Below are 57,671 nucleotides of genomic sequence, written 5' to 3'. Positions count from 1 at the left end.
AGAAGGAAGCAAAATAAAAGCTTAAATGAATTCTATCTTAGATCCGATTGTTAAGTCATTTCAGGCTCCAGATTTAAGGAAAAAAATCCTGTTTACGTTTGGTATTTTCTTTGTATTTAGATTATTCGTATTTATTCCTGTTCCTGGCGTCCAGCGTGAAGCGCTAAGCAATTTCTTTGCGCAGAATCAGTTGTTAAGTTTGTTAGACATATTTTCTGGAGGAACTTTAGCCAATTTTTCGATCATGGCGCTGGGTTTAAATCCATATATTAATGCTTCGATTATTCTACAGCTTGCTACTGTTGTGTTTCCAAAACTTGAAGAGCTAAGCAAGGAGGGGGATTTTGGTCGTCAAAAAATTAATCAATATACGCGTTTTTTAACTGTACCAATTGCTATTGCTCAGTCTGTAGGTATCTACGTTTTACTTCGTAACCAAGGAATTATCAGCGAGCTTTCAATTGTTAGCTTAGTTGCAGTTGTGGCAACTTTGGTTTGTGGATCACTTCTTTTAATGTGGTTGGGAGAGTTAATTTCTGAATATGGAATGGGTAATGGCATCTCTCTGCTTATTTTTGCAGGTATCGTTGGACGATTACCAGTGTCTATTTTTCAGACTGTCTCAGTTATTAACCAAGAAACTATTTTTCAAACATTAGTCTTTACGACAATGGGAATAGTAGTAATTGGAGCAATAGTATTTGTAAATGAAGGCACAAGACAAATTCGCATACAGTATGCCCGTAGAGTACAAGGTAGAAAGATGTATGGAGGAAATGCAACCTATTTACCTCTAAAAGTTAATCAAGCTGGTGTTATCCCAATCATTTTCGCTGTATCACTTATATTATTACCAGGGTTTTTGAGCAATTTTATGGCTCAGGCAAGTAATCCAACAATTGCTTCAATAGGTCAAGATATTTCATCGCTATTTAATCCAGAAGGCTTGTTTTATAATATATTTTATTTCTTATTAGTTGTTGCTTTTACTTATTTTTATACTGCAGTTACCTTTAACCCTGAAAAGATATCGGCGGAAGTAAAAAAATATGGTGGTTTTATTCCCGGAATTAGACCAGGTACACCAACTAAAAATTACTTAAATTATGTCTTGACGCGTATTACATTGGCAGGGGCGATCTTTTTAGGTATAATAGCAATTCTTCCTTCAATTGCTAACGCAGTTACAGGTATTGGAACTTTAATCATTGGGGGAACTGGTCTCTTGATTGTTGTTTCGGTGGTTTTAGAAACGACTAAAAAACTTGAATCACAGTTGGTGATGCGCAATTACGATAAATATATATGAAATTAATATTAATGGGAATTCAGGGTTCTGGCAAATCTACTCAAGGAGTAAGACTAGCAAAGAAATTTGGGTTGCAGTATTTGTCTACAGGGCATATTTTTCGTGATATGGCACAATCAAAATCCAGGCTTGGAAGATATCTTAAAGAAACTATGGCAGCTGGTTTATTGATACCTGACAAAAAAACTATAGAGATTGTTGAAGAATATTTAGCTCGACCTGAATATAAAAAAGGCTACATCATGGATGGGTTTCCTCGCACAATATTTCAAGCAGAACAGTTTAAACACAAGCTGGATTTAGTGATCTATTTAAATGTTACAGATAAAGAAGCCTTATGGCGAATATCGTATCGTAATGATGTGCTGCGTGATGACGAGACAGTTATAGCAGTTAGAAAGCGCATCGAGCTGTTTCATAAAGTAACAAAACCTGTCCTTTTATTCTACCGACGTCGCAAAATTTTAGTTGAAGTAGATGGAGAGCAACCTAAAACTAAAGTAGCTGAAGAAATAATGAAGCAAGTTGCTAAAATTAAAGTAAGTAAGAAGAACACATAGATTTATTCCATGAGTAGAAGAGTTATTGCTATCGTTGGAATGCCAGGTGCAGGAAAAACTGAAACTGCAGCATACTTTCGAGCTAAAGGATATCCAGTATTGCATTTTGGTGATCAGACAGATATTGGTTTAAAAGAGCTGGGGAAAGAACTAAATCAAGATAACGAGCGTTGGTACCGTGAAAAACTTCGCAGTGAGCTGGGTATGGCTGCATACGCAATCAAGATAAAACCTCGTATTGAAGCAATAGAAAATAAAAAGAAGGCAGTTGTACTTGATGGCCTCTATTCGTGGGAAGAGTATCAATATCTCGAAAAAGAATATTCAAATTTATTGATATTATGTATTTATGCTAATCCGGATACTCGATATAAAAGACTACTTGATCGAAATCATCGAGGTCTAGATGTTGTTGAAGCTAGGAAACGGGATGTAGCTGAATTGGAGAATCTTAATAAGGGTGGACCGATTGCGATGGCAGATTATTTAATCGTTAACGTTGCGGGGATTGAAGAGTTACACGAGAGACTAGGTAAATTTATTTTTATAGTCAATAATCAAATTTTTTATGGGTAACCCAGGAAAACTATCTATCATGAGGGAGGGGGGAGCAAAGCTTGGAGAGATTCGAGAGAGATTGTTGCGGGATGTTAAACCCGGAATTTCAGCAATTGAGCTGGATCAGATTGCAGAAGCGCTTATAACTAGAGCAGGAGGAAAACCTTCCTTTATGACTGTCGATGGATATAAATGGAGTACATGTATCTGTATTAATGATTGCATCGTTCATGGTATACCAGATAAATATTCATTGCAGATAGGGGACCTTGTCACGGTAGATGTAGGAATGCTTTATGAAGGCTATCATACCGATACAGCAGCAACAGCTATAGTTGGCAAACCAAAAGGTGACCATTTTTTGGATATAGGAAAATTGGCCCTTAAAGAAGCAATTGCTCAAGCAGTAATAGGTAATCATATAGGTCATATTTCATTAGCTATGCAGCAGGTTATTGAGGATGCTGGCTATAATGTAGCGCGGAATCTGGTTGGTCACGGAATAGGTAGAGAATTACACATGGATCCACAGGTTCCATGTTATCTTGATGAGGAAATTGAAAAAACGCCAAAGCTTGAAGATGGGTTGACGATTGCCATAGAAGCAATATATATGAAGGGTAAATCATCTCTTATTGTAGATAACGATGGATGGACTATGCGCACAAGAGACAGAAGCAGAGCTGGTATGTTTGAACATACAGTTGCTATCACAACTTCTGGTCCAAAGATACTTACTCATGCGTAAATTATTGGCGATAGTTGGTCCAACCGCAACTGGAAAGACTACATTGGGAATTAGTTTAGCAAAAACCTTTAATGGAGAGCTTATTTCTGCCGATTCTCGTCAGATATATATGTATTTAAATATAGGTACTGGTAAGGATATGCCTAATGGTGTAGAGGCGACATTCCAGGAATGTGATACACATTCCTGGAATGTGCGTGATAAGCAAATTGGCTATTATCTAATCGATGGAGTTAAAATCTGGCTATATGATGTTGTTGACCCTAGTTTACGCTTCTCAGCGGGTGAATATATGCGTCTTGCAAAGTCTATTATTGAAGATATATGGAAAAGAGGTAAATTACCCATAATCGTTGGAGGTACCGGTTTTTATATTAAAGCTTTATTGGGAGAGCAAGAATTATCATCGGTTGATGCGGACTGGGAATTGCGGGATGAGCTTGAGAAGCTTTTAGTTGTAGAACTTCAGCAGAAACTTAATGATCTTGACGATCAAAAGCTAGGCATAATGAATGACTCAGATCGGCAAAATCCACGGAGACTAATTAGAGCAATAGAGATAGCTAAAAAAATCCAAAATCCAACCACGCCTGCCGGCGGACAGGAATCCAAAATCCAAAAAAGTGATTTGAAAGTAGAGAGTTTGTTAAAAGTTGGGCTTTCAGCTGACAAACAAGAGTTATATAAGAAAATAGATCAGAGAGTGGAAGATAGGTATAAACAAGGAATTGTTGAAGAAATAAAAGAATTGTTTAAAAATGGTTATAGTTGGGAAGATCCAGGGCTTAATAGTTTAGGCTATTGGCAATGGAAGTTGTATCTAGAGGGTAAAAATACAGCAAGCGAGGTGATTGAGCGCTGGAAATATGACGAACATAAATACGCCAGGCGCCAGCTAACTTACTTTAAAAAAGATAAACAAATTGTTTGGTTTGATATATCACAACCTGATAATAATAGGCTTGTTCAAGATTACGTGCATAAATGGTATGATAAATAGTAATTATTATGGCTAATCCAGTTGCACAAATAGAGTTTTCGTATCGAACAGTTGTTTATGCAATCTTAACCCTTCTGTCTCTTTGGATATTATTTGTTGTGCGCGATGTAATTTTTTTACTTATGGCTGCTTTTGTGGTAATGGCTGGACTTAGACCATTTGTTGATCGACTAGAGAAATTTAAAATACCCCGATCAATCGCCATTGTTCTAACATATGTGATTCTTGTCAGTATTATAGGATTAATTGCAACATTGATTATTCCACCACTAATTTGGCAGTTTCAAAAACTGCTTGAGCAGATAGGGGAGTATATTTTACCATTATTACCATTTTTAGAATCGTCAACAGGTAATCTAACAGATCAGATACCCAAGCTTTCACAGAACGTTTTAAAGATAACTACCGGAGTATTCTCAACTGTAATAGGCCTTTTTACTTTTGCTATTATAACTTTTTATATGTTAGTTGAGAGACACCATTTTAAGATTTTTTTGGATAATTTTATTGGAAGAAAAGCGGAGCGTAAGGTATCTGTGATAATAGTAGCAATTGAGAGAAAGCTAGGTGCTTGGGTGCTGGGGCAGTTAGCTTTGGCAGTTATTGTTGGGGTAATAACCTACATAGGCTTAACTCTTTTGGGAGTGGAGTTTGCATTATCACTATCCATTATTGCGGGTATTCTGGAAATAGTTCCAATTATTGGTCCAATTATTTCAGCTATACCAGCGGTTTTGGTAGCTTTAACAATATCACCGGTGATGGCTTTGTTAGTTGTGGGGCTGTTTTTTGTGGTGCAGCAACTAGAAAATAACATATTTGTACCGTTTGTTATGCGTCGCGCTGTGGGTATTCCACCAATAGTGACGATTCTTGCTTTAACAATAGGTGGTAAGTTAGCGGGTGTTGTAGGAATTATATTATCTGTTCCCTTAGTTGTTGCCATACAGGTGATTTTTCAAAAGCTTGTTGTAGAAAACGAAAAATAAAACAGATTTGGTAATTATGTTATTATTCTTTTATGTCTCTAACTAAAAAAGACTTACAGGATATTGAGTGAGATTCAAAACCTTAGGGATGATATGCAAGTGATAAAATTAGAACAACCCCTGGCAAATTAACTGCGGGGAGGAAAAGTGAGAGGAGGCTTGTAAGCCAGATTCTGTTTGTTATATTAAATGGGTATTTATTTTTAATAATTGAAGTCAATAATTACCGTTGATGGCTATTCGGTTGATGATGCTTTTTCTAAAGCATTTAGAAATCTCTATGAAGAAAATCATGCTACCACGGATCCTGATTTAATTAAGGAATCCCCCCTAGTCTTATCGATAGATAACAATAAGGAGGACTCGTTGATTATTAAAGTAATAAATCAGAAGTTCTGTTTAAAGGATGATTTAGGTAGTTTAATTAGTGATTCTAAATCCACTATTGATAAAGTACTAAATCATTATAACAATGAATTATTCAAATCGGGAAAAGTTGCTTGGCTAGTTGACTATATGAACACTAATCCGCACTCAAGAAGAATTATTATGAATATTTGGCAGGATCAAACCGATAGTAAGCCTGATAAAGATAGTCCTTGTGTTGTTTATTTCTGGTATAGAATTATCAGCGGTAGTCTACATTTGCACACGCATATGAGAGCAAATGATGCATTTAGAAAGTTTATGCTTAATTTGGAAATTTTTGTCTCGCTACAAAAATATATTGCTGAACTAACTAATAATAAATTGGGAAAATATGTTCACTTTGTCGACTCATTTCATTTCTATAAATTCAATGAAATTGCTATTAAGAAATATTACGAAACAAAAATTTTCCAGAAATGATTAGGAAGCTTGCAGTTTAAAATTAATTTCTGGGTAATTTATTAGAAGTTTTCTTTCTACTTCTTCCTCCTCGGGATTAAATACACCAGTTCTGTAGTAGTCTCCTTTTTCACGTCGATATAAAAACTGCGCTTGTTTTATAACTATAGACCTTTTTAAAACATCCGGGTTAATGCAGCCACAGCCTTGCTTTATCATATGAGGGAGTAGCTCCTCCATAGAAAATCCAATACAAGCAAAATTAACAGAAGGGTTCCCTATTCTTGCTAAGTACCGAACCACCTTATCTACAGTTCTTCCTGTTACCACATTGTCATCTAGAACTAAAACACGCTGGCTCTTGAGCGACTGAATATTACTCAAGGGTGTTTCTAGTTGAGCAGAATCTCCCAGTTCTCCAGCAAGCATTGATGAAAAGGTTGCATTAATTAGTGAAAATGGAATATGTTTTGATCCTTTTAATTCCATGAATGCGTTAAGGGCGAAAGGTAATTCTATACCACCGTATTCAATTCCCAAGACTCTATCCCATTGACTATTTTGTTTGTAACGGTAAATAAGCTTACTGCTAAGCAATGCAATATCCATCGGATGATTTGCTTCCCTATACATTTTCAATAGTGAATTATTGATTATAGTTTGCTTGTTGCTATTTGCTCTAATTTTTGAAACTAAATAAGAAAAAGTAGTGTCTATTAGACCAAAGGTACCAGTATCTGCTGTTGGAGGAGATTCATATAAAAGAAGATTGTAAAAATCAAACACTGACGAGTAGCAAGATTGAACAAGTGCATGATAGGTCTCTTGTGGTATAGGTTCTCCTTCGGGAAGATATCTAGAGGACTGGTGGACCGCATGAAGTAGTTCAAGCACATGGTGTTTCTTATTGTCTAAAACCGCAAGTAAGGCGGCTCTATTCTGATAAGTTAAATCCTTTGGATCAGGCTTCTGAGCAATTATATTAACGACTTCTTGTGCTGTTTGCACTTCAGTACATACTAGACCCGCAAGCGTTTCTATATTTTCACTTGTTCTTGTTATATAAAAACCCAGACCTCTTAGGTGCTCATTGTCACCTTCAGTTATCCTTCTTAAATAACTGCTTTCATATTTCTCTGTAAAATATCCATTTAGCGATGTGTCTATTTGAGAGAAATCAAAAGTTGTCATTCTTACTGAACCAGTATGGTCAAACTGTTTTTCCACACTTATTACTCTTTTATAAGTCTCCGTATCAAAATCCTGATCTTGCTCAGCAAGAGTTGCAACCACATGTAATTTGTCCATATAATAATTAGGTTGCTGACGAAGATCTTCTTCAGAAATGATAATTCGCATGCCAGATATATCTCCTATTTCAAAATTGCTTGGTATCTCGCTATGGTATTCTTCTCTATAACTCATAAGTTTTTATGCTGTACTTACTGACTCAATACCTGGTCTTAGTACTGACAATTTAGAAGGAATAATTTTGTCTACGATTTTAATACCAAGTTCTTCTTCCAGAGTAATGCGACCTTCGTTATCAAGTGATGCTCTATGAACTCTATACTTTAAATTTTCATATTTTGGGTTAATTCCAATTTCACCTTTTGGTAGCAGAGCATTATATGGAAATAGGATTTTTTTCTCTGTCCAGTAAGACCATAATTTACTTGCACGAATTTGTTCATAATTTATGTGATATCCTTGATTATCAGTTCGCTGTCTTATGTCTCTATGAATTATGTGTCCGACCAAATTAGGATTGAGTCTCAAATATTCTTCTAAATGAGCATCTGGTTTTGGAAGGGCCCCTGAGCCAAGTACTCTGCGCCTAATGTACTGCGCAATTCTCCATTTCATGAAGTCATAAAAATGATCTTGTGAGAAGCTCTCAATAATTTTTCCTTGATTAGATGCATCTTGCAAGTAAGCAGCCACTTCTGTTAGTTTTGGCTTGAACCTTTCAAGTCTAAATTTTGTGTACAACTGTGGTGATAAATCAAAAACTAATTTGAAGTAGTTGTAGGTATTTAACTCTCCTTGTTCTGCCAGGCGTTTAGATTGCGGATCATCCTGAAACAAAGAGACATATTCAAGAATTGTCTCAAAGAAGCAATGGCCTAGAATATGTAGTGATTGTAGAGCTTCATTAAAGAAATTTTCAAACTGCTCTATTCCTACCGATTCTAGATCATACTCTCTGCATAATGCCAAAAAACTCATGTGCTCCATTTACCTGTTGAACCACTTGCTGTTCAATGCTGATAAGTGTTGAATCCGAATAAACACCCTGTTCTACTTGCTCTTCAAAAACTTCTGAATACATCTGTCCAAATCTCAAATAATCAATCCAGTTCTCCTCCATATTAGCTTCAATACAGCATTCAGGATTCAGAGATATAGCTACTATTTCTGGTCTGCTATTTCTCGGGTTATTAGGAATTTGATCCTCTAAAATAAATCTTGTTAAGTTGTGTATCCTCCCATCTAAGCGTAAGGGAGTAGTATATACACTTGCTCCTAAACAACCCCCAGTAGACTGTAATTCAGATCCATTACTTAAAATAGAATTTAGCGAAGGAGTTACGTGTATCAAGGTTAAACCATCACCTTTCTTAATCTGATCAAATAGCCGGTTGTCTTTGTATAAGTGGCCATTAGGGGTTTCATTTACTAAGTAATACTGCCATGCGAGTTCCACTGGATCCACTGAATTACTTATTGGATCACTTTCAAATAAGCTAATAAGTGGATTGGTATCGGGATTAAGTGCTTCACCATATAGATTTCTATTAATTGGGGCAACGGGATGGTTTGTTACTGCGGCTACCGATAAAGTGTGCCCATATTTCAAGCTACTTAATCTTTGTAAAATATGTTTTGTTCTATACCATAGTACTTGATTCTCTTGCTCCTGAAGACTTGCTACTTCTAATTCAAGCATAGTTTTCTATAAGTAATCCTACTTCTAATGCAGCTTTTTGTATTGCGTCTGAATTATCATAACCAGACATTGCATATAATTCACTTTGTAATGTGACATATTTTGCTAAATCTAGCAATTTGTGAACAGATTCTAGACGTATAAATTGTTGTTTGGGCCACCATCTCATTGTTGGGAGTCTGTATCGATCAAGTAAATCTGCATGTTTAACAATATCTAATGATCTTCCATACGACTCTTTGACATCACCAGGAATATCGTCATAATTATATTCATGATATGTACAAATAGCTACAATTTCCTTCACATCGCTATCTGACAAAGATACACCCCTATTGCTAAACGCCTGCACATTGTTAAAAAACCAGAGACCCGATCTTAGTCCATGTTCTGGATCGTCTCGATCATTAATTCTTTCTAAATCATGAATTCCTGCAGAAATACAGGCAACTTGAGTCTCTTGTTCATCATAACCTTCCAATTGTGCCAATACTGCTGCATATAGGGTGGCGCGTAATAAGTGTCTAATTCCGTGAATACTTTCAAAATGAGCAGGATTACTAAACCAAGATTGCTCAGGCAAGAAGTTGTTAATATAGCTCCAGGAGATAGGATGGTAATGATCAGTGCAATCCTCAACCTTGAACAACTGTAGCTGTCCTTCTTCAATTAAAAACAATACTGTGTCCAGATCCATAGCTTGAAAAGAGAGCTGTCTAAGATCCAGCTTGTATAATGGATCTAAAGGATTACGACTTGATTCGGTCAATGTCATCTGTATGTTAGAATAACCTAAATAGGTTTTAGTTTAACATAAACACTATAGGATAGCTATGTGTATGTAGTATGATAAAAGCAGTTATATTTGATTTAGACGATACTCTAGTAGATACAACCACCGTTTCACAAAGAGTCGTAGAAGATGTTTACACTAAGAATATCAATATGTTTGGTGGTAAAAAAATTGACGACGTGTGTGCTATTGCATCAGAAGTATTCAGCAATCTTATCAATAATACCGAAATCCCCTCTCCATCTGCTGCTATTCTAGTTTGGTTTGGAATTTTTAATAAGCTTGATAAAAAACCAAGTATAAAAGATATAGTTAGTTTAAGAAAGCAAATGATAGATAGTTTTTCTCGAAATGTAAAAGCTGTTTTTAGTGTAGATAAAGTTTTTGCATATTTACGTAAGAATAATATTAAGATTGGAGTGTTAACTAATGGCACTTTTATGGAACAAGCAGAAAAACTAATACAAACTAATCTTGATATAGATATTGATTATCTAGTTGGGACTGACATGACAGTTGTAGAAAAACCTAATGCCAAAGCTTTTAATTACATTCTTAATCTTATAAATGCTAATCCACAGGAGGTTGTTATGGTAGGAGATAGCTTAGAAAGTGATATTATAGGAGCAATGAATGTGGGAATGACTGGTGTGTTGTTTAGATCTGGTTGGAGACATTACTCGGAAGAAGAAGAGAGAAAAGCAGATTTTGTAATTAGTGAACTATCTGAGCTTATTGATTTATTGGCAAGATCTTTTGTGAGAGGAGGCTTGTAAGCCAGATTCTGTTTTAGATAGCAATTTATCTTGTGCCCGTTTTCTAACCTTGGCCGGATGTCCTTAAAACGGTTAAGTCAACGGTTGCAGCGGGTGGGATTGCCCGTTTCACCCCTTCGACATGCTCAGAGTTTATTCTGAATTTAGCCAAAGATTCGTCACTGTTGCTCTCAGGTCTAGTTAATTCTAGACTTGTTCTATCATCCTTTCGGAATCAAGACACCAGCTGTTGCCAGTCGGAGCTTACACTCCATCCCCTCATCCGGAGCTGTCTGGACTTTCCTCCATGAACCACGTTGGGTACACAGTAGCTATCCATCCTCCTCTCAGCTTATATTTTACCACGCTAAGCGTGGTTTTTTTACCACGCTAAGCGTGGTTTTAGCAGAAAGCACACCAGACTGCTAATAATCTTGCTTATTTTTAATTTATGTATTATCTTAACGTTGTAGTGTATATGCAGTTAAGAAATATAATTATTGGTTTTGTGTATCGGAGTTTTATAAAACCGGTGTTTTTTAAACTAGATCCGGAGGATGTTCACGATCAGCTGATAAAGGTTGGTCAGCTATTGGGGAAATTCTCTTTAACAAGATCCATTACCAATCTTCTATTTAGCTATAGTAATCCAAAATTATCGCAAATCATACTGGGCATTTATTTTTCTAATCCTGTTGGCTTAGCCGCTGGTTTTGATAAGGATGCCCAGCTTACTCAGATCTTGCCTTCAGTGGGGTTTGGATTTGCGGAAGTTGGTTCAATTACAGGTGAGTCTTGTGACGGTAATCCAAAGCCAAGGCTCTGGAGATTGCCTAATTCTAAGGCGCTTGTAGTTTATTACGGATTAAAGAATAAGGGGTGCCAAATTTTATCTGCAAAGCTTAAAAATATGCGGTTTAAGATTCCAATCGGAATTAGTGTAGCTAAGACTAATAACAAAAAAACTGTTTCTACGAAGGCAGGTATAAAAGATTATGCAAAAGCGTTTAGTGTGTTTGTGAATATTGGAAGTTATATAACAGTTAATATTAGCTGTCCAAATGCGTATGGAGGGGAACCTTTTACAGATGCTAAAAGACTTAGGCTATTATTAGCCGAACTGGATAAGATTAAAGTAAATAAACCAGTGTTTGTGAAGTTGTCTCCAGATCTTGCTAAAAAAGAAATAGATGAATTATTAAAAGTAGTAGCTAATCACCGAGTAAATGGATTGGTTATATCTAATTTGACGAAAGTTAGAAACAATCCCAATATAAAAGATGCTAATATCCCAGATAAAGGAGGAATGAGTGGAAAGGTTGTGAAGGATTTATCCGACGAGCTAATTAAGTATGTATACAATAAGACCAAGGGTAAGTTGGTGATTATTGGTTGTGGTGGGGTGTTTACAGCAGAGGATGCCTATAAGAAAATAAAAGCGGGTGCATCGCTCATTCAGTTAATAACGGGTATGATTTACCAAGGCCCTCAGGTAATCAGTGAAATTAATCAAGGGTTGGTGGAGTTGTTAGAAAAGGATGGATACGACTCAATTTCAGAGGCAATTGGTGAAAATAGTAATTATCCCGAGGTGTCAACCTAACCCACTCCAGGAGTGGGTTATAATATTGTCCAAGCAGTTGGAAAAAACGTTGACGATACGCACTAAAACTGTTAAACTTATGGGATTATTGTGAGCCCAATATATTAATGCAAGATTCATACACAAATAAAAGTCTTTTTGAAATAAGCTCTGAATTATTTAAGTCTTCCAAAAAAGTTGTTATTTCAGGTCAGGGCTTGCAGATTAATGATGTAGTTGCTGTTGCCAGATCGGGAAAAAAAGTATCTTTAACTGATGACCAAGAAGTTATATCCAGAATAACTACTTGTTATGAGCACATGATGAGCGATGTTAAGCAAGGTGTACCAGTGTACGGATGCAATACTGGGTATGGAGGGCAAGCAGGTAGAGTGCTAACTAATGGATCTTCGGAAGCCCGTGTAAATATTGCTAAGAAGATATCTGAAGGAATTGTTCATGTTGATGTATCAGTGGGTCCAAAATTCTCTGCGGATGTAGTACGTGGAGCAATGCTTATTCGGATTAACATGTTAATGAATGGTGTTAGTGGGGTTAAATTGGCAGATTTAAAACTATACGGAGATGCGCTGAATAAACATCTTACGCCGGTAGTTAATCAATACGGAGGAATAGGTGCTTCTGGTGATCTAGCACATAATGCACGAGTATTGAGTGTGTTGAGACAGCTACCTGGAGCTATGGTTATGGATAAATCTGGGAAAGAGAGATTAGCGAAAGAAGCTTTATCTAAAGCAGGCATTAAGAGCTTGCGATTAGATCCTAAAGTAGGATTAGGATTGGTTAATGGTGATAATTTTTCAACTGCATTAGCAGCTCTTCTCGCCGTTGATACGCTTAGTGCACTGTTACTTTCAATTGTTACTGGAGCAATGATGGTAGAAGTTCTTGAAGGATCAGATAGATCTTTTCATCCTTTATTGAGTGATGTGCGTCCCCATGCTGGGCAAAAAGAAGTTGCTGGTTTGTATAGATATCTACTTAATGGGAGTGGACTTGCATACCAGGAAATGAAGGAGCATAAAAAACGACCTAGAGGTAGAAAAGTTCAGGATGGATATAGTCTCAGAGGAGCAGCACAATATCAAGGGGTTAATGTCGAGAAGATAAAACAGATCTTGGATGTAATAACGGTCAATGCGAATTCAGTATCTGATAACCCTCTCTGGGTTGCACCCGAGTACGCTGTAGAAGGTGAGGATCCCTGGCACTGGGTAAGTGGTGGCAATTTCTTAGCAATGCATATGGTTGATGCGATGGATAGTTTACGCAAAATTATGACTCAAATAACGAAACTTAACGATAGACATTTAGCTAGGTTAATTGATCCTAGTGAAAATAATGGTTTACCACCAAATCTTTCTGATAAAAAAGCCATTACGGGGTGTGCGTTTAAAGGTGTGCAGATCCAGTCGGGTATGTTTGATATCTATTCAACTTTATTGTCATTTCCAGTTAGCACGATGTTTGGTGTACATGAAGAGAGAAATCAGGACATTACTGCGCATTCTTTAACATCTGGAATATTAGGCCTTGAGAATTTGAAAATAGCAAGATATTCATTAGCACAAAATTTAATAGCAGTAGCGCAAGCAGTTGATTTACGTGGAGGTCCAAAGTTATTATCTCCAAGAACAAGACCAGTATATAATTTTATCAGGGAGAATGTAAAATACTTGGATATAGAAAGGTCTCTAGGCGGTGAGATTGAGCAGATTTATTCACTTATTGAGTCTAATTCCTTTAATTCGGTAGTGATAGATAATGTTTTTTCAGAATTATCGTAGATGATTTCGAAAGGAAAAAATAGCACACTGTTCACCAAATGGATTAATGACAGAAGTTTTTATGCTGATACCAATTTACAGAGTGCGTCAAATCTTCAAGTACAATCCAAAAAGCATACCCTGAAACTTTTTCATGAAGCTGCGATAAGAGTTCCAGCTTATAAGAATTTTTTAAAGAAAAACAAGATCAATCCTCAATTGGTTAAGACTATAAGTAACTACCAACAGGTTCCACAAACTGATAAAGATAATTATGTTCAGAAGTATGATGTGGAAACTAGGTGTTGGGATGGTAATTTGGATCAAATGCATATTATATCTACTAGTTCAGGTACTACAGGCGTGCCTATTTTTTGGCCACGTAATTTATCTTCTGAGATAGAAGGTGCTTATTTGCATGAGTTAATTTTTAATACCTTACTAAATGTAGGCCAAAAAAGAACGTTACTAATTAATGGGTTTGCTATGGGAAATTGGATAGCTGGAACATTTACTTCTGCTGTTGTGAATTTAGTTTCATGGAAAGGTTACCCACTAACATTAATGTCTCCAGGATATTCAACGGACGCAGTAATTGAAGTGTTAACAAATGTGGCTGATGCTTTCGAACAAATAATTTTAACTGGTCATACGCAGTTTTTAAAAGATGTTATAGATGAATGCATAAATAGGGGCATACAGCTTAATAAGTTGTCATTGAGACTTTTAGGAACTGGTCAAGCAATAACAGAAAGATGGCGCGAGCATATTATTGAAAAAGTAGGATCAGATAATATTTACCATACATTTATAAATCTATATGGATCTGCAGATGCGGCCCTAATGGGTTTTGAGTCTCCAAGCTCAATTTATTATAGAAAAATAATTACTGATAACCAACAATTAACAAGTGAGATATTTAAGTCAAACCGTATACCATCCATATATAATTTTGATCCAAGATTGATTTTTTTCCAACAAGAGAATAATGAATTAGTTATTACTAAGAATTATGGTTGCCCTCTTATTCGCTATAACATTAAAGATGAAGGTGGAGTAATTAGTGCAAAAGATTTATCTAATTTTTTTCCTAGTGGAAACCAGAAGCAGCTATGTACATCTAAATGGCAGTTACCTTATGTATATTTATATGGTAGGGATAAATTTATGGTTAAGATTTATGGTGCAAATGTCTATACAGAGCATGTTCAATACGCACTAGACCATAAGCATCTTAAAGATTATATTACTGGTAGATTTAAGCTTGAAATAATAGACGATGAAAATAATAATCCCGTTTTGTACTGTAGGGTTGAGTTATTAAAAGGTAATTTAGGAGCTAAAAATATGGTTTTAAAAATAAAGGACATATTTGTTGAAGAACTTAGTAAAAGAAACAGTGAATATAGATATGTATTGAACGAATTAGGTGATAAGGTTAAGCCAGTTATTGTTCTTCATGAACACGAAGATAAAGAATATTTTTCGAGACATAAATTCATTAAAACAGCCTAAATTATGTCTAAGTCAAAAAAAGATTTATTTAACAAGCTTCTTAAGGAGTTATATAAGGTTAGAAATCCACATCTGGATTTTAAACAAGATATATTTCAAAACTTAAAAAATCAAGTTTCAAGTCAGGTAAAAAAAGAAACCATATTAAAAGGAAGGAAAGATACATTTTTGCCGAAAAAAGCTTTTCTAGATTTAACTACCTCACGTAATAAAAATCTAATATTTCCAGACGAGCAAGATGTTTTAAGAAAAACAGTGGTTGCTTTCTTTGGTTTGAGCGTTGGTAGTCATGCAGCAATTACGTGGGCTATGCAGGCAAGACCCGATGCTATAAAGATTGCTGATTACGATAGGATTGATGCTACTAATCTTAATAGAATTCAGGCTCTGTGGAATGATTTAGGTGTTAGAAAAGTAGATTATGTTGAAGATAGGATAATTGGTATGAATCCATATACAAAAATCTACAAACATATGGAACGTGATGCATCAAAAATTGAACCCTTTATAAGGGATAATACAGGTGCTGACTTAATTGTAGATGAAGTTGATAATCTACATGCAAAAATAATTCTTCGTAGAATTGCTAGAGATAGGAAGATACCTATTATCACCGTGGCTGATGTTGGTGATAATGTAATTATGAATATTGAGAGGTACGATCTTGATGTGAATACTGTGCCATTTTTAGGCAGACTTTCCCAAGAAGATATTTATACTATACTACAAACAAACGATGAGGTTATTTTGAGAAAAATGATTATCAAACTTGTTGGTTTAAAAGGAAATTCAGAGAGGATGAGTAAGTCATTATTTGCAATAAATGGTTCAATATCTACTTGGCCACAATTAGGAGCAACAGCTACTATTGCAGGAGGACTAATTACGACTACCATAAAAAAAATAATTCTTGGGGAGAAAGTTATTAGTGGTCGATATTACTTATCTTTAGATGATCTGTTGGTTTCGGATTATAAGTTGGAAAAGAATATAAAAAAGAGAAATACATTAATTAAGCAGCTAGAATTAGTTTTGCAGAAAAATGATGAGGAAAAATAATATTACAAATCCATATTTACCATGGGAGGTAGATCTTAAGAATTTTCCAATTGGTGGAAAATTTATGGATAAAGCTGAATTTTTGATACGATATGCAATCCTTGCTCCAAATAGTCACAATACGCAACCTTGGAGATTTGAAATAACAAAAGAATCTATTCAACTGTTGCCAGATTTAGAAAGATCGTTATATTACTCTGATAGAGAAAATAGAGAACTTTATATAAGCTTAGGATGTGCTTTAGGTAATCTATTAGTTGCGGCAGACTATTTTGGCTTTCATGTAAGAATTGAATATTTGCCAGAGTCTAGATTAAATGGAGTAGCGGTTGAGTTATTTCTTACTAAACGGACGACAAAATCTTTATATAGCGATATGTTCTCTGTAATTACCAAGAGATCAACGGATAGAGGTGTATATGAGGATAAGCAGTTAAATGTGCAAACTATAGATAAACTAAGGTCAAGATTCAAAGATAGTGGTGTTTCGCTAGGAATTGTAACTAGCAAGAGAGATATAGAGAAAGCTGCAGATCTAGTATATAAAGCAATTATGTTTGCATTTAGAGATACAATATTCAAGGAAGAATTATCAACCTGGGTTAGGCCTAATAATACAAAAAAATTCGATGGAATGCCTTTATCTGGATTTGGAGTTCCAGGAATTATTTCGTTATTTGCTCCATATCTAATAAAGCTAACTAATCCATCTATTCAAGCTAATATGGAGCGAAGGATGGTATTAAACTCTACGGGGTTGTTAGTTATTAGCTCTGCTATGGATGATAAAGTTGGTTGGCTTAAGACAGGAAAGTTGTATTCGTTTTTAACATTAGCTTTTTTAATTGAAGGAATAGGAACTGCTCCTTTTAGTGGAATGATTGAATATAAAAAGGTTCGCACTAAGTTAATGAAGATGTTGGGCATAGAAATGAGTCCTACTTTCTTTGCTAGAATGGGCTATTCAAATAACTCACCTCACCATAGTCCTCGTAGGGATGTTGCTCAACTGCTATCTAAGATGTAATAATGGTTCTATGCTGCTTGATCTGCTCATAGTCGTAATTGCGTTTGTTGGAAACTCGGCAATAGGATTAGTAACCTATTATAAGAATCCCAGAAGTACAACGAGTAGGATGTTTTTTCTTTTTGCAGTTTCAATAAGTTTTTATCTTTTATTTAACTACTTTGCTCTTCATCAATCATCCGATGCAGAAACTTTTTTCTGGATAAAACAGGTGATGACAATTGCACTTGTTATTAACCTATTTTTCTTTTTATTAGCTACTACTTTTCCGTATGCAAGATTCCCTATACAGAAAGTATATGTAATATTGCTGATAACAATGACTGTGGTCTTGTTGCCACTTGTTCAGATGAATCTGGTGTTTAGTGGGGTAGAAAAGAATACAACGCAACCGATTCCTGGGATAGGTATGTTGTTATTTGTTGCTCACACTGTTTTTTTTATTGGTGGAGCTATATTTGTGCTGATTAGAAAATATCTCAAGTTATCTGGGAGACAAAAAATTCAGCTTAAATTATTTTTACTTGGTGCGATATTAATGTTTATGTCAATACTCATTAGTAATATGTTATTTGTTATACTTTTTAATAATACACAGTTTGTTGGACTACTACCGCTTTATACTTTATTTTTTGTAAGTTTTGTGGGTTATGCAATAGTCAAGCACAGGTTCTTAGATATTCGACTAATAGTTGCTAGATCTGTGGCATACTCCTTATTAATAACTATTCTAGGCGGTTTATATGCGTTAGGTTTGTTTGTAGTTGGTAATTTTATTACCAGGGAACCTTCTTCAAGTGTAAATTTAATTACTTCGACCTTATTAGCACTTGTTATGGCGTTTACGTTTCAGCCACTACGTCGTCGATTGGAGCGAGCAACGGATAAATTATTTTATAGAGATAGGTATGATGTAAATCATTTACTTGGAAAGCTTGGGAGGCTTATGGCGTCAACGTATGACCTGACAGGTCTATCACAGGGGGTGTTGGATCAGATGGAATCTAATCTGAAAGCTACCAATGCAACTATAGTGCTTGTAAAGGGTTCGAGAGTAGATTGGTCGTTAACAGTTGGTAGTAATAAGTCAAAATTAGTTGCTAATGATATAAAAAAGCTTATTGCAGCTGGACCGAATAAAGGCTCAAATGTATTAGTCTTTGACGAACTAGATGAAGGAGGGGTTAAGGAGATTATGCGGAAGAATGAGTTTAGTGTGGTGGTCCCATTAATTGCAGAAAGGGTGGTAATTGGCGCTTTAATATTAGGAGACAAAGCCTCTGGTGATGTATATACCAGTGAAGATATTAATGTGTTGGAGATAATAGGTCCCCAGATCTCAGTAGCTATAGATAATGCCAGAGCTTATGAAGAAATAAAGCAGTTTAATATAAAGTTAAAAAAGGAGATAGAAGAAGCTACTTCCAACCTACGGGGTGCGAATAAGAGACTTAGGGATCTTGATAAGATTAAAGATGAATTTATCTCCATAACAAGTCATGAGCTCCGAACCCCAATGACGGCTGTCAAGAGTTATTTATGGATGGTTCTCAATAAGAGCGGAAAAAATCTAGGTAAAAAAGGAACTGATCATTTAAATAGAGCATATGTTTCTACTCAGAGAACAATAAATTTGGTTAACGATATGCTCGATGTATCTAGAATCGAAGGAAATCGATTTGAAATTAATAAAGAAAAAATAGATATTGTTGAGCTAGCTAATGAGAGCATGCATGAGCTAATTGGTAGAGCGCATGAGCGGAAAGTTAGGCTAACGGTTCAAAAGAAAAAAATGCCGTTTGTGTTTGTTGACCATGACAAGATTTATCAGGTTATGGATAATCTTATTAGTAATGCGTTAAAGTTTACACCTAAGGGTGGATCAATTACCGTTGGTTTTATTAAACGGGGTAAGTTTATTGTAGTTGATGTGCGAGATACAGGCACAGGGATAAGTAAGTCTGACCAAAAACGTCTATTTAAGAAATTTGGCAGAGTAGAAAGCTCGTATACTGCCATGGCGGAAGTTGGAGGAACTGGTCTGGGATTATATGTTTCTAAGCAGATTATTGAAATGCATGGAGGAAAGATATGGATAGAGTCGGAAGCGGGTAAAGGCTCTACCTTTTTGTTTACAGTCCCGGTTGCCAAAGTATAGCATACAACCTCGGGGGTTACAAATGGCTTATTAACGGGCTAAAATAACTGGTTTAGAATTTCTGAATCTACTCTAACCCTCGGGGTTAGACCTTCATAAGCAGGTGAACTTACGAATGTGGGTTGAACCTATTATGCTACATTCTCGCTGTGTTTTAATTGCTCAGTTCAAACTCTGATACATGAAGCCAAGTTTTTGGATCTAGGTTATCAGCATTAACAATACATAATCTATCTGCCTTAAAGTTAGTGGTGTTTAATGTAATCTCATCAGCAATCTTGCTTTTTTCTGATGATGAAATATCTCCATGATGATAAGTGGTGCTTATTGAGATATCTGTAAACGCAATATGAATTGACTTATATGTTGAAACAACTGCTTTAACTTTTTGAATTATATCTTCCTTATCACCCGTTACCACATCTAAGACAGTAATATGTGGTTCAAATGATGGGCTATCTAGTTTCTTACTATATTTATCGATTATTTCTTGATATTCAGCTTGAATATTCTTTGGAGGTAGTAACCAAAATCCAAACGTATTCATGATTTACTAATTATACACAATCGTAATTTACAGGGTCAAACCCTGTTAATAGTCCTTATTTACGCTCTAAATAAATTAGAAAGATAGGTTTTTATTGAGTATGGTGTGTATTTGTTTCCGAATGATTCTAATATCCGGTAGTTTTCCAGTGCCTTCATATCCACGTGGGATAGCCTGCGAACGTGGGTTTGAACCTAATTATTTCTAGTCTAGTTGCCAAAGGATAGGAGATGTGGTATTTTTAGGTTGCAATGGTGGATAAAAAACATAGAATTCTCGTTGTTGAGGACGATCAGTTTATCCGTGATCTGTATGTTGAGTTGTTAACAGATGAGGGATATAAGGTTGATTGGGGTCAGAATGGTATAGAGGGGTATAAAAAAATGAGCAAAGGGGGATATGACTTGGTGCTTTTGGATATCATCATGCCTGAGATGGATGGAATGCAGGTGATGATAAAGTTATCTGAAAATACTCCCAAACAACCCAATAAGCATATAATATTTATGACAAATCTAGGTGAAGACAAGACATTAAGTGAAGGGAAAAAACTAGGTGTTGAAAGTCATCTAATTAAGTCAGATCTTACCCCAGATCAGTTTTTAGAAAAGATAGCTTTAGTACTTAAATAACATGTCCGATCAAAACTCTAAACTTGCAGAATTATTACACGACTTTAAAAGTCCTTTGTCTAGTTCAAATATGGCTCTGCAATTTATCGTCGATGGTAGATCAGGACAAATTGATAAGCAAGTAAGGACAATATTACAAGAAGTAGTAAGTAGACAAAAAGGTCTCCTGGAAAAAATAGTTGAGTTTGAGAAAAACCATGACTAAAATTCTATTAGTAGAGGATGATCCATTATTGGTTAATATTTACACCACTTTTTTTCATAGTAAAGGTTTAGAATTAGCTGTAGCTACTGATGGCTCTACTGCATTGGATAAAGTTAAAGAATACAAGCCCGATATTATCTTGCTGGATTTGATGATGCCTAGGTTAGGAGGATTAGGAGTACTTGAGGCATTAAATAAAGCTGGAAATAAAGCTCCAGTGATAATATATAGCAACCTGGACTCTGAAGATAAACAAAAAGAGGCCATGGATAAGGGTGCCACTGATTTTATCTCTAAATCACATAGCGATCCACAAGATGTGCTAGATGCAGTTAATAAGCATTTGCCAAGCTCAACTTAATTTTTCTCGCAATTTTCATCCTGTTTTGATAAGATAGTTTTACTATGCGTCTGCCCGATAAGCTAATTAAGGAGATTGTTGAAGAGTCGAAATATGTCGACCAAGATAAGCTTGCTGCTGCGGCTTTATCTTCCTCTGAACTAGGCATGCCCCTTTCAGAGACCCTGGTATTTAAAGGATTACTTTCTGACGAGATACTTGGTAAGTTGGTGGCTGAGCATTTTAAGGTTCCTTACTACTCATTGCAAAAAAAAAGAGTCTCAGAAGAGATGCTCGCTTTGCTCCCAGAGACTACAGCTCGTAACTTCCGTGTAATCCCACTTGAGTTAATTAAAAATAGACTAAAGCTAGGAATGGAAGATCCTCGTAATCTTGAAGCTATTGAGTTTGTTAAGCGGAAAACCGGTTACTCTATCGAACCAACCTTGGTAACTTCGGACGAGCTAAATGTAGCGTTAGGCTCATATAAAAAGAATATTAATGAGGAATTTAGCGAAATAATTAAAAAAAATGCAGATAAGACTAGTCGCGCCAAATTAGAAGACGTAGAGAAAGCAGCTATTGATGTACCTGTCGTGAAAGTCCTAGATACTTTGTTAGAGTACGCAACGGCTGAGGGTGCTTCTGACATACACATAGAACATGGAGAGGATGAGTCTATTGTGCGTTTTCGTGTTGATGGGTTTTTAAAAGACGTTATAACTTTAAACACAGATCTTCATCCGCCTGTTGTAGCTCGGATTAAGATATTATCAGGATTAAAAATTGATGAACATCGTGTTCCTCAAGATGGCAGGTTTAAGTTTAAATCTGATGATGAAATTATTTCACTTAGAGTTTCTATTCTGCCAAGTTTTTATGGTGAGAACATTGTTATGCGTATTCTTAGGGAGTCAGCTAGACCTCTTTCCTTAGAAGAATTAGGATTAACAGGTTCCAGTCTTGTTCTTCTAAAACAAAATATTCAGCGTTCACACGGTTTAATATTGGTTACAGGGCCAACTGGATCAGGTAAAACCACAACACTTTACAGTGTCTTAAATATGCTAAATACTATTAAAGTTAAAATCTGCACGGTTGAGGATCCAGTTGAGTATGCAATTAAAAGAGTAAGTCAGGTACACGTTAATCCGAAGACGGGATTGACATTTGCTTCGGGATTACGCGCGCTACTGCGTCATGATCCGAACATAATTATGGTTGGAGAGATCCGCGATAGAGAAACTGTTGATATGGCAATTCATTCAGCATTAACGGGTCACTTGGTTTTGTCTTCTCTTCATACAAATTCAGCAGCTGGAGCAATTCCTCGATTAATAGACATGGGCGCAGAGCCTTTTTTAGTTGCATCTACGCTGAACTTAGTCATTGCTCAACGATTAGTGCGGGGTATTTGTCCTTCGTGTGTGGAAAAAACCAAAGTTTCAGTGGAGATGTTGAAGTTTATCGAAAAGCTGGCGGGTGAGGATATTTCTAAGCAGGAATTTTACAAGGGTAAGGGTTGCTTGGAGTGTGGTGGTACCGGATATAAAGGGCGAGTGGGAATATATGAAGCGTTAGAGCTTGATGCTGATTTGCGTATTTTGATACGGGTCAAAGTCTCTGCTAAGGAAATTGAGAATAAGGCAAAGACAAAAGGAATGACCTCGTTATTTATGAGTGGACTAGATCAGGTGGCTGCTGGAGTAACAACAATTGAAGAAGTTTTGCGAGTTATGCGTGAGTAAAAAAGATGCCTACTTATGACTATCGTGCCTTATCAGAAGATGGGACAATTAATACAGCAAGCGTAACTGCAAAGAGCGAAGAAGAAGTTGGATTAGCACTTTCTCAGAAAGGTTTAACCCCAATTTATATCAAGTTAAGAAAGCAAAATAAGAAGTTTGATTTTGTGCGTAGTGTTTCCTTACTGGATAAATCGAGTTTTACCAGATATATGAGCTTAATGTTGGCTTCTGGCTTATCTATGTCTCAAGGCATTGATTCATTAGCAGAAGATACAAAAAATCCGACCATGCGTAAAATCTTAAACGATCTTGCCTATGGCTTAAAATCAGGCAAGAAAGTATCTGAAATATTAGGACGTTATCCTAATGTTTTTGATGAAGCTTTTATAGCTATGATCAAGGCCGGAGAGGCAAGTGGAACGCTAGAGGAAGCATTTTCGTATTTATCAGATAAATTGCGCTCTGAATATGAACTGCAGCGCAATATTAAAGGAGCAATGGTGTATCCAATTGTGATATTTATTGCTTTGATTCTGATGGGATTTGTTTTAGTTGTGTTTGTGCTTCCACGTATTGGTGGAGTATTTAAGACTATGGATATAGATCTACCTTTGCCTACTTTAATTATGTTAAATGCAGGTGAGTTTACGCAAGAACATTTATTTATAATACTTCCCAGTACAATTGTTGGTTTGGTTTTGGCCTGGTTTCTTGTGCCCAGAAACAAGTTGAAAACAGTGGTAAATGGATTACTCGCCAATATGCCAATAACTGGATCGATTATTCGCCGCATTGACTATGCGCGATTAACAAGAACATTAGGTGTTCTATTAAAAAGTGGAGTATCAATTACCGAAGCGATCAGCATCGCAGTGAGCACAGTTTCTCAACCTAAGCTAAAAGCAATGGCTCCTATGTTTCGCAAAAGATTATTAAAAGGTGTGGAACTTTCTAGAATTCTCAAAGAGACAAAAATATTCCCTTCCTTTATTACGCAGATGTTAACAGTTGGTGAAAAGAGTGGAAATCTTGAAGATGTATTGGCGGAAGTTGGTGCTTATTATGCCGAGGAGGCAGAATCAGATTTAAAAAATATTTCCCAAGTCATAGAACCAATTTTAGTGTTGGTGGTTGGAATATTAGTTGGATTGTTAGTGATTTCAATTATTGCACCAATATATAAATTAATTGGCGACCTTCAGATATAGTGATAAATATGAGCAACAAGCACCCATTCCAGGAATGTGAAGCACATTCCTGGAATGGGTTTACTATTATTGAGGCCGTTGTGGGGATGGCAATTTTTTTGATTGTAACTGGCAGTTTATTTGGAATCACCCAGCTAGTTTTTGAAAGCATCGGACAGACTCGTGTTCGACATACGGCGAGGCTACTTGCAAATGAAAAGATAGAGGAAGCCAGAAACCTTAGTTACGAGGATCTAGGAACAGTTGGAGGTATCCCAGCTGGACCAATTGCGCCAATTGAGCAAGTTTCCTTAGGGGGAATTATATTTGAAGTGACAACAACAATTGCGTACGTAGACGATCCATTTGATGGGGAAGCGCCGGCTGATTTGGTAAATACGGATTATAAGCGAGTCCGCGTTAAACTTGAGTGGGCAGGGGCATTTGCATCGGGCCGTAGGCCAGTAGTTTTAGTAACTGATATTGTTCCAAAAGAGATCGAGACAAATGATGGAGGTGGAACGCTCTCTCTGTTAGTCTTTAATTCAGAAGGAAACCCCTTAAATGGTGCAGACGTGAATATTGTTAATTCAACAGTTAATCCTCAAGTGGACTTAACGATAACTTCTGATTCGTTTGGTCGCGTTATCTTACCTGGTGCACCTAGCGCAATTGAAAGTTATGAAATTATAGTAACTAAAGCTGGATACTCGTCTGATCGTACCTATGGCGCAGAGGAAGTTACTAATTCCTCTAAATCTCATATAACTGTGTTGGAAGGGCAAGTTTCTGAAGCTAGCTTCGCAATCGATAAAGTATCTACATTGACAGTTAAGACCTATGGATCTCGTTTAGCTGGTTTTCCTACATTAACAAATGTGGAGCTTAGAGTCAGAGGAGAAAAAATAATTGGAAATGATGAGACGGAATCTCCTATATATAAATTTGATGAGTTAGTTTCGACAAATGCAGGTGGTACTTATACTTTCTCTAATATGGAATTTGATAGTTATATGTTTGAAGTAGTTGATGTTTCTTATGATTTGGCAGGAAGTAATCCTGCGCTTCCCATCGGATTGAATGCTGACGAACAACTGAGTATAGATCTCAGCTTAGCGCCTGATAGCCCGGGCGACGGTAGTTTATTGGTATTAGTAGCAGATAGCGGAGATGTTCCACTTTCAAGTTCAACTGCTAGACTTATTAATGGTTTATTGTCTTATGATGAAACGATCGAATCAGGTGATGAGGGTGATCCAGATTTTGGTCATGCTTTCTTTAATTCTCTAAACGCAGCTGCCTATGAGTTAACTATTTCTTTAACAGGATATGAAGATGCAACCTCTTCAATCCAGATAAATGAAGATGTATTTACAACCATCATTCTTAATCAAAAGTAGAGCCCTTAATAAAGGATTTGGATTACTTGAAGTAATAATTGCTGGCTTTATAAGCACAGTTGTCTTAATTGCGCTTGCTGGAGTGCAACGATTTGTTGCTGAATCCTATAGCTTTTCGTTTGCTGAAATTCAAGCAGTAGAAGAAGCGCGTGGTGGAATAGATGTTATGGTTAAGGAAATTCGTGAAGCACAGCCAGCTGAAGATGGAGGCTATACAATAGAGTTGGCTGACGACCAGGAATTTATATTTTATGCGGATGTAGATAACGATGATCGTGTTGAGAGGGTGAGGTATTATCTTGATAACACAAGTTTGATGAAGGGAACGATTAACCCTACTGATGATATACCAGTTTTGTATCTAGTAGAAGATGAAGCAACCCGGGTTGTAGCAGAGTATATCCAGAGTGGGAGTGCGCCAATTTTTTACTATTACAATGGAGACTGGCCGCTTAAAGGTGCTGGAAACCCACTAGATACACAATTTAGATTAATAGATACTAAGTATATGCGGGTGTTTTTGATTGTAAATGTGAATCCAGGTAGAGCTCCGCAGAATGCTGAGCTTAGTTCGGGGGTACAGTTGAGAAACTTAAAAACAAATTTATGAAAGTTGGATCTGTTACAATTCTTGTATTATTAGTCGCTACTTTATCTGTGATTATTTTAGGTAGTTTAGTGGCAGTAACGGCAGTGCATGTAAAGGGTTGGGTGCGCCAGGAGAATAGACAGATGGCTACTAATATAGCAGAGGCTGGAGCAAACTATTATCGCTGGCATTTAGCGCATGCTCCAGAAGACTTTCAGGATGGTACTGGAGAACCTGGTCCATATATACATGATTATTTTGATCCACAGGGAGATCAAATCGGCCAGTTTGAGCTGGATGTGATACCACCAGGGGAAGGGTCAAGTGTCGTTACAATTGTCTCGACTGGTTGGACTTTGGAGGAGCCTAATGCTAAACGGACTATCGAAGCTGCCTATGGTCAGCCGTCATACGCAAGGTTTTCTTTTTTGCATAATGCTAATGTATGGTTCGGGCAAGGCCTTACGACTTACGGTGATGTTCACTCTAATGGTGGAATTCGTATGGATGGTATTAATGAGTCAGTTGTATCAAGTGCTAAGGAGACCTATACCTGTGGATTTGAGACAGGCTGTAGCCCATCTGATACAAAGAACGGTGTATGGGGAGATGGTCCTAATAATACACTGTGGGAATACCCCACAACTTCTATAGATTTTGATAGTGTGGTGGTAGATTTTGCCCATATGCGCCTATCTGCCCAAGAGAGTGGCATATACCTGGCTGCGTCCTCTTATTTTGGTTATCATTTACGCTTTAATGATACTGGAACGGTTAGTGTTTATGAGGTTAATCGTACAAGATCAAGACAGGGATGGGATCCAGAGGGAGGATGTCAGACATTAAATCAGGTTATTCGTACAGAGAACTTAATAGGAACATATAGCCTAAGTGATAATAAGATTATTTTTGTTGAAGACACAGTCTGGATTGATGGAGTTGTGGAAGGTAAAACCACAGTTGTGGCTGCATCTTTTCCGATAGATACTTCCTCTGAAGTGATCTGGATATTGGACAATTTAATATATAAGGAAAAAGATGGGTCAGATTCATTAGGATTAGTTGCCCAACAAGATATATATTACGCATTGGATATTCCAAGTACTTTCCAGATTGATGCAGCTTTAATGGCGCAGAAAGGCAGAATTATTCGTCACTTCTATAGCTATTGGTGGGTGTGTAGTTATTATTCAAACGCAATACGTGATAAGTTAGAGATTTATGGTTCGGTTATTTCCAATCAGAAGTCGTACTGGAATTATGGTAATCCAATTTGGTCAGGTTTTGTTGATAGGGATATTACATATGACAGTCATCTTCGTTATGGTCCACCTCCTTATTTTCCTACATCCTCAGAGTACGAGTTTATTAAATGGGACGAGGAGTAAGAAGTATAAAAGGCTGGACCTTTTATGGGATTGCAAATAAGCTCTCTAATATTAATCAGACTTTTTTCTACATAGAGTATGGGATATGGATATCCCTAGGTGTCAACTCAATCCACTCCAGGAGTGGGTTGTATATATAGTAGTTATTTCTGTGTCAAACGCTGGACGTTTGACACATTTAGAATTTATAGGGTTTCATTTTCTATGTGGCAATAGAGCCTTTATTTGAGCCTAGAGATGGATATGAATCTCTTATAGAGGGACTATAGTCTCTAATTGTGGCAACTCTAACTCTTATCATATCAACTATGATATTTTTTATTGGACGAAAGCGAATGACTATTTAATGCTCAGCTCCCAGTTCATTAATATCTTGTGATTTTGCGGGCTATTGGTATATGATGTAAATATGTCAGGATATACCTGTGATCGTTGTGTTGGTTTAGCAGTTGGAGATACTGTGCTTAGGTCTGTTGTTATCGACTTAAATAAAAGACAAATTTCTGCTTTGGTAGAGCAGCCAATAGATGGACATATCTTAAACGGAGGCAAAATTATTAACCCAGATTTATTTAAAAAAACACTCCGCGAGTTGATTGGTAAAAGTAAAAAGAAAGCTTCCTGTGTTTCTATTTCATTACCTGAGAAGTATGCTTTAACCAGAGAGCTTTCTTTTCCTAATATATCAGATGCAGAAATTGAAGAAGCGGTAAAGTGGCAAGCAAAAAATATTTTCCCGCTACCGCTTGATGAAATGTATCTGGATTGGAAAGTGCTCCCTGGTGAACAAGATGAAAAAGAGATATTTGTAGTTGCATTACCTAAGCGTCTCGTAGATGATCTTGTGAGCATTGTTACTAGTATAGGTTTGCGCCCAGTTAATATTCAAACATCTGCAACATGTCTAGGGAGACTATTGCCCTCTAAGGGGAACAAGCTACAAGCCTTGGTTAACTTGAGCGATGGGGGAATTACTTCAACTTTGGTTAAAGGGAGAGTAACTAAGCTAACCGCAACCGATGAATATGCAGAAGGTAAAGATGTATCCATATGCGCTTTAGATACGATTCAAAGACTATTGAATTTTTATAATGCGAAAAATCTTGATGAATTTAAGCTTGAGCATATATGGTTGACTGGAGTAAAAGCAGATGACGAAATTAAGGCGAGTCTTAAAAAAGAGCTTAATACTAAAGTAGATTACCTGGAAGGGCCAATAAAGCTGGCAGATAAGCATAAAATGCTAGCATTTTCAGAAGCTATTTCGATTGGATTGTCTCCTATTAAACCTCCAGCATCAGATCAGACAATCAATCTTATTCCTAAACTAGTAGAAAAGTATTATGAAAGTTCTGAGAATGTTGAGCGAATTAAGCACTGGGAAAGATCTGTGGTTGGTATATTATCTACGGGTCTATTGCTTGCAATTAGTAGTTATTTATTTTTATTTTTCCAAGCACGTTCTCTGGTTGCCAATACACCTCCGGAGCTTTTGGCTACAAATCAGCTTGGAGAGATCATCGTGCAAGAAGGTGCTGATTCTACCGAGGTTCAATTGCGTAAAATTAATATGGAAGTGGATAAATTATTAATTCTCTCTAAATTAAAAACTTCCCCACAACAGTTCTTAAAAGTTTTTCCTGAGCTGTCGGTTAATGGGATAACTATTAATTCCTGGCGCTATATTATTGATGAAAAATTGATTTTGATTGATGGAGTAGCTACATCGCGTGATCAGTTGTTAAAGTACCAACAGAAAATTGAAGAAAATGACATGTTTGGAGTTGCAATAATTCCATTAGAGAATTTGGAAAGAAAAAACAATTTTTTATTCAGTATTAAAGTGAAATTAAGTGAATAATAGTACAACAAATTTGACAGCGAATAATGTGCTGAGGGTGAAAGCAGTCCTTAAACGAGGTGTGTACATAAGTCTATTTTTGGTGTTGGGAACTGTGTTATCTATTGCGCTATTGCTGAGACAGGCGAAAGATGTGCAGAGTGCTAAAACTGTACATGATCAAACAAAAGCGCTATTGAATAAAAAAGAAATAGCCACGGGGTTGCTGGAAAAATACCAAGGAGAAGATCAAAAGATACTAGAGCTGTATCCTGATGAACGCTCTATTATTAAATTTGTTGATGTAGTTGAAAATTTAGGGAGCTTGTATGGAAGTAGCCCAGAATTTAACTTTGGGACTCAATCAACATTAAAAGATAGAAGTGGTTATCCTTATTTACCGTTTACCATTAGCTTTACAGGAGAAATAGATAGTCTATTAGGTTTTCTGGAAAGTTATGAAAATATGCCATATTTAACAGCTATAACCAGTATTGAGGCTAAAAGCTTAAGTGGCATTGAAGGGTCAGGAACGTATATAATTAGAGGGAATGTTTATGTTTCTGAAAATTTTTAACAAAGAAAAGTTTAATCTATACCACTTGCTAAGTGCTGGAAGTGTTGTTTTTGCGGTGTTGTTTTTGGTCGTTGTGGGTGTTGTGGTATATCGTGGTATATCTGAAGCATTTACTAAGAGCGAAAAGGCCTCAGCTAGTGTGTCAACGTTAGATATTAAAGACGAAGATTTGCTTGAGGCAGTTGGCTTAGCTGAACTGTGGAAACAACAGCAAAAACAACAATTAGTGATGCCTGCTGTATCGGAGGTGAAAAAGTCTGATCTTGCAATTGAGGTTCTAAATGGTACTACCGAGACTGGTTTAGCCTCAGCCATAGCAGATAGGCTAAGACTGTCTGGATTTACTAACAGTCACCAGGTTGCTAGTTCTCCGGAAGCAGATCTTAAGGTTACACAGCTCCGACGTAAATTGTCGGTTAGATTATATGAAGATCAGGTAATAGAGGTTTTCGGGTTAACTACAGAAGATGTAAATATAGTGGACTTGCCTGAAGAGATAGAATCTGATATGGTAGTTATTATCGGACAGGATTTGTCCAATCTATAGGAGAGGAGGTGAAGATAATAATATGAAGAGAAATAAAGGTTTTACACTTATCGAGTTGTTAGTAGTCATGGGTATCATTGCGATACTGGCGGCTATTGCACTTGTGGCTGTTAATCCAGGAAGACAGTTTGCGGCTGCCCGAGATACTCAGCGGAGAAATGACGTTTACCAGATGGTTAATGCTGTGTATCAGTATTCGGTCGAAAATAATGGCACATTCCCAACTGATATTACGGCAACACCAACAAATATTGGTGATGGAACAGGTTCAACTATTAATTTAAGTGACGATTTAGTCCCAGACTATATACCTGAGATTCCAAGTGACCCATCAACTGGCACGCCAACAGACACTCAGTATGTAATTTTCCTGAACGGTAACAGAGTTACTGCTTCAGCTACTGGCGAATTAGCCACGACGATTACTGTAACGAGATAATTCTCTGTTTCTGGTGGGGTTAAAGAGCAGAGAATTATTTGTTTAATAAGCTGACCCACCCTATATAGTATTATATAGGGTGGTTTTTGTGTGTGACAATTAAGACCTGTTGGTTATGATAAACTAAAAACATAGAACTATGAAAAAAACTGCAGTTCAAAATATTTATGGTGACTTCGTTGGAGTTATTCTCTCGACTAATCCTTTTGGTAAGTCAGTTATCGAATTTAATAATCTTCCAGATAGTTTAGCTGGTTTAAAAAAAGTAATTTTAGTTTCTTCACCTACGCTTTCGATTTGCGAACGATTACAAGATACCGATAACTCCATTGTAGATAAAAAGGTTTCTACCTTGATAGATGATCTAAGTTTGGATATTAGGAAGCTGGCAATATATATATCTTTAGTTGAAGTTGATAGCGATAAACATAAAGAGACGCTGGTGGTTATTGTTCAGAAAGATAAATTGGATAGCGTGTTAGCTAAATTTGATTCTCGCAGCTGTAAAATTTCTGGACTGTTACCCGAGCAGTTAGCTATATATAGAATTGTAGAAGCAGGGATCACCCCCGAAGAAACTCAATTAATTCTACATATAGGAGAAAAATTTACTCAGATTTACTTACTGGATAAATATGGTCCCGTAAAAACTTATCCCTTAGCTATAGCAAATGAAGAACTTATTCCTACAGTGCAGAAGTTTATTAAAGAACAGGAATATTGCAGACAAGGAGTGTATTTTGGTAAACGTAGTTTGAGTTTTGATCAAAAACTATTCGAAGAACAGACGAAAATTAGGCTTAACGATGGAGTTAAATCGCTGGAGCGTCTTTCTCACAGTCAGAAGCAGGATATTTCTAATATTCAAGATATGCATGAACGAGTTGCCATTCTTGCAGCGGTGCTAGTGTCAAAAGATAGTGAGTTATTAGACATAAATCATAAACCGCAAAAAAGTATTAAAATTCGTTTAGCTCGCGTGAGCCCGCCCTGGAAGGGAATTTTCTTAGGATTAGTAGTTGCTGGTCTAACAGTTGTGCTTATTATGAGAGGAGTATCTTTTTTGCAACAAAAACCAAATAATACTATACCTATAGACAGCTCTACTAGTACTTTGCCTACGTCTCGACCGGAGCCAACAGCAGTTATTATGAAAGCTCAAGATATTAAGGTACGTGTCTTAAATGGATCAGGCATCCCAGGGGAAGCTGGCAGGTATAAAAATATACTTGAAGAGGCAAAATTTGAGGTGATTGAAGTAGGCAATGCCTCTTTTTTTGATTACGATACGACCGAAATTCGTTATAAGGAAGGCAACAATACAGAGCTTGATTTAGTTTTAGAAAATCTGGAAGATGTATTAACTAGTGAGGATTTTCTGGATGCAGATGACAAAGCAGACATAGAGATTATAGTGGGGAGCAATTAAATGTGCCTACAAGTACCTCGTAAAGTGCTATCTGTAGATGGAGACTCTGTGGTTGTTGAAGGAGATAGGAAGTTGGTATTCAAGGGTAATATATCTATCAAGCCAGGAGATTTTGTACTTCCGTATGGGAATATGGTTGTGTCCATTATAGATTATAAGGTAGCTATTAAAATGCGAAAAGCACTTATTTAAGTATAGTGTATAATTCTAAAAATGAGTAAAGTCCAGAACGGTATTGCCTTGGCGCTTTTAACAGCTGTTATTTCAGGATTTGCTAACTTTGTTGCCAAAATAGGTGTAACTGTTTCAGATCCATTTATTCATACGTCTTTAAGAGTAGGTATCGTTGCTTTGGTGTTAACCGCTATAGTTGCAAAACGCTATGGATTGGGAGTCTTGGGGACCTACGGTAAAGGGGATAAAATAAAGTTACTATTTATTGGCTTGCTTGGCGGAAGTATTCCATTTATCCTTTTTTTTGTTGGTCTTACCCAAACATCGGCTCTTTCTGCGTCCTTAATTCATAAATCTCTCTATATTTGGGTAGCTTTTCTGGCTATTTTCTTTCTTAAAGAGAAGCTATCTTTCAAGCAGATGCTAGGTTATACAGTTGTCTTGTGGGGTAATCTTCTTCTATTTAAAGGCGGAGATTTTAAACTGGGTACAGGGGAGCTGATGATCTTAGGAGCAACTTTATTCTGGGCAGTTGAGAATGTAATAGCAAAATTAGTACTAAAACGTGTTCCAGCTCTCGTTGTAGCGTGGGTAAGGATGAGTATTGGTGCAGTTGTAATTTCTCTGACCACTCTTGTTTTGGGTAAAGGAAGTATGTTTATTGGGTTATCTCAACCCCAAATACTTACTGTGATAGTTGGAGCTACAACGCTGTTTCTTTATGTACTAACTTGGTATGCTGCGCTGTCTTTGGCACCCGCCACCTTGGTGAGTGCGCTTCTGGTTCCAGCTACATTAATTACAAGTATTTTGTCCGGAATATTTATTACACAAACAATAGCTTCCGATCAGCTTTTGTCTGGTGGATTTGTGGTCTTGGGGGTACTATTTATAATAGTTTTTTCAAGATATATTTCTTTGCCGAAGCTAAGGCTAAGCCATCTATTTCATAAAAGGCTGAGCCTTTAAACGTGTCGATGCTTGGACTTTCAACCTGTATTTGTTACAGTACTCCTCCTAATTCCTTGTCTTTTTGTGGTCCGGATTGGGAAAATATAAAGCACTATCAGAGAGCTAAAATAGTAGATGCCTCAGTTAAAAACCACCTAACACAATATCAGACACTTTTTAGTTATTTATCATATATAGCTGGTGAAAATAATATTTTTGATCAGTTTGATTTAGAGGTGGTAAAAGCATACTGGATAGGTAATAAGCTCTTACACAATCTAGATATCAACCGATTTTATTATCACCTTCGAGATACTCTTAATCTTAAAAAGAGGTTAAAGCGCTCTGAGCTCGAGCAGTTATTTGGTAAGCTTCCTCAAGGAGCTTTGCCTAACCACTCTTTCCATGTTTTAAATGTTCCCTGGCGGACGGGTCACTTACCAATAGAGCACACGTTGGATACACTGGATCAGTGTAGAATAAGCTGGGGTAAAGTAACAAAAGTAAAAAGATCTGAGCTTGAAGTTGTTTCCCCGAGACTGGAGTACGACTCTGTTTCACTAAAGCTTTCCGAACCAAAAAAACATATTGTTTCGTATAGTACGGATGAAATTAAGAAAGGTGATTTAGTGTCATTTCATTGGGGAGTACTGTGTGAAAAATTAACAGATATTGATGTTGGAAATTTAGTTTATTATACTAACATAGCTATAAAATTAGCTAATGAAGATATACGTACTAGGGAACACTTTAGTTAAGGAAGACGGGGCGGCTGTGGCCCTGATCCCAGAGCTTGAAAAGAGATTACCATCCTATGAGTTTATTCTGGTAGATCCCACCGAAAACTTTACTCCGGATTCAGAGTTACCCTTGGTTATTATAGATACAGTTTTAGGGATAGATAAGGTTAAGGTATATGATAACTTAGACGCGTTTGTTCAGAATAAGGCTGTGTCTGTGCATGACTATGATCTTTTCTTGCATCTACAGCTACTAAAAAAGCTTGGTAAGTTGCCAAAAAAGCTGATGATAATAGGTATCCCTAAATTAGGTTTGACTAAGGAGTTAATTGATCAAGTAGTAGATTTAGTGCTTAAATATGCTCTTTTCTAAACCCCGGGGGTTTAGAATCTGCCCGGGGGGAAATATCCCACGCTGTAGGCCTATTGGCATGTGCATGTTGGAAAAGTAACTTATAGCCATTTTAGTCTCAAAAAGTGGGAGGCGCAAGAGATGCAAGGATCGTAGGCACGTATCAGTTTTTCCGCTTCAAGAGCAATTTTATCTTTAGATAAATCCAGTTTCGTTTCAAGGTAGGTTTTTAAACTTTGTTCGATGAGTATCTGATTCAATCCCGTGGGAACTACAATTTTTGCGCTCTGGACTTTTCCATCTTCAGTTATCTCATATTGATGGAATAATAATCCTCGAGGAGCTTCTATTACACCAGTGCCTATTCCAGCCTTATTGTTTATTACAACTGGTTTTTCTTGAGTAATCTGAATATTGTTTAATAAATCAAGAGCGGTGTCTATGGAGTGTAATATTTCAATAGCTTGAGCAAGATTGTTGTGAAAAATGTTGTTGGAAGGAAATAATCCAAGCTCAGTTGAAGCGTCTTTTTTTGTCTTTGGGTGGAGGCTATCCTTGTTTAGATTAAGCCTGGCTAGTGCTCCAACCATTACTTTCTTTTCTCCAATTAAATAAGCTGAGGCTTGGCTGTAGGGAATAGTTACATGGGTCAGATGACTAAAAAGCTCATTGGGTGCAATTTTACCACCTTGACTAGTTATTATGTCTCCAGAGAGATAATTAAATTTAGGATCATTTAGTGCAACAAATACTACATCTTCTTCAACATTAGTTTTGTCTGCTGCGAATATTTTAATTAGTTTAAGTATTCTAGGGCGAATTTTTTCAAGATGGGCAACTATCTTATGAGTTTGATCCATGGGAAGTTTTATAAACCCTCCAAGTGTTGCATAGGGTGCATGCACGCTTCGTCCACCTGCCCAGATAGACAGTAGATTACCAGCCTCTTTAATATCGAATGTGTCGTGCAGTAGTTCGTGTTCCTCTTTGTTGTTCTCATCAAAATCTAAGATAGAATCCTTGCCTAGTAAATTTGGTAAGACAAAAACATAGAGATGCAGGGCGTGGTCACGAATAATAAGACCGTGATTTAGAAGCTCTCTTAGTTTATTGGTTTGTTTGGAAGGAGCTGTCTTTGTAGCATTTTCAATCGTCTTGATTGAACAGAGAAGATGCGCATTAGAACAGGTACCACAAATTCTTGCAACTTGCTGTGGGACAGCTTGCGCTAATTTGCCTTCAACTGCTTTAGTGTAGAAGCGTTTGTAGTCAGCTATCTTAAATTTAAGACTTTCAATCTTGCCACTTCTCACTTTAATATCCAACCCAGCTTGTCCTTCAATTTTGCTAATTTCTTCTATAGATAGATCGAAATTTCCTTGGTGCATAATGCTTAAAGGCTAGACCTTTCACTTCGTGCAAGGTCTAGCCTTATTTTACTAATAAGTTGGTCTATTGTCTGTAAGAATATTTTCTCATTCATAGGACACCCAGGAACCTTAAAATCCACTTTAATAACATCTTCTATTTTTAGTACTTTGTCATTATAGTTAAATCTGTCAAGTAAAAATTGGATTTCGGCATTTTGAGCATCTGTAAATTGATTGCGTTGGCTTGAGGGCATTCCCATAACGCCGCAGGCTCCAATAGCTACAATGTACTTACTCTTGCTTCTTATTTCTTTAACTCGAACAGCTTGTTTGTCTGACGAGACGGCTCCCTCAATGAAAGAAACATCGAAAGGACCATCTTCGTTTTGTTGCTTTAGAACCCGAACATGTTTAAAGTTTAGAACTTTATTCCAGGTCTCATAGTGTTTATTTAGTAGTTCGGTAAAAATAATCGTGGAGTCTTCACAACATGTAAAAGAAAACCATCCTATGTCTAGTTTATTCATCTTAGATAATAGTATAGAGATATCTCTAATCCTATCGCAAGGAAACATAAAATAGCTGTTTTTCTAAGGTCTGATGTTACATGTTTAGGGGATACTGGTATAATTTGCTTAGTAACAGTTTTTTTAACAGAATGCGAAGAGATAGAGAGCGATGAAGTTGCTGAAACTGTGCCCTTTTTTAGTTCACGATGAAGTTCAGCAATAATTTTTTCTTTTCTTGTTTTTCTGCTCATGTTATCTATTTATCATATTGACTTGAGCTTGTAAAGAAGATAGAATATGAGCACATATGGTGTTCACACTCTTGCCTGGCGTATTAACTGCAATTTTGGGATTAATATTTGCCTGGTTGTTATTGCTCACATATGCAGTTTTTAAAAGTGTTTCGCATTATAATAATTTAACCAAAGGGTTAAGTAAGAATAAATTAGCAGAGATACTGGAGCATATATTGGCTGAGATCAAAAAAACCAAAGCTAATTTAAGTGATCTGGATAAAGATCATCACCAGTTAACAAAGAGGGCTAGATCTTTTGTGCAAAATGTGCGATTATTAAGGTATAACCCATTTAAAGAAGTGGGTGGTGACCAGAGCTTTATTATATCGTTCTTGGATGATGAAAGAAGTGGGGTTGTAGTATCTTCCTTGCATTCACGTCAAAATACAAGATGGTTCGCTAAAAGCGTTAAGAAAGGTAAAGGAGTAGACCATGAATTAAGTAAGGAAGAAGAGGAATTGGTTAATGGATAAGAAAAAATTATTAGTCATAGGCATAATTATATATCTGGCATCTACAGCTGTTGCTTTTGGAGTTTCGCGTATCTTTGCTCCTAAGATTGATGGAGATTTAGTATCTCCACAATCATTAATTACAGATTCAGAGGGAAATGTTCAGATTGATCCAGGCGAGCCAAAGACGGAAAGTTGTCCTTTGAACGGTATGTTATTTACTAAAACAGAACGTTCAATATGGGAAGGACGGCGTCCTTTGGCTGTGATGATCGAGAATCACACAGATGCTCGTCCACAGTCTGGATTAGGTTCCGCTGATATTGTGTACGAGGCAGTAGTAGAAGGTGGAATCACGCGCTTCATGGGAGTTTATTATTGCGGAGTAGCGGCAAACAATATTAATTTTTCACCTGTGCGTTCGGCTAGAACTTACTTTCTTGACTGGGTATCTGAATACGATGCATTATATGCGCATGTAGGTGGAGCGGGTAAATGTAATGATCCTACTGTAGATGAAAAAGCTAAGGCGCTTTGTCAGATTGATAGATATGGAATTAAAGATATGGATCAGTTCGGAATCTCATATCCAACATGTTTCCGTAATCCAGATAGACTTAGCAAGACCGTTGCGACCGAGCACACAATGGTTTGTTCAAGTAATGGGCTGTATTTTGTTGCAGAATCGAGAGATTGGACCAATGTTGACGAAGACGACGTGTCTTGGGATGAGGATTTTAGATCCTGGGAATTTTCTGATGGTGATAAGGCGCAAGACACACCCGATGCTACCAAAATTAGTTTTGGCTTCTGGGATGGATATAAAGACTTTAATGTTATCTGGGATTATGACAAAGCCGACAATAGTTACAAAAGAACCATGGGAGGGGAAGCTCACACAGATTTTGAGACAAAAAAACAGATCACGGCAAAAAATGTTGTTGTTCAGTTAACCAAAGAAACTGGTCCAGTAGACGAACATAAGCATCTTCTATATGAAACAATTGGCACAGGAGACGCATTTATCTTTAAGAATGGGGAGGCAATTGAAGGAACTTGGAGTAAAAATAAAAGAACTGCAAGAACATTGTTCTATGATGAAAATGGCAAAGAAATACAGTTTGTTCCAGGGCAGATCTGGATCGAAGTAGTACCCAAGGGTAAAAAAGTAGATTTCTAAATATGCCGCTAACAGACCTAATAATCTCTAAAGTTAGAGTAAAACTACTAACTATATTTTTTCTTGCCCCTGATGACATATTTTATGTTCGTCAGCTGGTGCGTAAAACTGATGAAGAAATAAATGCAGTTAGGCGCGAGCTTGCATATTTAGAGAAGAAAGGAATCCTTGGTAAGGAACCTAGAGGAAATAGGTTATATTATGCACTACGTAAAAATTACCATCTCTATTATGATCTTTTGGGGTTAATAAATAAAACAGCTGGGCTAGGTGGAGATATTCTAAAGAATCGCAAGAAACTTGGTTCGGTTAAGTTTGTAGTTCTATCTGGTAAGTACATTCGTAAGCTTACGCGTAAAAAGGCAGGTCTTGATCTTTTGGCAATAGGGAAGATTGATGCGGATTTACTGGCTGCAATAGTAGGTGTACATGAGAAGAGGGATAAAAAAGAAATAAATTTTAGCATTATGGATGAAAAAGAGTTTGCGTTTAGAAAAGAACGTAGGGATCCTTTTTTAAGTACTGTTTTTAGTGAAAGCAGAATGGTTATTATTGGTGATGAGGAGGAGCTGGTAGGTTGAGGGAGCCGAGATGAAGCAAAAAATTTTTAAAACAGGTAATAGTTTAACGGTTGTAATTCCAGCTGCCTTTGCCAAGATTATTGGTGCACGAGCTGGCGATGAAGTAGATGTTAAAATCGAGATCGAGAAGGCAGAGGTTAGGGTGCTATTTCCTAATCCTCGACAGTTACAAATAGGGAAGAAATAATATGCAAAAAAGAAGATTTTCAGTTTGGTTAATATTTATACTTACGTTGTTTTCGTTATTAGTTATATTGCCTGAGCAATTCTACGGATTGTCAGGTATTAATATAGCTTTTGGAAAAGTTAGAATACATAAAAGTTTCCGTACCTCCTTGGGTTTGGATCTGGCGGGGGGAAGTCATCTGGTTTTCGAGGCAAAACTCGAAGAAATAGATCAAGCGGATAGAGAGCGAGCATTGGAGGGTGCGCGTAATATTATTGAGAGAAGGGTGAATTATTTTGGTATATCCGAGGCACAGGTGCAGACTTCAAAATCTGGGGCAAGTTACAGAATTATTGTTGAGCTTCCAGGAGTGGAAGATGTAGGTAATGCGGTTGATCTGATAGGAAAAACAGCTCAGCTTAAGTTTCGTGAATCTCCAGAAAGTACACCTTCTGCCGACGAGGCATCTCAGACAGCAGAGCTGTCTTCGACATACGGGCCGTTTACTATTGATTCAGGAATTACTGGTAGAAATCTCAAAAGAGCAGAGGTCCAGTTTGATCAACAATCAGGTGAGCCAGTGGTAGGGCTTATGTTTGACAATGAAGGAGCAAAACTATTTGCAGAGGCAACAAAGCGAAATATTAATAGACAGCTAGCAATTTTTCTAGATGACCAGATTATGTCTGCACCCCGAGTTAATGAGGCTATAACTGGAGGGCAGGCTCAGATATCTGGTGGCTTTACAATAGACGCGGCTAAACAATTGACTACACAGCTTAATGCTGGAGCATTACCAGTTAGTATAGAGCTAATTTCCCAGCGTAATATTGGTCCAACTTTAGGACAAGTTGCAATAGATAAAAGTATTCTTGCTGGATCGGTTGGTCTATTGATGGTGGCTTTTTTTATGATTGGTTTTTATGGTCAGATGGGCGTTATTGCTGTGGTAGCATTAATCATTTATGGTTTAATATCTTTTATGGTGTTTAAAGTTATACCAGTTACATTAACATTGTCTGGAATTGCTGGATTTATGCTTTCCATAGGAATGGCAGTGGATGCAAATATTCTTATCTTCGAGAGAGTGCGAGAAGAAATAAGAGATGGTCTGCCCTGGCAGCAAGCTATGGAAATTGCCTTTGGTAGAGCTTGGGATTCAATCAGAGACGCAAATGTTGCAACGCTACTTACCACATTTATTCTCTTTAATCCATTAGACTGGCAGTTTTTACCTAGATTTGGATTAATACGGGGATTTGCGTTGACTCTTGCGATTGGGGTCATTATTGGGTTGTTTACTGGGGTATTTGTAACGCGAACCCTAATGAGAATGTTTTATAGGAGTAAAAAATGATTAACTGGCTACAGTACAAGCGAATATATTTTACGGCTTCAGGTATTCTTGCAGGAATAAGTATTCTGGCATTAGTTATTTGGGGTCTAAAACCAGGGATAGATTTTACAGGAGGAACCTTGATTGAGGTTAATAATAAGGAAATCTTGACTATTTTAAACAAAAATGACATCAATGTCCAAGCTGTACAAGATAGTGGTGAAAAAGTATTAATAAAAACAGATTTTATCGAGCAAAAGAAAATTGCTTTGATTAGAGAGGAAATAGCCTCAGTTGCAGGATCGATTAAAATTGATCGGTTTGAAACAGTAGGACCAACGCTTGGTAAGGAGTTATTAAATAAGACCCTTACAGCTGCAATTATCGCTGTGATAGGCATTCTTGCCTATCTGGCCTGGGCATTCAAGAACTTAAAGTATGGAATGGCTGCGATAGTAGCACTTCTGCATGACACCTTGATATTAGCTGGTGTATTTGCTGTCTTAGGTAAATTTATGCTTGTTGAGGTTGATGCATTATTTGTTACTGCGCTTTTAACGACGATGTCATTTTCTGTTCATGATACGGTAGTGGTGTTTAATAGAATTCGAGAGAACTCAGGAGATAAAAACTCCAAAGATATTACAAAAGTTGCCAATAGCGCCTTAACAGAGACAATGGTAAGGTCGATTAATAATTCTCTAACAATATTGTTTATGTTATTAGCAATGATTCTTCTGGGAGGTGAGACTATTCGCTGGTTTATGGTTGCACTTCTGATTGGAACTGTGCTTGGAACTTATTCATCGCCATTTGTAGCAGTCCCAGTCCTTAGTTTGCTGCTTAAAAAGAAATAAATGAATTTAGCTACATTTCAGAAACGTAATGTGAGAACCCACTCCTGGAGTGGGTTAGGTTGACACTTAAGGATTTGGAAAGGACTTTTCAAGTGTAAGATGTTTTATCTTGGCTAGTGCTCTTTGGTAATCAACCTGATTTAGGGTGAATTTGTTTAATTCATCAATTGAATTGTAGTAGGACATGAGGTTTGATGTGTTAACAAAACCTCTACTATTTGCACTGCAGTAGTCTTTATATGAGCACCACTCTAGGTTAGCTAGTTCGGACTGGTTTGTTAGAATGTACGATGTTAAGGGATTTAGGTGAATATATCTTGCTACATGGATAAATTGTTCGTCATTCTCTATTAAAACGGATTTAAATGGGGATTGAAGTAAGGCTCCATTACGTTGTGTTTTGATATTGATGTATCTGGCATAACTATTTTGGATTTGTCTGATAAATTTGCTTATGCCATCATCGGTTAGTTGCTTTAATAGTAAGTGATAGTGATTTGGCATAATGCAGAAAGAATATATATCTACAAGTTTATCGCTTTGTTGATATAGTTTATTGAGCGTTTGCTTCTTTGTTTCATCTTCGAGTCTTCTATAGTGAGAAAAGCGGTGTTTTGCATGGGTAAACGAGTAGTATTCTAATAAGTCTAAAAATATTTGATATTCTCTTATATTTCTAAATATAGTTTGTCCAGCTACACTACGATTAAAGATGTGGTAAATACCCTGCGTTATGAGAGGTATTTTACGTGAAGGCATAATATGACAATACTATAAATATTCCTTAGGTGTCAACTCAACCCACTCCTGGAGTGGGTGTTAGAGATTTGATTTGTTCCAGTAATTTTTCTCTTTCATTAGGGAGTTCGTCATTGTCTACTTTATCAAAGATTGCTTCGAGTATTTCTCCAACTTGACGGGAAGGTTTAATTTTAAGAGCCTCTATTATATCGTTACCGTCCACTTTAAGATCCTGAATGGAGAAAGGAGTTTTTTGAATTTCAATAAGGCGTTTTCTAAATAACTCGAATCTCCAGGAGCTTTCTTTGGCCCCGCTTCCTTTGCGATCAGCTACTCTAAGATCTAGCATAGCTTGAATATTTTCTAGTCCTACGTTTCTAATGAAGCGGCGTACTGCTTTATCTGTCAGAGTATCCTCCATACTAAATTGATGCCAGCGCACTAATCGAATAATCATACCTGTTTGTTTTTTAGATAATTTAAGACGCATAGATATATCTCTAGCCATACTTGCTCCAGCAACTTCATGATTATAAAAAGTGGTAATGCCAGATTTATCTTTGTTTACAGTTTTAGTCTTGCCAATATCGTGTAGAAGAACCGCAAGCCTTATGACTGGATCAGGATTTGAGCAATACCGAAGCGCTTCAACACAGTGGGTGCCTACGTCATGAATATGATGACGCTCGGGGCTTTTTTGATCAATTTTAAAGCTTTCTAGAAGCTCAGGGAGAATGTACTGTAGAAGACCAGTATGCTTAAGCAAGAGAATTCCATCGGCGGGATTAGCAGCTTTTAACAGACGTAGCAGTTCGTCTCGAACGCGTTCTTGTGCAATATTCTTAAGAAGTGAAACATCATTTTCAAGCGCATCTCTTGTTTTATCCTCAACCAAAAATTCAAGTTGAGTTGCGAGTCTGACTACCCGCAACATACGCAGTGCGTCTTCTTTAAACCGGGCATTTGGATCTCCAACTGCACGGATAAGCTTATTTTGTAGGTCAGATTGACCGTTAAAAGGATCAATGATCTCTTTGCCATTTGTGGCAATGGCGTTAATGGTAAAGTCACGACGATTGAGATCTTCCTCAAGAGATTTGCCCCATTCTACTTTTTCCGGGCGGCGATTGTCTTTGTATTCAGATTCTGTTCGGTAGGTTGTGATCTCAATAATTGAATTTTTCATAGGTATTCCAACCGTACCAAATTTATTGTCATAATAGCCATCAGGAAAAACTTTAAGAATTTCTTCTGGAGTGGCATCGGTCGTGAAATCCCAGTCAGTAGGTGACTTGCTTCTGAGTAAGTCACGGATACCACCTCCAACTGCATAACACTCAAAACCTGCTTGTTGCAGTTGGTTAATAATTTTTCTTGGTAAATCTGGTAGTTTAAGCTGCATAATAGATATAATTCCTATGATATAGTATACCTTATGCGCTGGAATGTTGAGACACGTAAATCTGAAAATATCCTTACTCACTTATTAAAATTACGAGGAGTAGAATCAGCGAGTGATTTTCTAAAACCTCACTCTCCTTATACTCTTACAGCAAAAGAAGTTGGAATAGATGAGGCTCAGCTGGCTAAAGCTCTAGTCAGAATTAAGAAGGCCATAAAAAATAAGGAGACAATTGTAGTATATGGTGATTTTGATATAGATGGTGTATCGGCAACTGCAATTGCGTGGGAGACCTTGCATGAACTAGGTGCGGTTGTGTGGCCCTATATTCCAGATCGGAAAAGTGAGGGATATGGTTTTTCTTCTGCAGGGATAAAGAGTGTTAAGGAAAAATATAATCCGACTCTTGTGATAACGGTAGATCATGGAATTACAGCTTCCAATTTTGTTATGCAATTAACGGACGCTGGAGTAGATGTTATTATCACAGACCATCATCAAGCGCCTAACAAATCTGAGGTAGTTAAGCTATGTAGTCATGCAATCGCGGTTGTGCATACAACTACGCTTGCCGGAGCAGGAGTTTCCTGGTTTGTTTCAAGACAGATAGATAATCTGAGGGACAATCCAGAGCGACTAGCGCTTGCTGCTCTTGGTACGATTGGAGACGTATTACCTCTTCAAGGTCCAAATCGTCAAATAGTTAGCCATGGTCTACCACTACTATCTCAATCTAGTCGAGTAGGAATTCGTTCTCTACTACAAGAGTCAGGTCTACTTGGAACTGATCTTGATCCGTATCACATAGGGTATATCCTAGGGCCCCGAATAAACGCAGCGGGTAGATTAGGTGACGCCTTAGATGCTCTAAGGCTTTTTTGTACAAAGGATGAACGAGCAGCAATCGCGATTGCTCAAAAGCTTGCAAGTCTAAATAGGAAGAGGCAGTTGCTGACAAATGAACAGATTGATATGAGCCTAGAACAACTTAAAGGGGTAAAAGGGATGCCACCTCTTTTGGTCATCGCTGACTCTTCATATGATGAAGGAATAATAGGGCTTATAGCTGGTAGTCTAAGTCGCCGCTTTTATCGTCCCACGATTGTTATTGCTCAAAATGAAAATGGCATTTCTAAAGCTTCGGCTAGATCTATTCCTGGTGTAGATATAATTAAACTTATTCGTCAAGTTGAGGACCAGTTAGTTAACGCTGGTGGGCACACAATGGCGGCGGGATTTTCGGTAGAGACGGGGAATATTTCTCAGGTAGCAGAAGAACTGATTCAAAAAGCTGTAGACCAGATTGATCCAGAGCTTTTGGAGAGAGTTTTGAATATTGATCTAGAATTAAATATGGAAGAGATAACGCGGGATCTATTGGATAAAATAGAGGAGCTAAAGCCATTTGGAACAAGCAATGAGAAGCCCATATTTAGTATGAACCAGATATATCTTGATGATGTTCGCAAAATTGGTAAAGAAGGTAATCACTTAAAAGTAAAAGTTAATGGGATAGATGCAATTGGGTTTAGTAAGGCATATATGCTTGAAAAAATAGATGTAAAAGAACCAGTAGATATTGCTTTTACTCTGGATCTAAATAAATGGAATGGAAATGAAAACCTCCAGCTGATGATTAAAGATATAAAACAAGGATAAACCTTAGGTGTTAACCTATATCACTCCTGGAGTGTGAATGAGCGCACATCTCGGAATATAACCGCTCAACTTAAAACAGGTCTTCCATTTCATGAAAAGCCTCGCTTTGTTTTGCTCATATAGATCGGATCTTTATATACTTATTTGTGGATTTGCCATATTCCATGAATCTGTCGATTGTGGATCTGGTTTTGCTAATTCAAACATCGAGTTTATTAAACTTGGTTTTTCGAGTGTTTGAGCAATTGAATCAACTAGTCTTACGCCACACGTAGGAGCGCGTCCTCTTTCCATTCCCTGTATAAATCCCCATATTCCAGCTGCCATAGGTGGATTTTTTTTGTTTAATCTTCTTAGAGTTACATCATGTCCAATACCTGTCTTTGCTTCTTTAAATTCTACAAAATGCCAAGGTTTAAGGGTAACATTAGGATCTGGTTTGTGTTCGTTCAATAACTCGCAAACTAGGTCTGCAGCAAAACCTACCGCATCTGCTCTTTTTTGATTTCTTTCACATAGTTCTAATAATGAGTTTTCATAAGTCACCTGATTCGGGTCAAGTACTGTAGTAATTTCTAATAGATTGGATATTATAAGAGGTTGTTCAATTTGGATTGGTGGTGTGGGCTCTGGAGGAGTTTCTGTTTTGACTTCTATATGTGATGCATTATGCTGAGTAGTTCCAAATAATAGCGTTGATCTTGTATAGCCGTATCTATTTAGTAGCCGTCCTTTTTCAGGGTATATGCCTAGCTGATGTAGGGCTTTAAGAACTGGTGTGAGTACTAGTCTTCCACAACGGATTCCGTCGTTGATAAACTCGGGTTTAACAAAACGCTTACCATAAGGATTAGGCATACGCCTTATGTGTTCTCTTTCTTGACCTGTTAATGGACCAATACTAATTTCTATTAGAGTCATAAAAAAATCCCCTTGCGGGGATGTTAATTAATTATTTATTAATTCTTACATCCCGCAAAAATCCTCGGTAAAGAGGATGTAGCGGACATCAAGAATAATATTACTTTGTTTCATATTGTCTATGTATTTTAGAATATATGTAATTTTTTGTCAATATCATTAAAACAGAGTATAATTAAGTTTGGGTAAACCATGAAACAAATGAAACGTACTTTGGCGATAGAGACAAATGATAAAGTTGGGGAGATGGTTATGCTTCAGGGTTGGGTTAATTCTAGGCGTGACCATGGGAGAGTGGTATTTTTGGATATACGTGATCGTTCTGGAGTTATCCAAACTGTTACAACCGACGCGAAACTTGTAGAAGGGGTTGGGTCAGAATACTGCGTAGAGCTGGTGGGCGCAGTTAAAGAAAGACCAGAAAATATGGTTAACCCACAGCTTGAAACAGGTAAAGTGGAGCTAGAGATTAAAGAGTTTAAAGTGCTCACGGAATCTTCTGAGTTACCATTACCTATAGATACAGATGGATCAGAGATTGATGAAAATGTGCGCATGAAGTATAGGTATCTAGACTTACGGCGCAAGCGCATGAATCATCATATTAAACTAAGATCCAAGACTTCTCAATTTATGAGGGAGTTTCTATTGGAGCGAGACTTTGTCGAGATCGAGACGCCCATTTTGACCAAAACAACTCCAGAGGGTGCTCGAGATTTTTTAGTCCCGTCACGATTACAGCAAGGAAGCTTTTATGCACTTCCTCAATCCCCTCAACAGTACAAGCAGCTTTTGATGGTAGCGGGATTTGAGAGATATTTTCAGCTGGCTCGCTGTTTTAGAGATGAAGATCCTCGTGCAGATCGAGCATATGGAGAATTTACACAGCTGGATATTGAGATGTCTTTTGTTACCCAAGAGGATATTCTTCAATTGGCTGAAGAGCTATTTACGAGTCTTTCTAAAGCTCTTTTTCCTGAAAAAAAAATTACCCAAACTCCCTGGCCACGAATATCTCATAAAGACTCGATAGAAAAATATGGTTCGGATAAACCAGATTTGAGAAAAGATAAAAACAACAAAGATGAATTAGCGTTTGTGTGGGTAATAGATTTTCCGCTGTTTGCAGAGCAAACAAAGGACGACTATTATCACGGAGTGGGAAAAAAGATCGCTCCCTCACATCACATGTTTACAGCCCCTCACCCAGATGATGTGCACTTATTAGATAAAAACCCTTTGATGGTTAGGGGATTGCAACATGATATGGTTCTCAATGGTTTTGAAGTTGGCGGAGGAAGCGTGAGAATTCATGACTCGAAGATTCAGACAAAAGTTTTTGAACTAATAGGTTTTAATAAGAAACAACAAGCACAGTTTGAGCATATGTTAACTGCATTTGCTTATGGGGTACCCCCGCACGGAGGCATAGCTCCTGGGTTTGATCGCTTTTTAATGGCGGGCCTGGGTGAACCTTCAATACGAGAAGTAATTGCTTTTCCTGCCACGGCGGGTGGACGTACAGCTGTTGTTGATGCTCCATCTTCCGCTTCTAGTGAGCAGCTCCAAGAACTGGGTGTAAAAATATAACCACGGATTAGTGTTATTATTGATGCATGGTTAAAAAACCAAAAAAGCATTGGCGAGAGCACTTACGTTTTGATCAGTATTTCCTAATTTTCACAGTTTCCTTGTTTTTTCTTGTGTATCCAGGGGAGAATAAATATACCCAAACCCCACTTGTTAATGCTGTAGGAGCAGTCGTTGATTCACTGCCTGAATTTGAACCATCTTTATTGCCACAGAAGAAAAGCTGGTTACCAGATCCTGAAGTTTCAGCACGTGCAGCCTATATATATGAGCCAGATGCAGGTCTAGTTCTCTATGATAAAAATGCTAATCAAAAGTTAGCGCCCGCATCTACGACTAAGTTGATCACTGCACTTGTTGCACTGGACTATTATCAACTTGATGACGTTATAGAAGTGAGAGGTTTGGCAACAGATGGGAAAACGATGGAGCTTTTTTATGGCGAAAGGATGTCTGTAGAAAATCTTTTGTATGGCGCTTTAGTTCACTCAGCTAATGATGCAGCGTTTGTTTTAGCAGACAATTATCCTGGTGGAGTTGATGCTTTTGTAATAAAAATGAATGAAAAGGGAAAAGAACTGGGCTTAGAAAATTCAAGTTTTGCTAATCCTATTGGTTACGATCATCCAGATCAGTATGTTACAGCCAGAGACTTGGCTATTTTAGGGCTGTATGTCCTTAACAATCCTACCCTGGCACATATGGTTGGAACAAAAGCAATTACGGTAGCTGATGCCAGTTATACCTATTTTCACGATCTAGCTACGGTAAATGAGTTGTTGGGAGAAATACCTGGAGTAGCGGGTGTTAAAACTGGATTTACAGCTGAGGCTGGAGAAAATCTGGTTACAACAGTGTCCCGTAATGGTCAAAAAGTGATGTTGGTAGTGCTGGGAAGTAAAGATCGTTTTGCAGACACAAGGGTATTGATTGATTGGGTGTTTAATGGGTTTGAGTGGTCGCCTATTCAATCCACATTGGATCAATAGCTGGTACATAAGCTTCAAACCCTCGGTCACCTGTGAAAACGTAGATAGGCTGCAAATATTCATGGAATTCTCCAGGGTCATAGAAGGCAAGATATGCGTCTCGTACAAAAACTTGCGCTTGGTTACCTGTTCCTATATTCACAACATAACCTTTGCCACTTACTAATTCTTCCCATGCTACGTGGCCAGGTTTTATTGGATATGTTTGTAGTGATCCAGGATCCACAGGGAATAGCTGATAGTGAAACTGAATAATTCGCTGATTTCTGTTATCTTTTCCAGAAAAAGTTACATAGACTGAAGATTGATTAGTATTAGGTGTTTTTATATCCATTGTGTCAATTGGTCCAGAAAAAAAATTTACTCTAGCTAAATTTGCCTCTAGCTTGTTTTGCACGAGACTATATTCATTATCTGCGTACTTGTAATATGCTATTTTTTGAATGCCACTTTCTAAAGAGGGAGTAAATTTACCTGTACTTTGTAAGAGCGTAATTGCTTCTTCTAAAATCTGGCTACTATCTGCAGATATTTTACTGGTCAAAACTGGTGAGTTATCTTCCTCCAAATTATATATAAGATCAAAGTTTCCTGTTGCAAGATTGTAAATTAAGCTGCGGGCAGGATATAGTGAATCATTAAAAACATGCTCAGTAGCTGTTTTAGTAGTTGGGGTAGAGTTAAAACCTTGAAGACGCGCAAACTGTTGGGCCTTGCTGGAAGCTAATAACCCAGGAGGATTCGATATAGTTTTATAGATACGTGCAACTGAGGAAGCCTCTGGTACACCACCTTGAATTGTTTGGAGAGTTAAGATTCCAGGTCTACTATTTTCTTGTGGAAAAACTAGTCCGGATAATTTGCCGAATCCGTTGGTTGTAATAATACCTGGTTCAGGTACCCGTGCTTTTAGATAGTCGCGGACTAATCCTATGGCTATAACAACTAAAATCACGAAGATCGTTAAAAATACGGCATAAATTACTATTTTTTTAGAGTAAGAAGCTGCTTGAGTCAGAGTGACCATATTATAAGTATACCTGTAACCATGGTACAATTCAATCATGACAAGGAGCGTTCGTACACGTATTGCGCCCTCTCCCACTGGTGAAGACTTACATGTAGGTAATGCATATACGGCACTACTAAATTTTGCCTATGCAAAACAACATAAGGGTCAATTTATTGTTCGTATTGAAGATACTGATCAGAAAAGAAAGGTCGAAGGATCTGAGGCAAGAATATTTAAATCTTTATCATGGCTGGGTTTGGATCCAGATGAGAGTATTATTCACGGCGGTAAAGTTGGTCCATATAAACAATCAAAAAGACTTGAGATTTATCAAAAGTATGCGAAACAGCTAGTTGAGCAAGGTGATGCTTATTATTGCGATTGCACGTCGGAGCGTCTAGATGAAATGCGAAAAGAACAACAAAAGTCTGGTAAGCCTCCTATTTATGACGGTAAGTGTCGTGATCTTGGAAAAAAATCCGGAAAAGTAGTCAGGCTTAAGATGCCAAATAAGGGAGAAACTAAGTTCCAAGATAAAATTCGGGGAGAGGTTGTTTTTAAAAATGAGCTAATTGATGATCAGATAATTTTAAAATCTGATGGGTTTCCTACTTATCATTTGGCAGTTGTGATTGATGATAACTTGATGGGTATTACGCATGTAATCAGAGGTGAAGAATGGCTATCTTCGACACCTAAACATGTTCAAATATACAAAGCTCTAGAATGGGATTTGCCAGAGTTTATACACACACCACTTCTTCGAAATCCAGATAAAAGTAAGCTGTCGAAGCGCCGAAATCCTGTTTGGGTGAGTTGGTATAAGGATCAAGGATTATTACCAGAGGCTATGCTAAATTATTTCGGAACATTGGGTTTTTCAATGTCTGATGGTCGAGATATATTTACGCTTTCGGAGTTTATTGCCGAGTTTGATTTTGCACGAATGAGTAAATCAGCTCCAATATTTGATGTGACAAAGCTCGAATGGATGAATGGAGAGTACATACGAAAATCTCAAATTCCAAAGCTCAAATCTCAAATAATGGATTATATTGGAGATAGCTACAGTGAGAAAATTGTTGAGAAATCACTGCCACTCACTCAAACTAGGATTAAGAAACTGTCTGAATATATGCCAATGTGCGAGTTTTTGTTTAAAAGACCTAGTAAATATGAGAAAGAAGTAGATGGGCAGATTATTTTGAAGGTTATTGATGAATTAAATAAGATAGATAACTGGAATCACGATATACTGCATAAGCAGTTGGAGAGCTTTGCAGAAAAACTTGAGTTATCTAAAAGTAAATTATTTATGCAGGTGCGAATTGGTGTGGCGGGACGAAAGGTTGGGCCACCACTATTTGAGTCTCTGGAAATACTTGGGAAAGAGGAAACGCTTGAACGCTTGCTTAGAAGGCTTCCATCCAGTGGCGATTGACTACAACTTTAAGCTCGATAAAAACCTTTTCATTTCTGGCTGTTTCCAATTCTTTTCTGGCTGTTAATCCTATCTGTTTAATTTTTTTACCCTCATTCCCAATAATCATTTTCTTGTACCTTTCCTCATTAGTAACAATATCTGCTCTAATGTATAAGGTTCCATTTTCTCTTTCTGTTATCTCACTTGCTGTTACAGTTAATGTATATGGTAGTTCTTGTCCGAGTGAGTGGAATGCTTTTTCACGAATAATCTCTTCAATATATAGTTTACTATTCACATTGAGCAAGGGAGTTGCCATTTGACTGGTGTCTACTAACTTGCTCTGGACTTCGGGTAAGTGTTTAAAAATTTCTTCAAGTAATAAGTTTAAGTTGTGTCCTTTTAGTGCGGAGATAAATAGAGTAGTATCAAACTCCTCTTCCATAAAGCGAAGTTCTTCGTAAAAACTAGGTTTCTTAATGTCCCACTTGTTAAAAACTAATATTTTGGGAACATCTAATTTTCTGACCATACCCAATGTTCTATTTTCTTCTACGTCGCGGTAGCGGGTATGATCAACTACATACACTGCCACATTTACTCCTTCCTTAAGGGCTTCTTCGGGTTTTAGTCCAACTTTTTTTGCCAATAGATCGGGGGATCTTTCAAATACACCAGGTGTATCTGTAAATATAATCTGTCCTCTCTTGTCCTCATACACTGCGTTTATTGCAAATCTTGTTGTCTGAGGTTTTCTTGAAGTTATAGCTACTTTTTGACCAATAAGACGATTTAAAAGGGTTGACTTGCCCGCATTTGTTCTACCTAGCATAACTACTACTCCTGCTTTCATACTTCTGTTATTATATAATAGAACTATGATAGATAAATTACGCAAGCCACTATCTACTCCTTTTGGTAAGTATTTTCGTAGATTTGATGAAATAGACAAAGGTGTTAAGAACACTCAAGAATTTGGATCTTTTCTGATACTTACACTTGTTGAGGAAATAGGAGAGATGGCTAGAGCTTATTTAGCTAAACATGGAAGAAAGCCAACTAATATAGCCGCTCAGGAAGACGAGACTTATGAGCAAGAATTGGGAGATATTTTAGTAGCGATACTTCGTTTTGCCAGAATAAAGCATATTGATCTGGATAAAGCTATTGACTACTCACTTAAAAAGATAGGAAAACGCAGAGTCACCCCAAAAAGATAACTAGATTACTTTGTAATGAAGGAGGAGAGTGCCCTTGTTATTTAGTTTCTTAAAATTCAAGAGCTTTAAATCTTGCTCTAGATTAACTGTTTCTAGTAGTTCATTACCTTTGCCAAATAGTTTTGGTTCTATAGTTAAATAGATTTCATTGACTAATTCGTTTTTTAAGAATAGTCCATTGATCTTGGATCCACCCACGAGAAGCAATTTGCTATACCCCAGTTTCTTTAGGTGATTAATTAGTTTTGTTGGGGCTTCATTACTAAACTCTAGTTGTCCGGGTACTGATTTTTTATTGTAATTTGCCGGATTTTTTGTTAGGACTATTCTTAATTTGTCGGGAGTTAGCATAATTTTACCCTTGGCTGCTTCAAATGTTTTTCTCCCCATTACAATAAGATTATGATTATTAATAAGTGAGTAGAAATGCACACTATCTTCTTTGGAGGTCCAGGAGTAAATGTTGGGGTTGCCGTTGGTAATTTTGCCGTTGACTGAAGCAACTATAACCATAATTATTTTCATGTCTTATCTTTCTTGAGCCAGGTTACTCCGAGGTAGACAAGGGGGGTTTCAATAATAGACATGAAACTTTTTAGTAACCAATATGGAATTATTATGCTGGATAAGAAAGATATATTGTCTCCCAGTGACTGTCCTAAGCCATAAAAAGCGACCGTCATAAAGATCGTTGTATCTACAAATTGTGAAACGATGTTTGAAACATTATTTCGAAGCCAGAGTGAACCTTTGCCAAGCTTTTTTCGAATATGTACAAAGATTAAAAGATCGGTAAATTCAGCTAGGGCAAAAGCGGTTAAACTAGCAAAAGATATTCTGGCAGATTTACTAAATACATTGTCATACGCCTCTTCGCTCTCTGCAAATCTTCTAGATGGTGGAAGGCTTATTGCTAAAAGTGAGAATATCATAATTAGAAATATTACAAAAAGCGCAGAGCGAACTAAGCTTCTAGCTCTCTCTTTTCCATAAACTTCAATAATCATGTCATTAATAGTAAAAATTAGAGGGAAGACAAATATTGCTACACTAGCGTTTAGTTGGTAAGTTCCAATCTTTATTAGTGGAAAAGTTTTTCCTCCCATTAGTTCAGAAACCATAATACAGAAAATGTATACAGAAACGAGAAGATCGAATTTCTTAATCTTAAACATAAGGGGAATTATATCATCCTATATTTTCAGCAAAGTTTGTTAGCTAATCACGTGTGGAAGTTTCATCCGGGAGGATAACTCTTTTACTATTTCGGATATTAATTTTTTTCCTTCAAAAACATTCTTTTTTATTGATGAATTCCAGTCAAGACCTGGACCAGTATTTCCCTCCATTAAATATACGTTTCCATTATTTGAAATAATAAAATCAAGAGCATAGAGCGAATTTTTCTTGCTTACAGATAGCGCAATTTTTTTTGACATGTTTATTACTTTCTTTGGAATTTCGGTAATATTAATATACTCAAGACTTCCTCCAAGATGCTCATTACATCTAAAATCACTTCCTGACGCTGTTCTAATATATGTCTGTATTACATTTTGTCCCATGAAGATAATACGTATGTCTACAAATCCTTTTAAGCTATTATATTTAAAATAGCCTTTGCTAAATTTGGTAAATGGCTGCAATAGGAATGATTGGTTTTTATCTGTCTCAAGAATATCTAAAATTTTGGAAACAGTATCTGTTGAATTAATTTTATAAATTCTGTTACCACCAGCACCGTATCTGTCTTTTACTACAATATCACTTGAAAAATCATTTTTATTTGGGTGGTTTTGTAATAGAATCGCAAGTTTTTTAAATGTTTTTGTAATGCCTTTTTCGCTTTTGTCATCTATGGAAACTGTGGGAATAGCGTATTCGCTAAGTTTATCGAATGTTTTTTGCTTATCAAAAAAAAGTGAAAATAGTTTTGGACTGTTGAAAGGTTTAACATTAGAACTTGAGAAAAGATCCAGACGCCTTTGCCTTTGTTTTTTAGTTTTAGGAGAGAATTTATCAAATATGAGAGGAGCTGAGCAAGTTTGCATAGATTTTTTCCAAGAGTTATTTTTATATATCCAGAAGCTATCAAAGTTTCTGCTGGAGTTCAAGTCTTTTGTCGTTGTAAATGCGGCTTTAATATTATTAAGATTGCAGGTTTCTAAGAAGTAGGCATAAGCATTGTTGTAATGTGTTCTATTTGACTCTTTGGAAAACGGAAACAAAGAAGATTTACTTGTTGAGGATGCACTCGTAGCAATACTATCGTTATATACGATAAGCATGTCAAATAAAACTATTTTTTTTATATACAAATACCTCTGCTTGAAGAAAGTGAAATTGTTTAACTTACGAAAGAAGATACAAAATTTTTTAAAAAAGTAAGGTATCTTTTATCTCTAAAAAACTAAATCAAAATACAAGCAGACGTATCCGTATACAATCTGCAATCTGGTACATTATAGCACAGACGGCACCTTCGGCACCTTCGGCACCTTCGGCACCTTCGGCACCTTCGGCACCTAGGGCACCTTCGGCCTGATATAATAGAAGTTATATGTTAGTCACGGAAATAGATATTTTATTCAAAGCAGGAAACGGGGGAGATGGGAAGATCTCTTTTTATAAAACAAGAAGAGGTCCTGATGGAGGTAATGGAGGGCAGGGTGGTAGTATTTATATAACCTCTACAACAGATATTTATGCATTAACCTCTCTTTCGGGACGTTCTAAGATTGAATCTGAGACTGGTCAGCATGGTATGTCAAATAAAAAACATGGCAAGAACTCTAGCGATGTGGAAGTTCGACTTCCAATTGGTGCGGAAATCAGAGACAAGAATACTGGGGAGGTTTTTGAAGTAACTGATAAAGACTTGCGATTCTTGTTGTGTAGAGGTGGCTGGGGTGGAAGAGGGAACTGGGAATTTCGTTCCGCAGCTAATGTTGCGCCAAAGAGAGCCGAGAGAGGATTTAATGGTCAGTCAAGGGAGCTGTATATTAATTTAAAGCTAATTGCAGATATTGGATTTATGGGTTTTCCTAATGCAGGTAAAAGTAGCTTGCTTAAGGAAATAACAAATGCAAATCCTAAGATTGGAGATTACCCTTTTACCACGTTAGAACCAAATCTTGGAGAATTGAACGGAAAAATTATTGCGGATATACCAGGGCTCATTGAAGGAGCCTCTGATGGAAAAGGATTAGGTACAAGATTTTTAAAGCATGTTGAAAAGGTTTCGCTATTTTTTCACTGCCTACCCGCTGATCAGGAAAACATCATAAAGAGCTATAAGCAGATAAGAAAAGAGTTAGAGATATTTAATCCCAAGCTACTAGAAGTACCAGAAATAATCCTTCTTACCAAAATAGATCTAAAATCAGAAAAAGAGATAAAGTTAATTATCAAATCTCTAAAAAAGCTAAAAAAAGAAATCATACCTGTTTCTATTCATGATGAAGATAGTCTAAATAAGCTAAAAAGTTATATTAACTCCAGCTCTAAGTAATTTTTAAACCGGGTTTTAAATAAAACTAGATTTGGGTTGAAACAAGTTTGTCTTTTTTGGCTCGGGGCCAGCTTTTTATCTGGATTTCTCTTTGCATTGCTTCTTTTCTAGTTTGATATTTTTCAGAATAGACCAAGGTAAAATCTGGGAAGCATCTTATATATTTTGCAGATTTTGAGGACTTACTCTTGTGCTCTTTAAGCCTGCGCTTAAGGTTATTAGTTTGACCTGTGTAAAGAGTGTTTGAAGAAGTCCGGAGGATATATATGTAGTAGGTCACGAGTAAATTATAAGCTATTGACCAAATGTTTTAAAACCGGGTTTTAAAATAAAAACCTGACCTCGCTGGAGTTTATCCCGAGCGCAGTCGAAGGGCTATTTTTTGCGCGCGCGATTTTCTCGCCCTTCGGGCGAGTAGGAAAAGAATTTATAGTTTTCCTTGCTCTACCCACCCATGCGCGGAAAACAAATTTTACTCACTAACAATTCTCCAGTCTTTTGCCACTCTCGTTCTATGAATCTTAGCAAGATTCGCTTGTTGATTTTTTAACTTATCTTCAGACCCCTTAATCAGTGATTTTTTACCTATATCAACTCCCTTATTAAAAAAATTGAATAAACCTAGCCACTGAGAAAAATTTAAGTCAGTCGGTTTAGCTGATGACGAAAAATCGAAATCCTTCGCTAAACGTAAAAATTGATGATCAGTAAAAATTTTCTTTAATCCTTCTTTTAAAGTTGGTTTCCATGTGTTAAAACTATAAACAATAAAGTCCCTATAAAGTTTTTCATTCTGTTGTTCGACCATTGGCTTTTCTCTTTTTTTGATTCTTAAAAGAACTATATCTACATTTGGAATTGGTCTAAAGTCGTTTCTCTTAAATTGATGTGTTATGGATAGTTCAAAAATAGGCATTAACAAAAGTGATAACTGTGTTTCTTTGGCGTTTGGCGCACCCAAAAATTTCTTTGCTGCGTCATGTTGAACAAACAGAAAAATGTCTGTGGGAAGGTTTTTCGCTTCAGTTAATTTTTTAACGATTGCCACAGTAATGTTAAAAGGAATATTTGAAAAAACTTTATATTTTTGTTCGGTAAGAGGATATAAAAGAAAATCTCTCTCGTGCACTTCAATATTTGGAACATTGATAAATTTTGTTTGCAATTTTTTTGCAAGGTTTTTATCAATTTCAATCGCAACAACTTTTTTACATCGTTTCGCTAACTCAGCAGTAATTATCCCAGTTCCTGGTCCTACTTCGTAAACAACATCTTCTTTTGAGAAAGAAGAGTGTTTAATCAAGTTCGCTACGAGCAAAGGATTAACAGTAAAATTTTGTGAGTAAATAACGCTTTTTCTTAAATTTTGACTATGTCGATCCATAGCTTGATTGTATCAAATTTTTCATTCTAAGGACTCCTATGGTATTGTTTTTCTTCTCCAGAATTCGGTATATTATAATTGTAGTCAATTTTCGCAGATTGCTTTTTTAATGGCCGTCTTGGTCAATTTGGAGAGATCCGAGTTGAGTACAACCAGAGCGGCTATTTGAGTTAATAAAAAGTTCTTTCCTCCATAGGCGGACAAGTAAAAATTTTGCGTTTTTTCTTTTACGAGCCGACAGTCTTGGAGGCGCGGAGGGTGGGGGCGTCTTGGAGCGGGTAAAAAGTTTTAAAACCGGGTTTTAAAATAAGTCAATTCTGATGAATTAGTTTATTTTTGTGTATATCCTTTTGACAATTTTTTTAATAA

Annotated in this window: 62 protein-coding genes (1 of these 62 running past the window's edge); 44 read left to right on the top strand and 18 right to left on the bottom strand. The window is 36.9% G+C overall.

Going from position 1 to position 57,671, the window contains the following annotated elements:
- The 8 genes from rplO to CO050_04945 form a co-directional block, all read left to right on the top strand.
- On the top strand, positions 1-25 hold the 3' end of the coding sequence (gene rplO / locus CO050_04980) for a 50S ribosomal protein L15 (protein PJC30892.1). It extends 416 nt beyond the left edge of the window; only the last 25 of its 441 coding nucleotides appear in the window; its start codon lies beyond the left edge, outside the window; the stop codon is at positions 23-25.
- Positions 26-1,309 carry a preprotein translocase subunit SecY gene (locus CO050_04975; GenBank protein PJC30891.1) on the top strand — a complete coding sequence of 428 codons (1,284 nt, stop codon included), beginning with the start codon at positions 26-28 and terminating at the stop codon, positions 1,307-1,309. It begins immediately after the preceding gene.
- Positions 1,306-1,869: an adenylate kinase gene (locus tag CO050_04970; protein PJC30890.1), complete on the top strand. Its 564-nt coding sequence runs from the start codon at positions 1,306-1,308 to the stop codon at positions 1,867-1,869. Before CO050_04975 ends, CO050_04970 begins: the two co-directional genes overlap by 4 nt.
- 9 nt (positions 1,870-1,878) lie before the next feature.
- Positions 1,879-2,445, top strand: coding sequence for a dephospho-CoA kinase (locus CO050_04965; protein ID PJC30889.1), 567 nt, complete (start codon positions 1,879-1,881; stop codon positions 2,443-2,445).
- The gene (gene map, locus CO050_04960) at positions 2,438-3,175 is read left to right on the top strand and encodes a type I methionyl aminopeptidase (GenBank protein ID PJC30888.1); all 738 of its coding nucleotides are present in this window, start codon (positions 2,438-2,440) and stop codon (positions 3,173-3,175) included. The genes CO050_04965 and map overlap by 8 nt, the downstream gene beginning before the upstream one ends.
- Positions 3,075-4,175 (top strand): hypothetical protein, encoded by a 1,101-nt coding sequence (locus tag CO050_04955; protein ID PJC30887.1) that lies wholly within the window; start codon positions 3,075-3,077, stop codon positions 4,173-4,175. Before map ends, CO050_04955 begins: the two co-directional genes overlap by 101 nt.
- 8 nt (positions 4,176-4,183) lie before the next feature.
- Positions 4,184-5,164: a hypothetical protein gene (locus CO050_04950; protein ID PJC30886.1), complete on the top strand. Its 981-nt coding sequence runs from the start codon at positions 4,184-4,186 to the stop codon at positions 5,162-5,164.
- Between the two features lie 210 nt (positions 5,165-5,374).
- Positions 5,375-6,013, top strand: a complete 639-nt coding sequence (locus CO050_04945) for a hypothetical protein (protein ID PJC30885.1) — start codon at positions 5,375-5,377, stop codon at positions 6,011-6,013.
- On the opposite strand, the gene CO050_04940 is transcribed toward CO050_04945, so the two are convergent.
- Genes CO050_04940 through CO050_04925 form a run of 4 tightly spaced genes read right to left on the bottom strand, consistent with a single transcriptional unit; the run spans position 6,014 to position 9,717 of the window.
- Positions 6,014-7,417, bottom strand: coding sequence for a hypothetical protein (locus tag CO050_04940; GenBank protein ID PJC30884.1), 1,404 nt, complete (start codon positions 7,415-7,417; stop codon positions 6,014-6,016). It lies immediately after the preceding gene.
- A 6-nt stretch (positions 7,418-7,423) separates the two neighbouring features.
- Positions 7,424-8,221 carry a hypothetical protein gene (locus tag CO050_04935; protein PJC30883.1) on the bottom strand — a complete coding sequence of 266 codons (798 nt, stop codon included), beginning with the start codon at positions 8,219-8,221 and terminating at the stop codon, positions 7,424-7,426.
- On the bottom strand, positions 8,190-8,942 hold the full coding sequence (locus tag CO050_04930; GenBank protein ID PJC30882.1) for a hypothetical protein: 753 nt from the start codon (positions 8,940-8,942) through the stop codon (positions 8,190-8,192). Before CO050_04930 ends, CO050_04935 begins: the two co-directional genes overlap by 32 nt.
- Complete coding sequence (locus tag CO050_04925; protein PJC30881.1) at positions 8,935-9,717, bottom strand: hypothetical protein; 783 nt, start codon at positions 9,715-9,717, stop codon at positions 8,935-8,937. Before CO050_04925 ends, CO050_04930 begins: the two co-directional genes overlap by 8 nt.
- A 71-nt stretch (positions 9,718-9,788) precedes the next feature.
- Between CO050_04925 and CO050_04920 the strand changes: the two genes are divergently transcribed.
- From CO050_04920 to CO050_04890, 7 genes are all read left to right on the top strand, one after another.
- Complete coding sequence (locus CO050_04920; GenBank protein PJC30880.1) at positions 9,789-10,511, top strand: hypothetical protein; 723 nt, start codon at positions 9,789-9,791, stop codon at positions 10,509-10,511.
- A gap of 430 nt (positions 10,512-10,941) precedes the next feature.
- Positions 10,942-12,093, top strand: coding sequence for a quinone-dependent dihydroorotate dehydrogenase (locus CO050_04915; GenBank protein ID PJC30879.1), 1,152 nt, complete (start codon positions 10,942-10,944; stop codon positions 12,091-12,093).
- A gap of 107 nt (positions 12,094-12,200) precedes the next feature.
- Positions 12,201-13,880 (top strand): hypothetical protein, encoded by a 1,680-nt coding sequence (locus tag CO050_04910; protein PJC30878.1) that lies wholly within the window; start codon positions 12,201-12,203, stop codon positions 13,878-13,880.
- The gene (locus CO050_04905) at positions 13,881-15,374 is read left to right on the top strand and encodes a hypothetical protein (GenBank protein PJC30877.1); all 1,494 of its coding nucleotides are present in this window, start codon (positions 13,881-13,883) and stop codon (positions 15,372-15,374) included.
- A 3-nt stretch (positions 15,375-15,377) separates the two neighbouring features.
- The gene (locus tag CO050_04900) at positions 15,378-16,433 is read left to right on the top strand and encodes a hypothetical protein (protein PJC30876.1); all 1,056 of its coding nucleotides are present in this window, start codon (positions 15,378-15,380) and stop codon (positions 16,431-16,433) included.
- Positions 16,420-17,460, top strand: coding sequence for a hypothetical protein (locus tag CO050_04895; protein ID PJC30875.1), 1,041 nt, complete (start codon positions 16,420-16,422; stop codon positions 17,458-17,460). The genes CO050_04900 and CO050_04895 overlap by 14 nt, the downstream gene beginning before the upstream one ends.
- The gene (locus tag CO050_04890; GenBank protein ID PJC30874.1) at positions 17,432-19,618 is read left to right on the top strand and encodes a hypothetical protein; all 2,187 of its coding nucleotides are present in this window, start codon (positions 17,432-17,434) and stop codon (positions 19,616-19,618) included. The genes CO050_04895 and CO050_04890 overlap by 29 nt, the downstream gene beginning before the upstream one ends.
- 154 nt (positions 19,619-19,772) lie before the next feature.
- Here the strand turns inward: CO050_04890 and CO050_04885 are convergent, their stop codons facing one another.
- Positions 19,773-20,165 carry a hypothetical protein gene (locus tag CO050_04885; GenBank protein PJC30873.1) on the bottom strand — a complete coding sequence of 131 codons (393 nt, stop codon included), beginning with the start codon at positions 20,163-20,165 and terminating at the stop codon, positions 19,773-19,775.
- A 251-nt stretch (positions 20,166-20,416) separates the two neighbouring features.
- On the opposite strand from CO050_04885, the gene CO050_04880 reads away from it, so the two are divergent.
- The 17 genes from CO050_04880 to CO050_04800 all read left to right on the top strand — a co-directional run bounded on the left by CO050_04880 (position 20,417) and on the right by CO050_04800 (position 34,724).
- Complete coding sequence (locus CO050_04880; GenBank protein ID PJC30872.1) at positions 20,417-20,797, top strand: hypothetical protein; 381 nt, start codon at positions 20,417-20,419, stop codon at positions 20,795-20,797.
- A gap of 1 nt (position 20,798) precedes the next feature.
- A complete protein-coding gene (locus CO050_04875) occupies positions 20,799-21,002 on the top strand; it encodes a hypothetical protein (GenBank protein ID PJC30871.1) in 204 nt (67 codons plus the stop codon).
- On the top strand, positions 20,995-21,363 hold the full coding sequence (locus CO050_04870; GenBank protein ID PJC30870.1) for a response regulator: 369 nt from the start codon (positions 20,995-20,997) through the stop codon (positions 21,361-21,363). The genes CO050_04875 and CO050_04870 overlap by 8 nt, the downstream gene beginning before the upstream one ends.
- Positions 21,364-21,407: 44 nt before the next feature.
- Positions 21,408-23,090, top strand: a complete 1,683-nt coding sequence (locus CO050_04865) for a hypothetical protein (GenBank protein PJC30869.1) — start codon at positions 21,408-21,410, stop codon at positions 23,088-23,090.
- A gap of 5 nt (positions 23,091-23,095) precedes the next feature.
- Positions 23,096-24,298 (top strand): hypothetical protein, encoded by a 1,203-nt coding sequence (locus tag CO050_04860; protein PJC30868.1) that lies wholly within the window; start codon positions 23,096-23,098, stop codon positions 24,296-24,298.
- Positions 24,299-24,306: 8 nt separating this feature from the next.
- Positions 24,307-25,677, top strand: a complete 1,371-nt coding sequence (locus tag CO050_04855; GenBank protein PJC30867.1) for a hypothetical protein — start codon at positions 24,307-24,309, stop codon at positions 25,675-25,677.
- Positions 25,637-26,287: a hypothetical protein gene (locus CO050_04850; protein PJC30866.1), complete on the top strand. Its 651-nt coding sequence runs from the start codon at positions 25,637-25,639 to the stop codon at positions 26,285-26,287. Before CO050_04855 ends, CO050_04850 begins: the two co-directional genes overlap by 41 nt.
- Positions 26,284-27,654 (top strand): hypothetical protein, encoded by a 1,371-nt coding sequence (locus CO050_04845; protein ID PJC30865.1) that lies wholly within the window; start codon positions 26,284-26,286, stop codon positions 27,652-27,654. The genes CO050_04850 and CO050_04845 overlap by 4 nt, the downstream gene beginning before the upstream one ends.
- Positions 27,655-28,063: 409 nt before the next feature.
- Positions 28,064-29,515 carry a hypothetical protein gene (locus CO050_04840; protein PJC30864.1) on the top strand — a complete coding sequence of 484 codons (1,452 nt, stop codon included), beginning with the start codon at positions 28,064-28,066 and terminating at the stop codon, positions 29,513-29,515.
- Positions 29,508-30,071: a hypothetical protein gene (locus CO050_04835; protein PJC30863.1), complete on the top strand. Its 564-nt coding sequence runs from the start codon at positions 29,508-29,510 to the stop codon at positions 30,069-30,071. The genes CO050_04840 and CO050_04835 overlap by 8 nt, the downstream gene beginning before the upstream one ends.
- Positions 30,046-30,618 carry a hypothetical protein gene (locus CO050_04830; protein PJC30862.1) on the top strand — a complete coding sequence of 191 codons (573 nt, stop codon included), beginning with the start codon at positions 30,046-30,048 and terminating at the stop codon, positions 30,616-30,618. Before CO050_04835 ends, CO050_04830 begins: the two co-directional genes overlap by 26 nt.
- A gap of 22 nt (positions 30,619-30,640) precedes the next feature.
- Entirely contained in the window at positions 30,641-31,057 is a 417-nt protein-coding gene (locus CO050_04825; GenBank protein ID PJC30861.1) for a hypothetical protein, read from the top strand.
- Positions 31,058-31,196: 139 nt separating this feature from the next.
- Entirely contained in the window at positions 31,197-32,486 is a 1,290-nt protein-coding gene (locus tag CO050_04820; GenBank protein ID PJC30860.1) for a hypothetical protein, read from the top strand.
- Positions 32,487-32,678, top strand: coding sequence for a hypothetical protein (locus tag CO050_04815; GenBank protein PJC30859.1), 192 nt, complete (start codon positions 32,487-32,489; stop codon positions 32,676-32,678).
- A gap of 21 nt (positions 32,679-32,699) precedes the next feature.
- Entirely contained in the window at positions 32,700-33,629 is a 930-nt protein-coding gene (locus CO050_04810) for a hypothetical protein (protein PJC30858.1), read from the top strand.
- An 8-nt stretch (positions 33,630-33,637) separates the two neighbouring features.
- Positions 33,638-34,369 carry a hypothetical protein gene (locus CO050_04805; protein PJC30857.1) on the top strand — a complete coding sequence of 244 codons (732 nt, stop codon included), beginning with the start codon at positions 33,638-33,640 and terminating at the stop codon, positions 34,367-34,369.
- Entirely contained in the window at positions 34,335-34,724 is a 390-nt protein-coding gene (locus CO050_04800; protein PJC30856.1) for a hypothetical protein, read from the top strand. Before CO050_04805 ends, CO050_04800 begins: the two co-directional genes overlap by 35 nt.
- Positions 34,725-34,804: 80 nt before the next feature.
- On the opposite strand, the gene CO050_04795 is transcribed toward CO050_04800, so the two are convergent.
- Genes CO050_04795 through CO050_04785 form a run of 3 tightly spaced genes read right to left on the bottom strand, consistent with a single transcriptional unit; the run spans position 34,805 to position 36,833 of the window.
- Positions 34,805-36,091 (bottom strand): hypothetical protein, encoded by a 1,287-nt coding sequence (locus CO050_04795; GenBank protein PJC30855.1) that lies wholly within the window; start codon positions 36,089-36,091, stop codon positions 34,805-34,807.
- 5 nt (positions 36,092-36,096) lie between these two features.
- Positions 36,097-36,648, bottom strand: a complete 552-nt coding sequence (locus CO050_04790; GenBank protein PJC30854.1) for a hypothetical protein — start codon at positions 36,646-36,648, stop codon at positions 36,097-36,099.
- Positions 36,597-36,833 (bottom strand): hypothetical protein, encoded by a 237-nt coding sequence (locus tag CO050_04785; GenBank protein ID PJC30853.1) that lies wholly within the window; start codon positions 36,831-36,833, stop codon positions 36,597-36,599. Before CO050_04785 ends, CO050_04790 begins: the two co-directional genes overlap by 52 nt.
- 56 nt (positions 36,834-36,889) lie before the next feature.
- Here CO050_04785 and CO050_04780 point away from each other — a divergent pair, with 56 nt between their 5' ends.
- From CO050_04780 to secF, 6 genes are read left to right on the top strand one after another with little or no spacing between them, the layout of a single operon-like run.
- Complete coding sequence (locus CO050_04780) at positions 36,890-37,351, top strand: hypothetical protein (protein ID PJC30852.1); 462 nt, start codon at positions 36,890-36,892, stop codon at positions 37,349-37,351.
- Positions 37,344-38,510, top strand: coding sequence for a hypothetical protein (locus CO050_04775; GenBank protein PJC30851.1), 1,167 nt, complete (start codon positions 37,344-37,346; stop codon positions 38,508-38,510). The genes CO050_04780 and CO050_04775 overlap by 8 nt, the downstream gene beginning before the upstream one ends.
- 2 nt (positions 38,511-38,512) lie before the next feature.
- Positions 38,513-39,091, top strand: a complete 579-nt coding sequence (locus tag CO050_04770) for a hypothetical protein (protein ID PJC30850.1) — start codon at positions 38,513-38,515, stop codon at positions 39,089-39,091.
- Positions 39,092-39,101: 10 nt separating this feature from the next.
- Positions 39,102-39,278, top strand: coding sequence for a hypothetical protein (locus CO050_04765; GenBank protein ID PJC30849.1), 177 nt, complete (start codon positions 39,102-39,104; stop codon positions 39,276-39,278).
- 1 nt (position 39,279) lies between these two features.
- Positions 39,280-40,614 carry a protein translocase subunit SecD gene (secD, locus tag CO050_04760; protein PJC30848.1) on the top strand — a complete coding sequence of 445 codons (1,335 nt, stop codon included), beginning with the start codon at positions 39,280-39,282 and terminating at the stop codon, positions 40,612-40,614.
- A complete protein-coding gene (gene secF / locus CO050_04755; protein ID PJC30847.1) occupies positions 40,611-41,450 on the top strand; it encodes a protein translocase subunit SecF in 840 nt (279 codons plus the stop codon). The genes secD and secF overlap by 4 nt, the downstream gene beginning before the upstream one ends.
- 66 nt (positions 41,451-41,516) lie before the next feature.
- Here the strand turns inward: secF and CO050_04750 are convergent, their stop codons facing one another.
- Together CO050_04750 and CO050_04745 are read right to left on the bottom strand one after the other, a co-directional pair.
- Complete coding sequence (locus tag CO050_04750) at positions 41,517-42,209, bottom strand: hypothetical protein (GenBank protein ID PJC30846.1); 693 nt, start codon at positions 42,207-42,209, stop codon at positions 41,517-41,519.
- 37 nt (positions 42,210-42,246) lie between these two features.
- Positions 42,247-43,593, bottom strand: coding sequence for a hypothetical protein (locus tag CO050_04745; protein ID PJC30845.1), 1,347 nt, complete (start codon positions 43,591-43,593; stop codon positions 42,247-42,249).
- Positions 43,594-43,626: 33 nt separating this feature from the next.
- Between CO050_04745 and recJ the strand changes: the two genes are divergently transcribed.
- Positions 43,627-45,252 carry a single-stranded-DNA-specific exonuclease RecJ gene (gene recJ / locus CO050_04740; GenBank protein ID PJC30844.1) on the top strand — a complete coding sequence of 542 codons (1,626 nt, stop codon included), beginning with the start codon at positions 43,627-43,629 and terminating at the stop codon, positions 45,250-45,252.
- Positions 45,253-45,384: 132 nt separating this feature from the next.
- On the opposite strand, the gene CO050_04735 is transcribed toward recJ, so the two are convergent.
- Positions 45,385-46,173: a hypothetical protein gene (locus tag CO050_04735; protein PJC30843.1), complete on the bottom strand. Its 789-nt coding sequence runs from the start codon at positions 46,171-46,173 to the stop codon at positions 45,385-45,387.
- Between the two features lie 201 nt (positions 46,174-46,374).
- On the opposite strand from CO050_04735, the gene CO050_04730 reads away from it, so the two are divergent.
- Positions 46,375-47,763 (top strand): aspartate--tRNA ligase, encoded by a 1,389-nt coding sequence (locus tag CO050_04730; protein PJC30915.1) that lies wholly within the window; start codon positions 46,375-46,377, stop codon positions 47,761-47,763.
- A 26-nt stretch (positions 47,764-47,789) separates the two neighbouring features.
- Positions 47,790-48,752 carry a hypothetical protein gene (locus CO050_04725; protein PJC30842.1) on the top strand — a complete coding sequence of 321 codons (963 nt, stop codon included), beginning with the start codon at positions 47,790-47,792 and terminating at the stop codon, positions 48,750-48,752.
- On the opposite strand, the gene CO050_04720 is transcribed toward CO050_04725, so the two are convergent.
- Positions 48,727-49,779 (bottom strand): hypothetical protein, encoded by a 1,053-nt coding sequence (locus tag CO050_04720; protein ID PJC30841.1) that lies wholly within the window; start codon positions 49,777-49,779, stop codon positions 48,727-48,729. The genes CO050_04725 and CO050_04720 overlap by 26 nt on opposite strands.
- Before the next feature lie 37 nt (positions 49,780-49,816).
- Here CO050_04720 and CO050_04715 point away from each other — a divergent pair, with 37 nt between their 5' ends.
- Positions 49,817-51,205 (top strand): glutamate--tRNA ligase, encoded by a 1,389-nt coding sequence (locus CO050_04715; GenBank protein PJC30840.1) that lies wholly within the window; start codon positions 49,817-49,819, stop codon positions 51,203-51,205.
- Here CO050_04715 and CO050_04710 read toward each other — a convergent pair.
- Entirely contained in the window at positions 51,177-52,040 is an 864-nt protein-coding gene (locus CO050_04710; GenBank protein ID PJC30839.1) for a GTPase Era, read from the bottom strand. The genes CO050_04715 and CO050_04710 overlap by 29 nt on opposite strands.
- 25 nt (positions 52,041-52,065) lie before the next feature.
- On the opposite strand from CO050_04710, the gene CO050_04705 reads away from it, so the two are divergent.
- Positions 52,066-52,407: a hypothetical protein gene (locus tag CO050_04705; GenBank protein ID PJC30838.1), complete on the top strand. Its 342-nt coding sequence runs from the start codon at positions 52,066-52,068 to the stop codon at positions 52,405-52,407.
- On the opposite strand, the gene CO050_04700 is transcribed toward CO050_04705, so the two are convergent.
- Genes CO050_04700 through CO050_04690 form a run of 3 tightly spaced genes read right to left on the bottom strand, consistent with a single transcriptional unit; the run spans position 52,408 to position 54,695 of the window.
- Complete coding sequence (locus CO050_04700) at positions 52,408-52,932, bottom strand: hypothetical protein (protein PJC30837.1); 525 nt, start codon at positions 52,930-52,932, stop codon at positions 52,408-52,410. It lies immediately after the preceding gene.
- Positions 52,929-53,582, bottom strand: a complete 654-nt coding sequence (locus tag CO050_04695; GenBank protein ID PJC30836.1) for a hypothetical protein — start codon at positions 53,580-53,582, stop codon at positions 52,929-52,931. Before CO050_04695 ends, CO050_04700 begins: the two co-directional genes overlap by 4 nt.
- Before the next feature lie 39 nt (positions 53,583-53,621).
- Positions 53,622-54,695, bottom strand: coding sequence for a hypothetical protein (locus tag CO050_04690; GenBank protein ID PJC30835.1), 1,074 nt, complete (start codon positions 54,693-54,695; stop codon positions 53,622-53,624).
- 272 nt (positions 54,696-54,967) lie between these two features.
- Between CO050_04690 and CO050_04685 the strand changes: the two genes are divergently transcribed.
- Positions 54,968-55,918: a GTPase ObgE gene (locus tag CO050_04685; protein PJC30834.1), complete on the top strand. Its 951-nt coding sequence runs from the start codon at positions 54,968-54,970 to the stop codon at positions 55,916-55,918.
- 25 nt (positions 55,919-55,943) lie between these two features.
- On the opposite strand, the gene CO050_04680 is transcribed toward CO050_04685, so the two are convergent.
- Together CO050_04680 and CO050_04675 are read right to left on the bottom strand one after the other, a co-directional pair.
- The gene (locus CO050_04680) at positions 55,944-56,198 is read right to left on the bottom strand and encodes a hypothetical protein (protein ID PJC30833.1); all 255 of its coding nucleotides are present in this window, start codon (positions 56,196-56,198) and stop codon (positions 55,944-55,946) included.
- Positions 56,199-56,390: 192 nt separating this feature from the next.
- Complete coding sequence (locus CO050_04675) at positions 56,391-57,302, bottom strand: 23S ribosomal RNA methyltransferase Erm (protein ID PJC30832.1); 912 nt, start codon at positions 57,300-57,302, stop codon at positions 56,391-56,393.
- Positions 57,303-57,671: the final 369 nt, after the last annotated feature.

The organism is Candidatus Roizmanbacteria bacterium CG_4_9_14_0_2_um_filter_38_17 (assembly GCA_002788855.1).
Classification (GTDB): domain Bacteria; phylum Patescibacteriota; class Microgenomatia.
The sequence above is the reverse complement of the archived record's forward strand: the minus strand, read 5'-3'. Positions and strand labels throughout refer to the sequence as shown.

Coding starts and splice junctions, on each gene's coding strand:
- CO050_04975 (PJC30891.1), top strand. CDS start 26: ATGAATTCTATCTTAGATCCGATTGTTAAGTCATTTCAGGCTCCAGAT.
- CO050_04970 (PJC30890.1), top strand. CDS start 1,306: ATGAAATTAATATTAATGGGAATTCAGGGTTCTGGCAAATCTACTCAA.
- CO050_04965 (PJC30889.1), top strand. CDS start 1,879: ATGAGTAGAAGAGTTATTGCTATCGTTGGAATGCCAGGTGCAGGAAAA.
- map (PJC30888.1), top strand. CDS start 2,438: ATGGGTAACCCAGGAAAACTATCTATCATGAGGGAGGGGGGAGCAAAG.
- CO050_04955 (PJC30887.1), top strand. CDS start 3,075: ATGGATGGACTATGCGCACAAGAGACAGAAGCAGAGCTGGTATGTTTG.
- CO050_04950 (PJC30886.1), top strand. CDS start 4,184: ATGGCTAATCCAGTTGCACAAATAGAGTTTTCGTATCGAACAGTTGTT.
- CO050_04940 (PJC30884.1), bottom strand. CDS start 7,417: ATGAGTTATAGAGAAGAATACCATAGCGAGATACCAAGCAATTTTGAA.
- CO050_04935 (PJC30883.1), bottom strand. CDS start 8,221: ATGAGTTTTTTGGCATTATGCAGAGAGTATGATCTAGAATCGGTAGGA.
- CO050_04930 (PJC30882.1), bottom strand. CDS start 8,942: ATGCTTGAATTAGAAGTAGCAAGTCTTCAGGAGCAAGAGAATCAAGTA.
- CO050_04925 (PJC30881.1), bottom strand. CDS start 9,717: ATGACATTGACCGAATCAAGTCGTAATCCTTTAGATCCATTATACAAG.
- CO050_04920 (PJC30880.1), top strand. CDS start 9,789: ATGATAAAAGCAGTTATATTTGATTTAGACGATACTCTAGTAGATACA.
- CO050_04915 (PJC30879.1), top strand. CDS start 10,942: ATGTATTATCTTAACGTTGTAGTGTATATGCAGTTAAGAAATATAATT.
- CO050_04910 (PJC30878.1), top strand. CDS start 12,201: ATGCAAGATTCATACACAAATAAAAGTCTTTTTGAAATAAGCTCTGAA.
- CO050_04905 (PJC30877.1), top strand. CDS start 13,881: ATGATTTCGAAAGGAAAAAATAGCACACTGTTCACCAAATGGATTAAT.
- CO050_04900 (PJC30876.1), top strand. CDS start 15,378: ATGTCTAAGTCAAAAAAAGATTTATTTAACAAGCTTCTTAAGGAGTTA.
- CO050_04895 (PJC30875.1), top strand. CDS start 16,420: ATGAGGAAAAATAATATTACAAATCCATATTTACCATGGGAGGTAGAT.
- CO050_04890 (PJC30874.1), top strand. CDS start 17,432: ATGTTGCTCAACTGCTATCTAAGATGTAATAATGGTTCTATGCTGCTT.
- CO050_04885 (PJC30873.1), bottom strand. CDS start 20,165: ATGAATACGTTTGGATTTTGGTTACTACCTCCAAAGAATATTCAAGCT.
- CO050_04880 (PJC30872.1), top strand. CDS start 20,417: ATGGTGGATAAAAAACATAGAATTCTCGTTGTTGAGGACGATCAGTTT.
- CO050_04875 (PJC30871.1), top strand. CDS start 20,799: ATGTCCGATCAAAACTCTAAACTTGCAGAATTATTACACGACTTTAAA.
- CO050_04870 (PJC30870.1), top strand. CDS start 20,995: ATGACTAAAATTCTATTAGTAGAGGATGATCCATTATTGGTTAATATT.
- CO050_04865 (PJC30869.1), top strand. CDS start 21,408: ATGCGTCTGCCCGATAAGCTAATTAAGGAGATTGTTGAAGAGTCGAAA.
- CO050_04860 (PJC30868.1), top strand. CDS start 23,096: ATGCCTACTTATGACTATCGTGCCTTATCAGAAGATGGGACAATTAAT.
- CO050_04855 (PJC30867.1), top strand. CDS start 24,307: ATGAGCAACAAGCACCCATTCCAGGAATGTGAAGCACATTCCTGGAAT.
- CO050_04850 (PJC30866.1), top strand. CDS start 25,637: ATGAAGATGTATTTACAACCATCATTCTTAATCAAAAGTAGAGCCCTT.
- CO050_04845 (PJC30865.1), top strand. CDS start 26,284: ATGAAAGTTGGATCTGTTACAATTCTTGTATTATTAGTCGCTACTTTA.
- CO050_04840 (PJC30864.1), top strand. CDS start 28,064: ATGTCAGGATATACCTGTGATCGTTGTGTTGGTTTAGCAGTTGGAGAT.
- CO050_04830 (PJC30862.1), top strand. CDS start 30,046: ATGTTTATGTTTCTGAAAATTTTTAACAAAGAAAAGTTTAATCTATAC.
- CO050_04825 (PJC30861.1), top strand. CDS start 30,641: ATGAAGAGAAATAAAGGTTTTACACTTATCGAGTTGTTAGTAGTCATG.
- CO050_04820 (PJC30860.1), top strand. CDS start 31,197: ATGAAAAAAACTGCAGTTCAAAATATTTATGGTGACTTCGTTGGAGTT.
- CO050_04815 (PJC30859.1), top strand. CDS start 32,487: ATGTGCCTACAAGTACCTCGTAAAGTGCTATCTGTAGATGGAGACTCT.
- CO050_04810 (PJC30858.1), top strand. CDS start 32,700: ATGAGTAAAGTCCAGAACGGTATTGCCTTGGCGCTTTTAACAGCTGTT.
- CO050_04805 (PJC30857.1), top strand. CDS start 33,638: ATGCTTGGACTTTCAACCTGTATTTGTTACAGTACTCCTCCTAATTCC.
- CO050_04800 (PJC30856.1), top strand. CDS start 34,335: ATGAAGATATACGTACTAGGGAACACTTTAGTTAAGGAAGACGGGGCG.
- CO050_04795 (PJC30855.1), bottom strand. CDS start 36,091: ATGCACCAAGGAAATTTCGATCTATCTATAGAAGAAATTAGCAAAATT.
- CO050_04790 (PJC30854.1), bottom strand. CDS start 36,648: ATGTTTCCTTGCGATAGGATTAGAGATATCTCTATACTATTATCTAAG.
- CO050_04785 (PJC30853.1), bottom strand. CDS start 36,833: ATGAGCAGAAAAACAAGAAAAGAAAAAATTATTGCTGAACTTCATCGT.
- CO050_04780 (PJC30852.1), top strand. CDS start 36,890: ATGGTGTTCACACTCTTGCCTGGCGTATTAACTGCAATTTTGGGATTA.
- CO050_04775 (PJC30851.1), top strand. CDS start 37,344: ATGGATAAGAAAAAATTATTAGTCATAGGCATAATTATATATCTGGCA.
- CO050_04770 (PJC30850.1), top strand. CDS start 38,513: ATGCCGCTAACAGACCTAATAATCTCTAAAGTTAGAGTAAAACTACTA.
- CO050_04765 (PJC30849.1), top strand. CDS start 39,102: ATGAAGCAAAAAATTTTTAAAACAGGTAATAGTTTAACGGTTGTAATT.
- secD (PJC30848.1), top strand. CDS start 39,280: ATGCAAAAAAGAAGATTTTCAGTTTGGTTAATATTTATACTTACGTTG.
- secF (PJC30847.1), top strand. CDS start 40,611: ATGATTAACTGGCTACAGTACAAGCGAATATATTTTACGGCTTCAGGT.
- CO050_04750 (PJC30846.1), bottom strand. CDS start 42,209: ATGCCTTCACGTAAAATACCTCTCATAACGCAGGGTATTTACCACATC.
- CO050_04745 (PJC30845.1), bottom strand. CDS start 43,593: ATGCAGCTTAAACTACCAGATTTACCAAGAAAAATTATTAACCAACTG.
- recJ (PJC30844.1), top strand. CDS start 43,627: ATGCGCTGGAATGTTGAGACACGTAAATCTGAAAATATCCTTACTCAC.
- CO050_04735 (PJC30843.1), bottom strand. CDS start 46,173: ATGACTCTAATAGAAATTAGTATTGGTCCATTAACAGGTCAAGAAAGA.
- CO050_04730 (PJC30915.1), top strand. CDS start 46,375: ATGAAACGTACTTTGGCGATAGAGACAAATGATAAAGTTGGGGAGATG.
- CO050_04725 (PJC30842.1), top strand. CDS start 47,790: ATGGTTAAAAAACCAAAAAAGCATTGGCGAGAGCACTTACGTTTTGAT.
- CO050_04720 (PJC30841.1), bottom strand. CDS start 49,779: ATGGTCACTCTGACTCAAGCAGCTTCTTACTCTAAAAAAATAGTAATT.
- CO050_04715 (PJC30840.1), top strand. CDS start 49,817: ATGACAAGGAGCGTTCGTACACGTATTGCGCCCTCTCCCACTGGTGAA.
- CO050_04710 (PJC30839.1), bottom strand. CDS start 52,040: ATGAAAGCAGGAGTAGTAGTTATGCTAGGTAGAACAAATGCGGGCAAG.
- CO050_04705 (PJC30838.1), top strand. CDS start 52,066: ATGATAGATAAATTACGCAAGCCACTATCTACTCCTTTTGGTAAGTAT.
- CO050_04700 (PJC30837.1), bottom strand. CDS start 52,932: ATGAAAATAATTATGGTTATAGTTGCTTCAGTCAACGGCAAAATTACC.
- CO050_04695 (PJC30836.1), bottom strand. CDS start 53,582: ATGTTTAAGATTAAGAAATTCGATCTTCTCGTTTCTGTATACATTTTC.
- CO050_04690 (PJC30835.1), bottom strand. CDS start 54,695: ATGCTTATCGTATATAACGATAGTATTGCTACGAGTGCATCCTCAACA.
- CO050_04685 (PJC30834.1), top strand. CDS start 54,968: ATGTTAGTCACGGAAATAGATATTTTATTCAAAGCAGGAAACGGGGGA.
- CO050_04675 (PJC30832.1), bottom strand. CDS start 57,302: ATGGATCGACATAGTCAAAATTTAAGAAAAAGCGTTATTTACTCACAA.